Genomic DNA, 56961 nt, shown 5'->3' with positions numbered 1-56961 from the left:
ATGACGCAATGTGCCGCTCTTGGGAGCGTACCGGCTGGGCGGGCCGCGCGGGGCGTTATCGATCACATTGGCGGGCATCATCGAGCGTGGTGTGCTCGCTGCGGGCGCCGATGATCCACTCAAGGAGGTAGCTCCGATGGGGGAGAAGGTCGTAGCCGGTGAGTTCGATCCGTCGGGTCGGCAGCGGCAGCGCGGACGGTTGCGGCAGTGCCTCGACGCGCTGTCCCGGCTCCTGGCCGACAAGCGATTCGACCGCCCGAAGAATCTCATGGGGCTGGAGATCGAGCTGAATCTCGCAGGCGCCGACGGGCTGCCGAGGATGATGAACAGCGAGGTTCTGGAGCGCATCGCGAGCGACGATTTCCAGACCGAACTCGGACAGTGCAATCTTGAAGTGAACATCGTGCCGCACCGTTTGCACGGGAGGGTTCTCGACCAGCTCTCGGAAGAGCTGCGAACCGGGCTGTCATATGCCGACCGCAAGGCGCGCGAGGTGTCCTCCGAGATCGTGATGATCGGAATTCTTCCGACCCTGGCCGCCCGGGATCTCGGCTCCGCCAACCTGTCCTATGACGACCGCTACAAACTTCTCAACGAACAGATGCTGGCCGCCCGCGGCGAGGATTTCCTCATCGATATCGAGGGCCGGGAGCGCATCAGCTACGCGAGCGCCACCATCGCCCCCGAGGCCGCCTGCACCTCCGTCCAACTGCATCTCCAGGTCACCCCCGGACGCTTCGCCGCCGTGTGGAACGCGGCGCAGGCCGTGGCCGCCGTGCAGATCGCCATCGGCGCCAACTCCCCCTTCGTCTTCGGCCGCGAGGTGTGGCGCGAATCCCGCCCGCCGCTGTTCCTGCAGGCCACCGATGTGCGCGCACCGGAATATGTGACCCAGGGGGTGCGGCCGCGCACCTGGTTCGGCGAGCGCTGGATCACCGACGCCTACCAGCTCTTCGAGGAGAACCTGCGCTTCTTCCCGCCGCTGCTGTCCACCGGCGCCGACGAGGAGCCGCTGCGCGTCCTGGACGAGGGCGGGGTGCCCGACCTCCAGGAGCTGGTGCTGCACAACGGCACGATCTACCGCTGGAACCGGCCCGTCTACCAAGTCGTGGACGGCGTGCCGCATCTGCGGGTGGAGAACCGGGTGCTGCCCGCGGGGCCCACCATCACCGACGTCATCGCCAACGCCGCCTTCTACTACGGGCTGGTCAGGGCGCTCGCCGAGGAGCCCCGCCCGGTGTGGACCCGGCTGCCGTTCAGCGCCGCCGCGGCCAACTTCGACGCCGCGTGCCGCCATGGCATCGACACGGTTCTGCAGTGGCCGAAGCCCGGTCGTTCCTCGGCCCTGGCCCGTACCCCCGCCGTACGGCTGGTCCTCGACGAGCTGCTGCCGCTGGCCGCCGCCGGACTGGACGCCTGGGGCGTCGAGCCCGCCGACCGCGACCGCTACCTCGGGGTGATCGAGCAGCGCTGCGCCCTGCGGGTCAACGGCGCGTCCTGGCAGGCCGAGACCTACCACCGGGCGCGGGACAGCGGGCTGGGGCGGGACGCCGCGCTCGCCGCCATGACCCGCCGCTACTGCGCCCTGATGCGGACCGACGCACCCGTACACACCTGGCCCGCCGACCTGTCCGCCTGACGCCGGAGATCAGACGCCGGACATCAGACGCGGGACCTCACCCCGCGCCCGCTTCTCCGGCGGCGACGATCGCCTTGAGCATGGCCGCGTTGATCTGCGCGGGGTCGTTCACCCGCTGTGCCGATCCGCCGGTCGCGCGGGCGATCTCCTGGCAGGCGTCCTGGTCGGCGTCCGGGCCGATCGCGATGGCGATGAGCGGTACCGGGCGGTCCGGGTCGACCAGCCGCTTCAGCTCCTTCACCAGCGCGGTGCGCGAGATGCCGTCCGGGTCCTGGTTGGCGCCGTCGGTGAGGATCACCACCGCGTTGAACTTGCCCGGTACGAAGGTGTCCTGGGCCTGCCGGTAGGCGGCCAGGGTGGTGTCGTACAGCCCGGTCGAACCCTCGGGGAGCGGCTTGAGGGCGTCGAAGGCGGCCGACAGCACGTCGCGTTGGCCGGTTCCGTCCGGGGTACGGGTCCCGAGCCGGCGGGTCGCGACCAGTTCCCGGTAGTCCCGGTCGCCGTCCAGCCCGGTCGAGAACTCCCACAGCCCGATCTCGTCCCGGGAGTTGAACCGCTTCATGGCCTGTCGCAGCGATGCCTTGGTGACGTCCATCAGGCTCTGTCCGCCACGGCCCGGCACCGGGTCGCTCATCGAGTCCGAGGCGTCGACGACCGTGTTCAGCCGGGCGCTCTGCACGGTGATGGTCCACATGCCCAGGGCCGCCTCCACCTCCCGGGCGGACGGCCCGGGGGACGGCGTCACCGCGTACGGCTGCGGGGTGCGGCCGCCCGCGGCCTGCGCCACGTCCTCGCCGACCTTCCCGTCCGCCGTCCGGAAGCCGTCCTTCCGCAGGGCCCGGCGGCCGCGCGGGTCGGTGAGCAGCGTCATGAAGCGGGTGGCGGCCCGCGCCCGTACGGTGGTCAGCTCGCGGTCGTTGAGCACCGTGTACGGATAGTCCAGCTCGGCCGTGCCGTCCTTCGGGTAGAACAGGTCGAGGCGGGACGCCTCGTCGGCCTCCGCGTTGTGCGCGAAGGCGGCCTGCTCGGACAGGACCACCGCCTGGTCGCGCCGGGGCAGCGACTTCCGCAGGGCGGTATCGGTCGTGGCGGCCCGCTGGGACAGCAGTTTGGCGTTGGCGGCGGCGCGCGTATCGGTCGCCGCCTTTCCGTCGCCCGCGGCCGCCTTCGCGATGGACCCGTTGATCCGGGCGAGGGCCAGCAGCCCGGTGGCGCTGCGTGCCGGATCGGCGGCGCCCAGCCGCGGGTTGTCGCCGCCGCTTCCCGCCTCGGCCAGCTGCGCCCAGTCATACGTCTTCTCCGGCCAGCCCAGCCGTTCGGCCGCCGTGGGCGTGGCGGCGACCGTGACCGGGGAGGAGGCGATCCCGCCGAGGGTGTCCAGGGGCGCGGCGCTGACCGGGGAGGTGGCCGCGCGCTCGACCCAGACGCTGGAGTCCGGCACCCACACCTGGAACCCCGGGGTGCGGTCCGCGTCGCCGAGCGCTTTGGCGACCTCGTGCGCCGGGCGGCTGGTGACCTTCACGTCCAGACAGCGGCCATCGGACCGGATGCCCGCCTTCCGGGCGTGGTCGGCCACGGTGCGTAAGCCCGGGGCGATGTCCGGGGACGCGGCCACGGTGAGCCGCACCGCGTTGCTGCGGCAGGACTCGGCGGACGGCAGCAGCCCGCCGCGTAAGACCACGACGGCACCGGTCGCGACGGCGAGCACCAGCGCTGTGGAGATCGCCACGGTCCGGCGTCGGGAGGACGCGCCGGGTCTGGACCCCGTATTGTCCGGTGCGGAGTGATCGATACGGCCAGAGCGATCCGTGTGGCCCGTGTGACCGGTGTGGTCGGCGCCGTCCATGGCGTCGAATATGCCGGAGTAGTCGGGACCGTCGGATTCGTCGGGCTGGCTGTGGCGTCCCATGGCGATCTTTCTCTCCTGGACGATGACGCTGTCAGGAGGGTCGGCGCGCCAGCGGATGGCGCCCGGCCCAGCCTGCTCGCGCGCGATCTCGGATGTGTTTTCGAGACCTTAGCGGGGCGGGCGCGCCGATGTGGTACGAAGAGCGGAAGTGGAGGCAGGAGTGCGGTCAGAGGCACGCGGGGCGGAACTGCCCCCGATCGAGGGCGACCTGCCGCGACGAATCCTGCGCAACGAGACGCTGCTCGTGCTGGCCCTGTCGCTCGGCGCGAGCGCCCTGTCCGCGCTGATCAGCTTTATCGGCTCGGTGACCAAGCCCGGCGGGCTCAAGGACCAGGCGGCCACCCTCAACGCCTCCCAGGCGCCCGGCCGCCCCTGGCTGGACCTCGCCTGGCAGCTGTTCGGGATCGCGACCGCGCTGGTGCCGGTCGCGCTCGTGGCCCATCTGCTGCTGCGGGAGGGTGTCGGGCTGCGCGCGATCGGCTTCGACCGCACCCGGCCGCGCTCCGACCTGGCGTGGGGCGCCGCGGTGGCGGCGGGCATCGGCGGCACCGGGCTGCTGCTCTACCTGGGCGCGCGGGCGGCGGGCGGCAACCTGACGGTGGTGCCCGAGGCGCTGCCCGACGTGTGGTGGAAGCTGCCCGTGCTCATCGTCTCCGCCGTGCAGAACTCCGTGCTGGAGGAGGTGATCGTGGTCGGCTATCTGCTGCGCAGGCTCGGGCAGTTGGGCTGGACCCCGATGGCCGCGCTGCTGGCCAGCTCGGTGCTGCGCGGTTCGTACCACCTGTACCAGGGGATCGGCGGCTTCTTCGGCAACATGGCGATGGGCGTCGTCTTCGTCCTGCTCTACCGCAGGTGGGGGCGGGTCGGGCCGCTGGTCGCCGCGCACGCGCTGATCGACATCGTGGCGTTCGTCGGCTACTCCCTGCTGGCGGGCAAGGTGGGCTGGCTGCCCACCGCCTGACCCGCGCCGTTCCCTGGCCAGTCGTTCAGGCTTCGGCGGGCCGCGTTCAGGCCAGCAGCTCGCCGTCGATGACGGTGACGGCCTGGCCGGTCAGCAGCGTACGGTCGCCGCGCAGCGCGGTGCGGACCAGTCCGGTGCGGGCGGAGGCCTGGAGTCCGGTCAGCTCGTCGCGGCCGAGCCGGGCGGACCAGAAGGGTGCGAGCGCGGTGTGCGCGCTGCCGGTCACCGGGTCCTCGTCGATGCCGACACCCGGCGCGAAGACGCGTGAGACGAAGTCGTAGCCGCGGGACGGGTCCTCGGGGAGCGCGGTGGCGATGACGGCCCGCTTGACGAGCCGCCCGAGCGCCGTGAAATCGGGGGTGAGGGCCCTTACGGACTTCTCGTCGGCCAGTTCCACCAGCAGATCGCCGACCTGGGGGCCGGTGTCCCGGGCGGACAGGACCGTGGCGCCGAGCGCGTCGGTCACCTCGGCCGGGGCCGCGACCTCGGTCAGCGGGGCGGTCGGGAAGTCCAGGGTGATCGTGCCGCCGGAGCCGCCGGTCGCGAGCAGCACCCCGCTGAGCGTGGCGAACCGTACGGTGCCGGTCGCGGCGCCCGTCGTACCCAGCACATGGGCGGTGGCCAGCGTGGCGTGGCCGCACATGGCGACCTCGGTGGCCGGGGTGAACCAGCGCAGCGCCCAGTCGGCCCCGGCCCTCTCGGGGAGCGGGTGGGCGAAGGCGGTCTCGGAGAGGTTGACCTCGGCGGCGACCTCCTGGAGCCAGGTGTCGTCCGGGAAGGCATCGCCGTCCAGGAGGACGACTCCCGCCGGGTTTCCGGCGAAGGGGCGGTCGGTGAAGGCGTCGACGATTCGCATGCGCATGGCCCGACCGTAGGCGGCGCGCGGGGCGCCGACCAGGGCCCATCCCCGAACGGTGGACCTGCCGTGTCGGCGATTCCACGGCTGCTCCCGGGGTTGGTGCCGGGAGCTCTCTCCGCTCGGGCATTGCTATCCGATCGGTTCCGATATATCGTTGAGTCATCGTGATGGATCGACGATGAAAGGAGCGTCACGATGAGACACCACCGTGGACATGAACACCGCGGACCCGGTCGGCGCGACCGGGGTGAGTTCGAGGAGCGGCGTGCGGCCTTCGGGCCGTTCGGGCCCGGGCCCGGCGGCTTCGGCGGACCCCTCTTCGGAGGGCCTCCGTTCGGCGGCCGGGGCGGCGGCGGACGCCGTGGCCGGGCGCGGCGCGGCGATGTGCGCGCCTCGATCCTGGCGCTGCTCAAGGACCGTCCGATGCACGGCTACGAGATGATCCAGGAGATCGCCGAGCGCAGCGGGGGAGCGTGGAAGCCGAGCCCCGGTTCGGTCTATCCGACGCTGCAACTCCTCGAGGACGAGGGGATGATCAGCAGCGAGAGCGACGGCGGCAAGAAGCTGTACGCGCTCACCGAGGCCGGGCGCGGTGAGGCCGAGGCGGGGTCGCAGGCTCCGTGGGAAGAGGCCGGGCGCGGCATCGACTGGGAGGCCATGCAGGAGGTCCGGCAGGCCGGATTCGGGTTGATGGAGGCGTTCGCGCAGGTCTGGAAGACGGGCAGTCCCGAGCAGCGGCAGAAGGCGCTGTCCGTCATCAACGAGTCGCGCAAGAAGCTGTATCTGATCCTGGCCGAGGACGACGAGGGGGACACGGCCGCCCGGTGAGGCCGCCGTCGACGCGCACCGTGGTCGCGCCACCCGGAGCGTTCCCCACGGGCGCACCGTCAGCCTGTGGGTTCCGGGCGGAGTGCCGTCGCAGCCGCGGCAGGCGGCGCGCCCGGGGCGGGTGGTTCAGCAGCCGGTCGACGTGTTCCCGGCGCAGCCCGTGCGCGGGGTCGACCGGCAGCAGCAGCCGGTCGCGCCGCAGGCGGGACCGGCTCACCAGTCGCTCCGGCATCACATCGTCCACCCACGCGAACGGGCGGCCCGCGGCGTACCGCAGGATCGGGGCCCACTTGCGGCCCGTGAAGAGGTCGAGGACCGGCAGCTTCGGATCGTCCGGCCGCGCCTCGTAGCCGGTGAACTCCACGACCGGGAGCCGGGGCAGTTCGAGGAGTGGCGCGATATGACGGTTGGCCTCGTGCTCCCAGGTCGTGGCCCAGACAAGTTCGTAGGTGGACGACAGCTCGCGCAGCCAGTCGGCGTGGGTGACGGAGAGCAGCACGGTGAAGTCGAGTATGTCGTGGGCGGTGAACCCGTCGGTCGGCAGAACCGGGTTGAGGACACCGTCGATGTCCAGAAAGAGCAGCGGCCGGGCGGTCATCGGACTCCTTGGCGGCACTGTGTGTGGCGGAAAGACGCGGTTGTGAGTGGGGGACGGCCCCCGGGGTCGCGGCGGTTGCGCGCCGCGGGAGTTTCGAGGGGTTTCGGAGTGGGGTTTCGGAGTCGGGAAGAAGGCCGGGTTCTCTCCTCCCCGAGGATGATTTCCGGTCATCCATGCCCAACTACGGTGGGATGCTTACATGCTTCCCGACGAGGATGCTTCGGCCTCAAGGGACTGATGGGGTGAGAGCGTGCGAAGTCCTACCCTTTCCACTTCCGTCGACCAGGCCGGTGCCGGGTTCGAGGACCGGCTCGGCGAGCGGCTGGCCGCCGTGGTCACCGGGGCCCGTCGGCGCGCCGTACGCGACGGGGACAACCAGCTCGACACGGCTCATCTGCTGCACACTGTGGTGGAGAACGACCCGCGGGTGTGGGGCGCGTTCGCCGGTGGCCCGCCCCAAGTGGCGCGGCTGCTCGGCTATCTGGTGCAGCGCACCATCGGCTACGGGCTCCGGTGGAGCGGCACCGTCGAGGTCTCCGCGACCGGCGCCGGTGACGGGCTGTCCGGCTGGTCTCCGGCGGCCGCGGCCGCGATGGCGGCGGCGGTCGGGCGCGCCGCGGCGCGGGGTGTGCCCCTCGCCGAGGGCCCCGACCTCCTCGCCGCGCTGACCTACGACCGGCAGTGCCGGGCCGCGGAGGTGCTGCGGCGGGCGGGGGTGGATGTGGATCTGCTGGTCACGGCGCTGGATGGCGAACCGTGCCAGTTGCAAACGTGGTGACGGTCCTGACATCGGACTGACATGATGGCCCGATGCACAGCACGCGAGGCCGGGGCCATGATCAGGGAAAGCGTGTCGGTCTGGGGCTCGCCCTGGTCTCGGCGCTCGCGTTCGGCGGCTCGGGCGTCGCCGCCAAGCCGCTGATCGAGGCGGGGCTCGAACCGTTGCAGGTCACCTGGTTGCGGGTGGCGGGCGCGGCCCTCGTCATGCTGCCCCTGGTCTGGCGCCACCGGCGGCTGCCGCTGCGGCGCCCCGGACTGCTGCTGGGGTTCGGCCTGCTGGCCGTGGCGGGCGTCCAGGCCTGTTACTTCGCCGCGCTCTCGCGCATCCCGGTCGGGGTCGCGCTGCTCGTCGAGTACCTCGCGCCCGCGCTGGTGCTGGGGTGGGTCCGGTTCGTCCAGCGGCGGCCGGTGAGCCGGTCGGCGGCGGTCGGCGTCGTCCTCGCCGTGGGCGGGCTCGCGTGTGTGGTGGAGGTGTGGTCCGGGCTGAGCTTCGACGCGCTGGGGCTGCTGCTCGCTCTCGGCGCCGCCTGCTGCCAGGTCGGCTACTTCGTCCTGTCCGACCACGGCAGCGAGGGGCAGGACGCGGCCGATCCGCTCGGAGTCATCGCGTACGGACTGCTGATCGGCGCCGCGACGCTGACGGTCGTCGCCCGGCCGTGGGAGACCGACTGGCCGGTGCTCGCGGGGCAGGCCGACCTCGCGGGCACCCGGGTGCCCGCGGCGCTGCTGCTGTGCTGGATCGTGCTGGTCGCCACGGTGATCGCGTATCTGACCGGCGTCCTCTCGGTGCGTCGGCTGTCGCCGCAGGTGGCCGGGGTGGTGGCCTGCCTGGAGGCGGTCGTCGCGACGGTGCTGGCCTGGGTGCTGCTGGACGAACACCTGGGCATGGTCCAGGTCGTCGGCGGCGTGCTGGTGCTGGGCGGGGCGCTGATCGCGCAGACGTCGGCGCCGAAGGCGGCGGGAGCGGAGCCGGTGGCGGCGGGGGCGCCCCCCGCCGCGCCCGCGCCCGCCGCGTCCGAGTGGGGGCACCGCCGGGCGGCGGCGGACGACGAATCACCGGAGGACCGCCCCGCCGACCCGGCCCCGTAGCGCGGCCGGTTGACGCGGCCGCCTAACGCGTCCGGGGGCCCGGACCGTGACGCGGCGCGGACCGGAGCTAGCCCAGCGACGCGAGATAGCCGGGTACGGGCGTGTCCGGCGCCAGGTCGTCCGCGGGGACGGGCGCGCCGTAGCTCCGGGCGACCGGGATCACGCCGCTCCAGTACGGGAGCGATATGTCCTCCGGCTCGTCGCTCGGGCCGCCGGTGCGGATCTTGGCGGAAACCTCGTCGAGGTCGAGGCAGAGCACGGCGGTGGCGGCCAGCTCCTTCGCGTTCGCGCGGCGGGAGTCGGCGGCCCGGCCCGGCACCACATGGTCCACCACCGCGTCGAGCGCCGCCGCGCGCTCGGCCTCGTCCCGCACCGGGCGGGCGGTGCCGTGCACCACCACCGAGCGGTAGTTGAGCGAGTGGTGGAACGCCGAGCGCGCGAGCACCAGGCCGTCGAGGTGGGTGACCGTCAGGCACACCGGCATCCCCGGGTCCTCGGCGCCCGCCATCCGCAGGGGGCGTGAGCCGGTCGAGCCGTGGACGTAGAGGCGGGTCCCGGACCGGGCGTAGAGGGTCGGCAGGACGACCGGGCCGCCGTCGCGCAGGAAGCCCAGGTGGCAGACGTATCCCTCGTCGAGGATCGCGTGCACCACGTCCCGGTCGTACGAGGCGCGTTCCCGGGCGCGGGTCGGGGTCGTGCGGTCGGTCGCGGCGTAGCCGGTGTCGCCCGGCTCGGTGGTCGTCTCGTCCGGCTCGGTGGTCGCACTCATTTGCGCACTCCATTGCATTAGTGCAAACTACGTTTTGTGCTAGGAGAATATCTGATCGAAGGGCGTGGCGCAGCCGAGATCGCGGCGAGTGTGGAGCGGGCGGTCGGCGCCGGGACCCTGTCGCCTGGCCAATCGCTGCCGCCACAGCGGGAGTTGGCCACGCGGCTGGGCGTCAATCCGAATACCGTCGCGGCCGCGTATCGCGTCCTGCGGGAACGGGGAGTGATCGAGACGGCGGGCCGCCGGGGGACCCGGGTGCGGGCGCGCCCCGCGAGTACGCCGCGCGAATGGCTCCGGGTCGAGGCCCCGGGGGCGCGCGACCTCGCGACCGGCAACCCCGACCCCGCCCTGCTGCCGCCGCTCGGCCCGGCCCTCGCGGAGGCCGCGGCGCGCGCCGCGGAGAACCCCACGCTGTACGGCGCGCCGGGGGTCGCCCCCGGCATCGGCGAGTCGGCGCGTACCGCCTTCGACGCGGACGGCGTGCCGGACGGGCCCGTCGCCGTCACCTCCGGCTCGCTCGACGCCATCGAACGCGTCCTCGCCGCCCATCTGCGGCCCGGCGACGCGGTCGCCGTCGAGGACCCCGGCTGGGGCAGTCTGCTCGACCTGATCCCGGCGCTCGGGCTGCGCACCGTTCCCGTCGGGCTCGACGACGACGGGCCGCTGCCGGAGGAGGTGGAGCGGGCGATGCGCCAAGGCGCGCGGGCGCTCGTCGTCACCGACCGGGCGCAGAACCCGACGGGCGCGGTGGTGAGCGCGGCGCGCGCCGGTGAGCTGCGCGCCGTCCTCGCCGGTCACCCCGGTGTGCTGCTCATCGAGGACGACCACGGCCACGGCATCGTGGACCTGCCCCTCCATCCGCTCGCGGGCGTTACGGACCACTGGGTCCTGGTCCGCTCCACCGCCAAGGCGTACGGCCCCGATCTGCGCCTCGCGGTGCTCACCGGCGACGCCGTCACCCTGGACCGCCTGCGCGGACGGCAGCGCCTCGGCCCCGGCTGGGTCAGCCATCTGCTGCAGGACGCCGTGACGCGGCTGTGGCGCACCGGCGCGGTGGACGCGGCGGCGGTCGCGGCGGCGTACGACGCGCGCCGCGACGCCCTGGTGGAAGCCCTGCGGCAGCGGGGAGTCGCCGCCCACGGGCGAAGCGGGATGAACGTCTGGGTCCCGGTGCCCGACGAGACGGGCGCGGTGGCCCGCCTCCTCTCCGCGGGCTGGGCGGTCGCCCCGGGCGCCAGGTTCCGGGTGGCCTCGGGGCCGGGCCTGCGGCTGACGGTCTCTCCGCTGCGCGCCGATGAGGTGGCCGGGCTCGCCGACGCGGTGGCCTCGGCGGTGGCGAGCCCGGCCCCGGCGGGACGGATGGACTGAGGCCGGTGCTCGCGGGAGGTCTAACGGCGCTGGGTGAGGGCCGCGCCGATGAGGATGATCGCGGCGCCCACGGGCGTGTTCCAGGTGAGGTGTTCACCGAGGATCAGCACGCCCGCCGCGGTGGCGATCACCGGGACGAAGTACGTCACCATCATCGCCGTCGTCGGGCCGACCTCCGCCACCAGGCCGTACTGGATCAGGAAGGCCACCCCCGTGCCCAGGGCGCCGAGCGCCAGCACCGACAGCAGGGGGAGGAGGGGATAGGAGCCCGGGGCCGGGGCGGCGAGCGGGGCGGCGACCGCGAGCTGGACCGTGCCGAGCAGCAACTGGCCGGAGGACATGGCCAGATGGGAGTTCCCGGTGTCCGCGAGGGTGCGGCGGACGTACGCCCAGCCGACCGCGTAGCTGAGCGAGGCGGTGAGCGCGAACGCCGTGCCCACCGGGTCCTGGCCGGAGAAGCCCTGCCACGCGCCCAGCACGATCAGGACGCCCGCGAAGCCGAGGCCCAGGCCCGCGACGCGCTGCCGCGTCGGGCGGTCGTCGGAGACGACGGCCACCGCGACGACCATGCCCCACAGGGGCGAGGCGGCGTTGCAGATACCGGCCAGGGTGGAGGGGATGGTCGTCTCGGCGTAGGCGAAGAGCGAGAACGGAAGCGCGTTGAGGAAGAAGGCGGCCACCGCCAGATGGCCCCACACCCGGGCCCCGCGCGGCAGCCGCTCCCGCCTCGCCACCAGCACCGCAAAAAGGACGGCCGTGCCGAACAGCATCCGCCCGAGCGTGACGTACAGCGGCGCGAAGGCCTCGGTGCCCACCTTGATGAACAGGAAGCTGAAACCCCAGACCAGGGTGAGGACGCCGAAGCGTATCCGCCAGTCGAACAGCCGTCGTGGGCGGGCGGCGGGTGCCGGGGGCTGCTCGGTGGCGGGGGTGGACGCCGCGGTGGTCGCTGAGGTCATGACACCCAGCTTGCTGGCTGCAACTTCTTAGAACAAGCGAGAATTCATGCGCATTATCGCGTAGCATCGCTTACATGAATCTGGATCGCCTGCGCACCCTGCACGCCGTGGCCCGGCACGGTTCCGTGAGCGGTGCGGCCGAAGGACTGCACGTCACCACCTCGGCCGTCTCCCAGCAGCTCTCGAAGCTGGAGCGGGAGACCGGGCAGCAGCTGCTCGCCAAGAACGGCCGCGGGGTGCGGCTCACCGACGCCGGGCGGCTGCTCTCCGACCACGCGGCGCGCATCCTGTCCCAGGTGGAGCTGGCCCAGGCGGACTTGGAGGCCCAGCGCGGACACGCCGTCGGCGAGCTGCTGCTCGGCGCCTTCCCGACCGCCGTCCGCGGCCTCTTCCCCGCCGCGCTGGAGCGCATCCGGGCCGACCATCCGCAGCTGCGGGCCCGGTTGCAGGAGATGGAGCCGGACGAGTCGGTGCCCGCGGTGGTGCGCGGCGACATCGACGTGGCGGTCGTCCTCGACTGGTACAACAAGCCGCTGCCGGTGCCCGGCGGGCTGGTCAAGGCCGCCCTGCTGGACGACCTGGTGGACGTGGCGATGCCCGCTGACCACCCCTTCGCCGACCGCTGCGCGGTCGAGCCGGAGGACTTCGTGGACGACGAGTGGGTGTCCTGGCCCGAGGGCGGGTTCTGCTACGACTGGCTGATGGTGACCCTGCGCGGCAAGGGCATCGAGCCGCACATCCGGCACACCGCACGGGAGCACCAGACCCAGCTCGCGCTGATCGCCGCCGGGCTCGGGATCGGCGTCGTCCCCCGGCTCGGCCGGGGCCCGGTGCCCGAGGGCGTGCGGATGGTCCCGGTCAGCCCGCCCACCATGCGCCGCCACGTCTACGCGGTCTGGCGCGCCGACGCCGACCGCAGGCCCTCCATCCGCGCGGCGGTGGAGGTCCTGCGGTCGGTGGGGGAGAAGATCGTCGACTGACCGCGCCCGGCTGGTGCGGCGCGCTCAGCCCTGGGGCAGCTTGCGGAAGTCCCAGGAGCTGACCGTGTCCGGGGTCAGCCGCAGCCATGCGTGGCGCCCGTCGTGCGGCATGGCGTCCAGCTCGAAGTACTTCGCCGCGAACATCCGCTCCGGCGCGTCGAGTTCGGGACACGGCGCGCCCGAACGCGGCGCCTCGCCGACGAAGACGGCGTCGCCGCTCAGCTCGGCGCCGCGCAGCTCACCGTAGTCGTGCCCGTCGTCGACGATGACCGAGAGCCGCGGATCGCCGCGCAGCTCGACCCAGCGGCGGCTGCGGGTCAGGGAGTAGAGCCACAGCGCCGTGCCGTCCCAGGCGAACCACAGCGCGCTGATATGCGGCCGCCCGTCCGCGGACACGGTCGCGACCCGGCAGGTGCGCTGTTCTGCGAGGAAGGTGTCCAGCTCGGACGCGGTCATCATGATGCGGCGTCCCCGCCGCTGGGTGACGGTCATCCGCACAGAATCGCGACTCTTCCCTCCATAGGCAATGGCCATTACCCTCCCGGCGCGAGAAGTCAGGAGGCCGCCGTGTCGCTACCCGAACTGCTCCGGCCCGAGGGCTGCGCCCTGCTCACCGTGGAGTGCCAGCGCGGCGTCGTGGGTCCGGGCAGCGCACTGCCCGAACTCGCCGCCGAGGCCCGGGAGTCCGGCGCGCTCGGGCGTGTCGCCCGGCTGGTGTCGGCCGCCCACGACACGCGCGTAACCGTGCTGCACGCGGTGGCCGAGCGGCGCGCCGACGGGCGCGGCGCGAACCGCAACGCACGGCTGTTCCGGGCCGCCGAGCGGCTGCCGGTCCAGCAGCTCACCGGGAGCGACGCGGTACGGATCGCCGAACCGGTCCCGGTCGGCGCGGAGGATCTGCTGGTCCGGCGGCTGCACGGCCTGTCGCCGCTCGCCGGGACCGGTGTGGACGCGCTGCTGCGCAATCTGGGCTGCCGCACCCTGGTCATCGTCGGCGTGTCGGCCAATGTGGCGATACCCAACGCCGTCTTCGACGCGGTCAACCTCGGCTATACGGCCGTGGTGCCCGCGGACGCCATCGCCGGGGTGCCCGCCTCGTACACCCCGGCAATGGTCCGTCACACCCTCGCCCTCGTCGCGACCGTCACCTCGACCGAGGACGTCATCGCCTGCTGGCAGGCGGTCAGGCCATCTTGATCGAAGTGCCCTCCACCGTGATCTTGGCGCCGGGCAGCGCCTTCGTGGCCGGTCCGCCCTTCGGGCTGCCGTCGCTGATGTCGAACTTGCTCTGGTGGCACGGGCAGTTGATGGTGCCGTCCGAGACGTCGCCGACCGAGCACCCCTGGTGGGTGCAGATCGAGGAGAACGCCTTGAACTGCCCGGAAGAGGGCTGCGTCACCACGACCTTGTGATCCTTGAAGACCATGCCGCCGCCCTCCGGTATCTGCGAGGTCTTGGCCAGCTCCATGCCACCTCCGCCGCCCCCCGACGAGTCGCCTGCCGCGCCCGACTGCCCGGACCCGGCCGACTCCTGTGCGGAACCGGCGTTCTGTGAGCTATCCGAGTCGCTGCTGTCTTCCTTACCGCAGGCGGTGAGGGCGGCGGCCAGCCCGGCCGCTCCGGCAGCGGAGACGACGGCGCGACGGGTGGTGCCCCATCCGGTGGTTTCCGGCTGCGTCATGGTGGTGCCTCCTGATCCAGGGACGTTTCGATTCCATACGCGGCCGGACGCTCACATGTTCAACCGTCGAGCGGTGTTGTTGGACGAGAGGGGTGGCCGGCGGTGGGCACCGTGCGGCCTGTCGGGTTTCCGGGCGGCGAGCGGATGCTCCGGCAGGTGCCCGCGCCGCTCACGCCTCGGCCAGGTCCGCGCTCCTGGTCAGTGCTTCGTTGGCGTCGATTTCGCGGCGCGTCCGGTCCAGCCGGGCGCGTGCTCCGGCGAGCGCGTCGGAGCCGAGCAGCAGCCGCCGCGGTGGGGTACCGGCGTTCACGGTCGTGGCGATCGCCGCGGCGGCCCGTCCGGGTCGAAGGTGGTCGCCGGAGCGCCGGGTACGACCAGCGCTTCTCGTGGCTTGCGAGGCCGGCGAGTTCAGTAGCCTGGCGAAACGCCGACCGAAGTCACGGCGACCCGATATGTCACGCCCTTGCGCGAGGGCGGGTCGCTCCCCGGCATCGTCGAGGCCGACGATCTCGGCACGTACGTCATGAAGCCGTCTACCGGGTGGCGCTGACCTGCGTCGAACTTCACAGCCGGGGTGATCCAGACGACGGCCCCTGGTGCTGCGCCGCGGAAGTTCCGCCGATGAGTTTCCGGCGGTTGTGCGGTCTATCCGTCGACGAAGGGAGCGCACCATGCGCAAGATCATCGTTTGCACGTTCCTGACGCTGGACGGCGTCATGCAGGCGCCGGGCGGTCCGGACGAGGACACCCAGAGCGGCTTCGAGCACGGCGGCTAGCAGAAGCCGGTGAGCGACGACGAGGTCGGCACGGCCATCGCCGGTTGGTACGAGTCCTCCGACGCGATGCTGCTCGGCCGCAAGACGTACGAGATCTTCGCGTCGTACTGGCCGACCGCCGATCTCGACAACCCGTTCACCCATCGGATGAACAGCATGCACAAGTACGTGGCGTCTCGGACCCTGACATCCGTCGAGTGGCAGAACTCCACGCTGCTGGAGGGCGACACCGTCGACGCCGTACGCAAGCTGAAAGCGTCCGACGGCGGCAACATCAACGTCGTGGGCAGTGGCGACCTCGCCCAGACCCTCATGCGCCACGGCCTCGTCGACGAGTACCGGCTGACCATCCATCCGGTGATCATCGGCACCGGCAAGCGGCTGTTCGCCGACGGAGCGATCCCCACTGCGCTGGAGCCGGTCAGCGTCTCGACGACGAACGGCGGCACCATCGTCGGCGTCTACCGGCCGAACGGTAAGCCCAGCCACGACAGCTACTAGGCGGCTTCGTTTGGATCACCGGGCCCGGACCCGGTTGCGATTCCCGGCCGCCCCGGAGGCGTCAACCCTTGATTGATCTATCGATATTCGATAGATTCCCATCGTAACTCGATGGAAGGATGAAGTATGGGACGGCTGGCAGTGCGTGCGCTTCGCGCCGTGCTCGTGGTGGTGCTCGCCGGCACCGTGTTCGTGCAGGCATTGATGGTGTGGGTATTGGTCAGCGGGAGCGACCCGGAGGGCGGGGCGCTCCCGCTGACCCCGCTGCGCGTGATCACGGTCCTGGGCATGGGCGCGGCCCAGGTCGCCCTGGTCAGCGTATGGCGGCTGGTGACGATGGTGCGACGCGGAACCGTGTTCTCCCATGCCGCCTTCCGGTACGTGGACGCCGTGATCGGCGCGATCGTGGCGGCTGCCCTCCTGTGGTTCGCGGTCACGGCCCTCAATGCGCCGGGCCAGCGGGACGACCCGGGCGTCACCGTCATCATGGGCGGGATTGGCCTGGCCATCCTGGGGGTCGCGCTCATCGTGCTCGTGCTGCGGATGCTGCTCGCCCAGGCCGTCGCGCGCGACGTCGAAGCGGCACAGATGCAGGCCGAGTTGGACGAGGTGATCTGATGCCGATCACGGTCGACATCGACGTGATGCTGGCCAGGCGGAAGATGTCCGTGGGCGACCTCGCGGACCGCGTAGGGATCACGCCCGCCAACCTGGCGGTACTCAAGAACGGCCGCGCCAAGGCAGTGCGTTTCGCGACGCTCGCCGCGCTCTGCGAGGTGCTCCAGTGCCAGCCGGGCGACCTGCTGCGCTGGGAGGCCGAGGACGCCGCGGGCGAATGACCCGGCGGGCGTGAAAACGCCTGGGAGGGTGGCGGACGAGTGCGCGGACATGCCTGAGGCTGGCAGCAAGGGGCGCACTGTGATGGACAGACTGCCGGAGAGGCGGGGGATCGACGTGTCGGCCGAAACTCCCCAGATTCTCCCCAGGGCTTATCGCGGCGGCTCTCCCGGCTTGTGTGCGTCTGGAGTAAATCGTGGATTGTAAGGCCAGTAAGTCGGATAGCCTGGGAAAATGTTGACCGAAGTCACCGCGACCCGATATGTCACGCCCTTGCGCGAGGGCGGGTCGCTGCCCGGCATCGTCGAGGCCGACGATCTCGGCACGTACGTCATGAAGTTCACCGGCGCGGGCCAGGGCCGGAAGAGCCTGGTCGCCGAGGTCATCTGCGGGCAGCTGGCGCGCCGCCTGGGGCTGCGGGTTCCGGAGCTGGTGCGGATTCAGCTCGATCCGGTGATCGGGCTGGGCGAGCCGGACGAGGAGGTGCAGGAGCTGCTCAAGGCCAGCGGTGGGCTCAACCTGGGGATGGACTATCTGCCCGGTTCGCTCGGCTTCGACCCGCTGGCGTTCGAGGTGGGCGCGGCGGAGGCCGGGCAGGTGGTGTGGTTCGACGCGCTCGTCGGCAATGTGGACCGGTCCTGGCGCAACCCCAACCTGCTGGTGTGGCATGGCGCGTTGTGGCTCATCGACCACGGCGCCACCATGATCTGGCACCACAGCTGGCGCGGTCTGGACGCGGCCGCCGCCAAGCCGTACGACGCCTCCGACCATGTGCTCGCCCCGTTCGCCCCGGATGTGGCCGCGGCGGCGGCCACGCTCGCGCCGCGGATCACCGAGGAGCTGCTGACCGAGGTCACCGCCGACGTCCCCGACGCCTGGCTGGCCGACGAGCCCGGCTTCGACGGCCCGGACGCGGTGCGCCGCGCCTATGTGCGCGTGCTGCTGGAGCGGGCCGCGGCGGTCGGTGACAGGATCACGCTCGCGGAGCGCTCCGGTGACGGGCCGTCGAAGGCTCCCGACTGGCTGCGCGTATGGGTCGACGGAAAGGCAGCGAAGTGAGCGGGCTGCACCATGGCCGGGATGTGTTCGAGTACGCGCTGGTGCGGCTCGTTCCCCGGGTGGAGCGCGGTGAGCTGATCAACGCGGGCGTCGTCGTCTACTGCCGTGCGACGTCGTTCGTCGCGGCCCGCACCCATCTGGACGAGACCCGGCTGCTCGCGCTCGACCCATCGGCGGACGTGGCGGGCGTACGGGCCGCGCTGCACGCGGTGGAGGGTATCTGCCGCGGGGGAGAGCGGGCCGGTCAGGCGGCCGGTGACGCCCCGGGGCGGCGGTTCCGCTGGCTGGTCGCGCCGCGTTCCACGGTCGTCCAGCCGGGGCCGGTGCACACCGGGCTGACCACGGACGCGGAGGCGGAGGTCGAGCGGCTGCTCGACCTGCTGGTGCGCTGACGGGCGAGGGTGAGCAAGGGCATCACAACGGGTCGTTGACAGTGGGCGGCGGGCCTCATAGCGTCTCGTCTGCTGAAGCGACTAAGCGGTTGCTCATCCCCGGGTGCCGGGACGGTGAGCTGCTACCCGAGGCGAGGAGAACCCGCATGTCCACCAACGAGCAGCGTGTCGCGATCGTGACGGGCGGGGCCCGCGGCATCGGCGCGGCGACCGCCGCGCGGCTGGCCGAGGAGGGCCGCGCCGTCGCCGTGCTCGACATCGACGAGGCGTCCTGCGCGGCCACCGTGGAGAAGATCACCGCGGCGGGCGGCAAGGCCATCGCCGTGGGCTGCGACGTGTCCGACGCGGAACAAGTGGAGGCCGCGGTCGGGCGTGTCGCCGAGGAGCTGGGCGCGCCGACGATCCTGGTGAACAACGCCGGTGTGCTCCGCGACAATCTGCTCTTCAAGATGAGCGAGTCCGACTGGGACACGGTCATGAACGTGCATCTGCGGGGCGCGTTCCTGATGTCGCGCGCGTGTCAGAAGCACATGGTGGACGCCGGGTTCGGACGGATCGTCAACCTCTCCAGCAGCTCGGCGCTCGGCAACCGCGGCCAGGTCAACTACGCCGCCGCCAAGGCCGGTATGCAGGGCTTCACCAAGACCCTCGCCATCGAGCTGGGCAAGTTCGGCGTCACCGCCAACGCCGTGGCGCCCGGCTTCATCGCCACCGACATGACCGCCGCGACCGCCGAGCGCGTCGGCATGGGCTTCGACGACTTCCAGAAGGCGGCCGCGAGCCAGATCCCGGTGCAGCGCGTCGGACAGCCGGACGACATCGCCAACGCCGTCGCCTTCTTCGCCGGGGACGCGGCCGGATTCGTCTCCGGCCAGGTCATGTACGTGGCCGGCGGCCCGCTCAACTGATCAGGAGCTTGACGAACCCCATGACCAAAGAGATCTCTTCGGACAGCGGCAAGGCGGCGCTCGTCACCGGGGCCAGCCGCGGCATAGGCTACGGAATCGCCGAGGCGATGGTGGCGCGCGGCGACCGGGTGTGCATCACCGGCCGCAACGAGGACGCCCTGAAGGAGGCCGTCGAGCGGCTGGGGGCGGACCGGGTGATCGGCGTCCCCGGCAAGGCCCATGACGAGGCGCACCAGGCGGTGGCCGTCGAGCGTGCGATGGAGGCGTTCGGGCGCGTCGACTATCTCGTCAACAACGCCGGTACGAACCCGGTGTACTCGCCCATCGCCGATCTCGACCTCGCGGTGATACGCAAGGTCTTCGAGACCAACGTCGTCTCGGCGCTCGGCTTCGCCCAGCAGACCTGGAAGGCGTGGCAGAAGGAGAACGGCGGCGCGATCGTCAACATCTCCTCGGTCGCCGGGATGACCCCCTCGCCGTTCATCGCCGCGTACGGCGTGTCCAAGGCCGCGATGATCAACCTCACGGCGCAGCTCGCCCATGAGTTCGCGCCCGGCGTGCGGGTGAACGCGATCGCGCCCGCCGTGGTGAAGACCAAGTTCGCCACCGCCCTGTACGAGGGGCGCGAGGAGGAGGCCGCCGCGGCGTATCCGCTCGGGCGGCTCGGCGTACCGGAGGACATCGGGGGCGCGGCCGCGTTCCTCACCTCCGACCAGGCCGCGTGGATCACCGGCCAGACGCTCGTCGTGGACGGCGGGGTCTTCCTCAACGCGGGCGTCGGCTGACCGCGACGCGGGTTTCGGCTGACCGCCCGCCATGGAGCGGCGCCGTCGACGCCTTCCGGCCCGGCACCCCGAGGGTGCCGGGCCGGGTGCGTTTTCCTCACGCCGCCCGACGCCTTGTCAGTGGTCGCCGGTAGGTTCGTGCTCGTAAACGGAACACGACCGGAGGTTGTTGACGTGGCCTACGTGCTGCCCGAGTCCTGGCGCGGTGTCCTCGGCGAGGAGCTGGAGAAGCCCTATTTCAAGGAGCTCACCGAGTTCGTCGAGGAGGAGCGGGCGAAGGGGCCGGTCCATCCGCCGCGCGACGAGGTCTTCGCCGCCCTGGAGGCCACACCGTTCGACCAGGTGAAGGTGCTGGTCCTCGGGCAGGACCCGTACCACGGCGAGGGCCAGGGGCACGGGCTGTGCTTCTCGGTGCGGCCGGGCGTCAAGACCCCGCCGTCGCTGCGGAACATCTACAAGGAGATGAAGGAGGAGCTGGGCCACCCCATCCCGGACAACGGCTATCTGATGCCGTGGGCCCGGCAGGGTGTGCTGCTGCTCAACGCGGTGCTGACGGTGCGGGGCGGCGAGGCCAACTCCCATAAGAGCAAGGGGTGGGAGAAGTTCACCGACGCGGTGATCCGCGCGGTGGCCGCCCGCCCCGACCCGGCCGTCTTCGTCCTCTGGGGGAACTACGCCCAGAAGAAGCTGCCGCTGATCGACGAGGAGCGGCACGCGGTGGTGAAGGGGGCGCACCCCTCGCCGCTGTCGGCGAAGAAGTTCTTCGGATCGCACCCCTTCACCCAGATCGACGAGGCGGTGAAGGCCCAGGGGCACACGCCGATCGACTGGCGCATCCCCGACCTCGGACCGTCTCAGCCCAGCGCGTAGTCGAAGGCGTAAGAGACGGCCGTGATGCCCTTCGGGGCGGTGAAGGAGCCCGCACCGGTGAGCCCGGCCAGCTCGCCGGTGCCCGAGCCCGGCACCACCTCGAAGGCGCACCGCACGGTGCCGTCCTCGCCGAAGGTGCCGTGCTCGGCGAGGACGAAGCTGCCCCGGCGGCCGTCGAGCTGCCCGTCCACCAGCTCATGGCCCGAGAAGGCGCCGGTCTCGTCGGCGAGGTAGACGATGGCGTACTGACAGGCGGTGCCGGACGCCGTGATCGCGCCCGAGAAGTTGTTGATCACGGTCGCGTGGGCGAGCTTCGTTCCGCCCGCCGCCTCCCCGACCGGCTTCTCCTGCCAGTCGGCGAAGGTGAACGTACCGGTGGCGTGCGCGGTCATGGTGGGGTGTGTCATGGCGGGTCCTTTTGATCAGGCCGTGCGCTGGTGAGCAGGGCGTGCGCTGGATGAAAGAGGACTCTGCCCGCCGTACCTGACATCTTCTGTCAGGTACGGCGCCACAATGGACCGTATGCGTGCCGACCGTCTGCTCTCCCTGCTCCTTCTGCTGCAGAACCGGGGCCGGATGACCGCGCCGGAGATCGCCGCGGAGCTGGAGGTGTCGGTCCGTACCGTCTACCGCGACATCGACGCGCTGAGCGCGTCCGGCGTGCCGGTGTACGCCGACCGCGGCCCGGCGGGCGGCTACCGGCTGCTGGACGGCTACCGCACCCGGCTGACCGGGCTCACCGGCGACGAGGCCGACTCGCTCTTCCTCGCCGGGATGCCAGGACCGGCCGCCGAACTGGGCCTCGGCGCGGACCTCACCACTGCCCAGCTCAAGCTGCGGGCCGCGCTGCCGCCCGAGCTGGACGAGCGGTCGCGCCGCATCCAGGAGCGCTTCCACCTCGACGCGCCCGGCTGGTTCCGGGACGCCGAGCCGGTGCCGTACCTCGCGGCGGCGGCCGAGGCCGTATGGCGGCGCCAGGTGCTGCGGGTGCACTACCGGCGCTGGCGCGGCGAGGTGCACCGGGATCTGCACGCGCTCGGCCTCGTCCTCAAGGGCGGCATCTGGTACCTGGTGGCCAGAGGGGAAGCGGGTCCTGAGGAGGACACCATCCGCAGCTACCGGGTGGCCCGCATCCTGGCCGCCGAGGTGCTCGGGGACGGCTTCGAGCGCCCCGCCGGGTTCGATCTCGCCGCCTACTGGCAGGAGTCGGCGCGCACCATGGAGGCCGCGCGGTTCCGGGGCGAGGCCGAACTGCTGCTCACCGAGCGGGGCCTGCGGCTGCTGCCGATGAAGTTCGGCGCGGTCGGCGCGGTGGCCGCAGCCGGGGCGGGCCCGCCCGACGACCGGGGGAGGGCGCGGGTGGTGCTGCCCGTGGAGTCGCTGCCCGTCGCCGTCGACGACATGCTGCGGCTGGGCACCGACGCCGAGGTGCTCGGACCGCCCGAGCTGCGGGCGGCCGTCGCCCGCGCCGTCACCGAACTGGCCGAGCGGTACGGGCCGCCGGACGGCCGGACCGACCCGCCGGACTGACGCCGCACTGACCCGCCGGACTGACCCCGTGGGCCCGCCTGACGGGGGTTCACCGGCCCCGCGGCTAGCGTCGGCCGCAGGCGGGGAGATTCGGCGGCGCAGGCGGGAGACCGGGATGGCGGACGTACGGCGGGAGGCGCCGGAGGACGACGCCGTGCTGACCCGGATCGGGCAGGCGGTCATGCTCCACCGGGGCGGTGACCGCGAGGAGGCGCGCAACCGGCTGGCCGCGCTGTGGCAGGAGATCGAGGGCGACGGCGACCCGTTCCACCGCTGCGCCCTCGCCCACTATCTGGCCGACACCCAGGACGATCCGGCCGATGAGCTGCTGTGGGATCTGCTGGCCCTGGCCGCGGCCGACCGGCCCGGCGCCCGCGCCGCCGCACCCCGGCTGCGCGCCCTCTACCCGGCCCTCCACCTCAACCTGGCCACCGACTACGCGAAGCTCGGCCAGGAGGCGGCGGCCCGCACCCAGCTGGCGCTGGCCCGGGCGAGCGCGGGCACGCTGGGCGACGACCCGTACGGCGACCGGGTGCGGGCCGCGATCGCCCGGCTCGGGCAGCGGCTCGCGCTCTGACGTCCCCTTGATCCAAACGACAGGCCTCAGTCGCCCGTGACGCCGTCGACGCGCTCGCGGATGAGGTCGGCGTGGCCGTTGTGGCGGGCGTACTCCTCGATCATGTGGAGGTAGATCCAGCGCAGGTTGTAGTCCCCGTGGCCGTGGTCGTGGCGGGTGACGACCTCGTCCAGGGAGTGGCCCGCCGCGGCCGCGCGGGCCTCGGCGACCTCGTCCCGCCAGACCGTGAAGGCGGCCTCGCCGGTGTCCGCCTCGGTGACCAGGAAGTCACCGTCCGGGTCCTCCTCGCTGTACCAGATGGGCGGCGCGTCCTGACCGTCCAGCACCCGCCGGAACCAGCTCCGCTCGACCTCTGCCATGTGCCGTACGAGCCCGAGCAGGGTCAGCCCGGACGGCGGCGTGGCGGCCTCGCGCAGCTGTTTGTCGTCGAGCCCCTCGCACTTGAGGGCCAGGGTCTCGCGGTGGAAGTCCAGCCACCCCTCCAGGCTGGTGCGTTCATCGGCGGTGCGGGGTGCGTCGCGGCGTTCGGCAGTCGTCATGACGAGCATCATGAGGCCCGGCCCTCCGCCGCGCCACGGGTTATCCGCGGCGAGCCTCCGCCCGGCCGCGCGGCTTCGACGGGATGGCCGGCCGGCCGTCCCCCGGGGCTCAGGGGACGCCACATCCCCGCCAGCCGTCCTGAGTAGGGTGGACCTGGCCACCGAACACCAGGAGGCATCGTGAGGGTCGGCTGCATCGGTCTCGGCGACATCGCGCAGAAGGCCTATCTGCCCGTGCTCATGGCGCGGCCCGGTCTTGAGCCCCATCTGCACACCCGCACCCCCGACACCCTCCGGCGGGTCGCCGACACCCACCGGGTGCCCGAGGCGCAGCGTCACACCGGCCTCGACTCGCTGCTCGCGGCGGACCTGGACGCCGCGTTCGTCCATGCCCCGACCGCCGAGCACGCCGGGCTCGTCACCCGGCTCCTGGAGGCCGGGGTGCCCACCTACGTCGACAAACCGCTCGCCTACGAACTCGACCGGAGCGAGCGGCTGGTGCGGCTGGCCGAGGACCGCGGCGTCGGACTGATGGTCGGCTTCAACCGGCGCTACGCCCCCGGATACGCGCAGTGCCGGGACCATCCGCGCGATCTGATCCTGATGCAGAAGAACCGCGTCGGCCTCCCCGAGGACCCGCGCACCCTCGTCCTGGACGACTTCATCCACGTCGTCGACACCCTGCGCTTCCTCGCCCCCGGCCCGGTCGACCACATCGACGTGCGGACCAGGATGCGCGACGGGCTGCTGCACCACGTCGTGCTCCAGCTGTCCGGCGACGGGTTCACCGCGCTCGGTGTGATGAACCGGATGAGCGGCTCCACCGAAGAGGTCCTGGAGGTCTCCGGCCAGGACACCAAGCGGCAGGTGAACAACCTCGCCGAGGTCGTGGACCACAAGGGGCAGCCCAGCGTGCGCCGCCGCGGCGACTGGGTGCCGGTCGCCCGGCAGCGCGGCATCGAGCAGATCACCGACGCCTTCCTCGACGCCGTACGCACCGGCGGGCGGCCGAGCGCGGAGGACGCGCTGCGCACCCATGAACTGTGCGAACGGGTGATCAGCGACGCGGTGAACGGCGCCTGACCACCCGCACCGCCCGCACTCCCTTCACGGCTTCCGTCACCCCGTACACGGCCAGCGCGGCCAGCGCCCCGTACACCGGCCACGGCCCGGCCTCCACATACGGGCTGGTGCCCTTCGCCAGCGGCACCGAGTACACCGTCGCCGCGCTCGCCCGCGTACCCAGCCGCCCGCCCACCGGCTCACCGCGCGGGCCGAACGCGGCGCTCACCCCGGTCAGCGTCGCGTGCACCATCGGCCGCCAGGTCTCCGCGGCGCGCAGTGCGGCCAGCGTGGCGTGCTGTTCGGGCGCCCAGCTGTGCTGGAACGTGGAGGTCGCCGACTGGACGACCAGCACCTGCGCCCCGCGCCGCGCCAGATTGCGGCTCATGTCCGGGAACGCCGACTCGAAGCAGACCAGCGGCCCGATCCGCAGACCGTCCGGCAGCCGCATCACCACCTGCTTCGTGCCGCGGTGCCGGTCCTCACCGGCCGCCTTGCCCACCGAGGTGGCCCAGCCCAGCAGCGGCCGGGCCGGGATGTACTCGCCGAACGGCACCAGCCGCATCTTGTCGTAGCGGGCGCCGGTGGGACCGTGCGGCCCGATCAGTACCGAACTCTTGTAGATCCCCGGCCGGTCGCTGCGCCGCGCGTCCACGTTGACCAGCAGATCCGCCCCCACCGAACGGGACAGCGCGCCCAGCCGCTTCGCCAGCCGCGGCCGGTCGCCCAGATCCGTGCCGACGCTGCTCTCGCCCCACACCACGAGGTCCGGATGGCGACCGGCCAGCCGCCGGGTCAGCTCGACGCCGCGCTCCAGCCGCGGCCCCGGCCCCTTGATCACCCCGGGCTGTACCACCGCGATCCGCGCGGTCCCGGTCTCCTGCGGCACCGGCGCCCACGCCCACACCCCGGCCGCTGCCACACCGCACGCGGTGAGCCCGGCCACCGCGACGGTACGGGCCCGGGGCAGCGTGATCAGCATGGTGAGCGCGACGTTCACCACGACCAGCAGGAAGCCGATCAGCCACACCCCGCCCACCGACGCCAGCCGCAGCGCGACCGGAACCTGCCACTGGCTCGCCCCGAGCAGCGCCCAGGGCCCGCCGAGGTACTGCCAGGACCGTACGAGCTCGGCCAGCAGCCACGCGGACGGAAGCAGCACCAGCGCGGCGCCCGCCCGGCCGGGCCCCGGACGGCCGTGCAGCAGCCGGAACGTCAGCGCGCCGAACGGCACCCACAACAGCCCCAGCAACAGCGCCAGCAGCACGATGAACACATGCAGGCTCGGCATCAGCCAGTGGTGCGCCGCCAGCAGGAACCCGGTCCCGCCCAGCCAGCCGTCGTACGCCGCCCGCCGGATGGTCGGCGCCGAGCGGGCCAGCAGCAGCCACGGCACCAGGGCGACGTACGCGAACCACCACAGCGACGGCGCGGGAAACGCCAGCGCGGGCAGCGCGCCCGCGCACGCCGTGACGGCGCCGCGTACCCACCGGGAGGCGAGCGGCCGCCTCCGCACATCCCCGTCGCCGACTCCTCCGCGCATGCCGGATGCCCCCCTCCCGTTGGCGTGGGGCCAGTGTGCGGGAGGAAACCGATCATGGGTAGGGCGGGGACGTGCCGGGGCGTGTTTCATGCGGCGTCCGGAAGGTCTTGTTCGGCCCAGATGAGCTTGCCGCCCTCGGTGTAGCGGGTGCCCCAGCGGCGGGTCAGCTGCGCGACGAGGAACAGCCCGCGGCCGCCCTCGTCGGTGGTACGGGCATGGCGCAGCCGCGGGGAGGTGTTGCTGGCGTCCGCGACCTCGCAGATCAGCACGTCATGGCGGATCAGCCGGAGCCGGATGGGGCCGGTGCCGTGCCGTATGGCGTTGGTGACCAGCTCGCTGACGATCAGCTCGGTGGTCATCACCAGCTCCTCCAGCCCCCATTCGGCGAGCTGGTGGACGGCGAGCGAGCGGGCGTTGGCGACCACGGCCGGGTCGGAGGGCAGGTCCCAGGAGACGACGTGGCCGGTGCCGAGCGTGTTCGTACGGGCCAGCAGCAGCGCCACGTCGTCCGACTGCGGACGGGTCAGCAGGGCGTCGATGACCGTCGAGCACAGCTCCTCCAGCGGCAGCCCGGGCTGGGCCAGGGCGTTGCTCAGCCGTCCGAGCCCGACGTCGATGTCCTGGTCGCAGGTCTCGATGAGGCCGTCCGTGAACAGCGCGATCAGACTGCCCGCGGGCAGCTCCAGCTCCGCAGACTCGAACGGCAGCGAGCCGAGCCCCAGCGGGGGACCGGCGGGCAGCGGCGGGTAGGAGACCGCGCCGCCGGGGTCCACCACCGCGGGCGGGGGATGCCCGGCCCGGGCCATCGTGCACCGCCGGGTGACCGGGTCGTACACCGCGTACAGACAGGTGGCGCCCAGCACCGCCGTGCTCACCCCCTCCTGGCCGGACTCCTCCTCGGTGAGCCGGATGACCAGGTCGTCGAGGTGGGCGAGCAGCTCCTCGGGCGGCAGGTCCATGTCGGCGAGCGTGTGCACGGCGGTGCGCAGCCGCCCCATGGTGGCCGCCGCGGTGATGCCGTGCCCGACCACGTCGCCGACCACCAGCGCCACCCGGGCCCCGGACAGCGGGATGACGTCGAACCAGTCACCGCCGACGCCGTTGCGCGCGTCGGTGGGCAGATAGCGCGACGCCACCTCCAGCGCCTGGCCGCCGGACAGGTCGTGCGGCAGCAGACTGCGCTGCAGCGCGAGGGCCGCGGTGTGCTCGCGGCTGTAGCGGCGGGCGTTGTCCAGGCACAGCGCGGCGCGCGTCACCAGCTCCTCGGCGAGGACGAGGTCGTCCTCCTCGAAGGGGTCAGGATGCCGGGTGCGGACGAACGAGGCCACGCCCAGGATGGCGCCGCGCGCGCAGATCGGGACCACCATCAGCGAGCGCATCCCGAACTCGTGGACCTTCCGCGTCCGGGCCGGGTCGTCGCCGGTCCACGCGCCCAGCGAGGCGTCCAGCTCCGGGTCGAGGACGGGCTCCCCCTCCAGGAAGCTGCACGCGAACGGCGACGTCGGGGAGATGGCGACCGCGTCGCCCGGGGACGCGATGGACTCCGGGCAGCCCTCGTGGATGGAGGCCTGGCCCGCCCGCCGGAACGGGGGGAGGGCCCGGGCCCGCTCGGCCGTGGGCTCCTCGCCGCGCAGGACGGAGTCCAGCAGGTCGACGGTGACGAAGTCGGCGAGCCGGGGCACCGCGAACTCGGCCAGCTCCTGCGCGGTGCGCATCACGTCCAGGGTGCTGCCGATGTGCTCGCTGGCCTCGCTGAGCAGGGCCAGCCGCTCCCTGGCCCGCCAGCGGTCGGTGACGTCGATGCCCATGTAGCAGACGCCGACCGGATGGCCGTCCGCGTTGTCGAGGCGGAAGAAGGACGTCGAGTACGCGTGCTCGTGGTGCGGCTCGGCCATGGTCCAGCCCCGGTACTCGTAGTCGATCACCGGCACGCCGTTCTCCAGCACCTGGCGCATCTTGGCTTCGAGGGCCGCGGTGTCCAGGCCCGGCAGCGAGTCCGCCATCCGGCGGCCCAGCCGCTGGTCGCGAGGGACGCCGCCGTAGCGCTCCAGGGTGTCGTTCATCCATACGTACCGCAGGTCCGGGCTGAGTACGGCCATGCCGATGGGGGAGCGGGTGAGGAACGCCTGGAGCAGCGATCCGCTGACCGCCCAGGTCGGGATCGTCGCCACGTCGATCGCCGAGATCAGCCAGCAGGTGCGGTCGCTCAGCCCGGCGACAGGGGAGACCCGCAGGCCCACCGCCAGCCGGTGGCCGTCCTGGTGCCGGACCTCCAGCAGCCCGCCCCAGCCGCCGTGCTCACCGCACCGCTCGGCGATGGACACCGCCTTCGCGGCGTCCTCCGACGCCGCCAGCAGCATCGCGCCGGGCTGCTTGAGCACCTCCGTCGCCGGATAGCCGAGCAGCCGCTCCGCCGCCGTGGTCCAGCCGACGACGGTCCCCGTCGCGTCCAGCAGGGCCGTCGCCGCGTCGGCCATGTCGAACGGAACATGCGCTTCGGTCGGCGCGATTCCCTCGGGGATGGCCATCGCACCCGTCCCATCTGCGAAGACATTTCCCTTAATACTATGACTCCTGGGCCTCCCTGGTCGTCAGCCGTGCGACGACCAGTGCGAGCAGGATGATCCCGCCGTAGATCGCCTCGATCCAGAAGGACGACACCTGGGCGAGGGTGAGCAGGTTCTCCAGCATGCCCAGCAACAGGGTGCCCAGCAGCGCGCCCAGCAGGGAGCCCCGGCCGCCGCGGAGGCTGATGCCGCCGATCACCGCGGCCGCGAACACCGTGAAGATCAGACCGCTGCCCTGGTTGGCGCCCACCGCGCCGACTCGCCCCGCGATCACCAGCCCGGCAAGCCCCGCCAGCGCCCCGCCGACCACCAGCACCGTCCAGCCCACCCGCGCGGTGCGGATGCCCGCCGCCCGGGCGGCCGGGGCGCTGCCGCCGATCGCGTACACCGCGCGGCCGAGCCGGTGGTAGCGCAGGACGAACCCGGCCAGCGCGAAGCACAGCGCGGTCACCCACACCGAGACCGGCACCCCCAGCCACTCCCGCGAGCCGAGCGCGAAGAACGCGTCCGGCGCGTTGAACAGCGTCCTTCCGGAGACCAGGCCGATGAGGACGCCGCGCAGCACGATGTTCATGGCAAGGGTCACGATGAACCCGTTGAGCCCCAGCCCCACGATCAGCGCGCCGTTGACCGCCCCGATCCCCGCGCCCGCCAGCGGGATGAGCAGCAGCCCCACCCAGGTGGGCAGCTCGGTGCCGAAGCCCGCGGAGGAGACCGGGATGACCACCAGGAAGCCGAGGGCCGGGGCGAGGCCCGCGATCGACTCCAGGGAGAGGTCCATCCGGCCGCTGATCAGGATCATGGCCTCGGCGAGCACCAGCAGCCCGAGCGCCGAGGACGCCCCCAGGATGTTCACCAGGTTGTCCCGGTCGAGGAAGTGGGGGTTGCCAACCGCGCCGATGATCAGCAGCAGGACGACGGCGGGCAGCAGTGCCAGATCGCGGACGCGGCCCGGGACGAGGCGCCGGGCCCGGCCCGTCCGGGGCGCGGCGAGGTCATTCATGGCCGAGGGTGACCCCTTCGATCGAGGCGACGAGTTCCCGGTCGGTCCAGCCCGCCCGGTGGGTGACGGTGACGAAGCCGCCCGCCATCACCAGCACCCGGTCACAAGCCCGCAGGTCCCCCAGCTGGTCGGAGACGATCAGCACCGCGCGCCCCTCGGCCCGGGCCCGCAGCGCGGTCTCCAGCAGATCGTGCTGGGACCGTACGTCCACCCCCGCCGTCGGGTCGATAAGCACCAGCACCCGGGGACTGGTGGCCAGCGCCCGGGCCATGACGACCTTCTGCTGGTTGCCGCCGGACAGCGCGGTCACCGGCTGGGCCGGGCCCCGGGTGGTGATGCCGAGCCGTTCGATGGCGCGGCGGGCCACCGCGTCCCGGGCGGACGGCCGGATCAGCCCCCGGGGGCCGAGCCGGCCGCCGATGGGCAGCGTGATGTTGTCGGCCACCGACAGCTGCGGGATCAGCCCCTGCGTCCGCCGGTCGCGGGGCACACAGCCGACCCCGGCGGCGAGCGCCGCGGTGACGCTGCCCAGCCGCAGCGGATGGCCGAAGACCTCGATCCGCCCGGCGGTCGGCCGGTGCAGCCCGGCCAGCGCCTCGCCGAGCTGATGGCTCCCGGAGCCCGCGAGCCCGGCCAGCCCCACCACCTCACCGGCCCCGACGGTGAGGCTCACGTCGTGGAAGTACGCCCCGCTGAGCCGCTCGACCCGCACTGCCACCTCGCCCCCGGGGCCCGGCGGGGGCGGTGGGCCGGGCCGGGCGGGCGCCGCCGGTTCGCCGGTCATCTCCTCGATCAGGGCCCGGGTGGGCAGCTCGCCCACGGGCGCGGTGACGATTTTGCGGGCGTCCCGGAAGACGGTGACGGCCTGGCAGACCTCGTACACCTCGCGCAGATGGTGCGAGATGTGCAGAAACGTGACCCCGGCGTCCTGGAGCCGCCGCATCCGCGCGAACAGCCGCGCCGTCGCCCGGCTGTCGAGCTGCGCCGTGGGCTCGTCCAGGATGACGAAGCGGGTGCCCCGGGAGAGCGCCCGCGCGATCTCCACCAGCTTGGCGTCCTCGACGCTCAGATCCCCGGCCCGCGCGCCCTCGGGTACGTCGACGCCCCAGGTGTCCAGCAGCGCGCGGGCCCGGCGGCGGGTCCGCCGCCAGCTGATCAACGAGGTGCCTGGGAGGACCGGCTGATGGCCCAGGAACAGGTTCTCCGCCACCGACAGCTCGTTGACGATCATGGACTGCTGGTAGACGCAGGCCACGCGGCGGCGCCAGGCCGCGCGGTCCGCGGCGACTGGGGCGGGCTCCCCCTCGAACCACACCGTGCCCGCGTCCGGCCGCTCCAGTCCGGTGAGCACGGCCACCAGCGTGGACTTGCCCGCGCCGTTGCGTCCGACCAGGGCGTGCGTCTCGCCCGTCCGTACGGTGATCCCCGCGTCCCGCAGGGCCACCGTCGGCCCGTACCGCTTGGTGATCCCGCGCGCCTCGCACAGCGGTGGCCGTCTGGTGGCCGTCCCCTCGGTGGTCATCCGCGATTGCCCCACAGCGCGGGGTCGTTCACATTGGCCCGGGTCACCAGCGGCGCCGGAAGCTGATCCTCCAGGATGCCCTCGCGTACCTCGACGATCCTGCTGCCGTGACCGGTCCGCCCCGTCCGGAACGGCCTCCCGGCCATGGCCTGCTTGATGTAGACCATGGCGTACCGGGCGTACAGATCGGTCGGCTGGGAGACGGTCGCGTCGATCCACCCCTTGCGGATCGCGTCCAGCTCCTGCGGGATGCCGTCGTTGGAGACGATCGCGATATGGCCCCGGTGGCCCGCCGGGTGCAGCGCCCCATGGCGCTGCAGTGTGCGCAGCGTGGGCGCGAGATACACGCCACCGGCCTGCAGATAGATGCCCTTGATGTCCGGATTGGCGCTGTAGAGCGCCTCCAGCCCGGCGGCCGCCTTGTCCGCCTGCCACCCGGCGGCGATGTCCAGGACCTTGATGTGCGGGTAGCGGCGCCGCACGCACCCGCTGAACGAGGCGGTGCGGTCGCGCCCGTTCACCGACGCCAGGTCGCCCTCGATCTGCACCACCTTGCCGCGCCCCCGCACGGCCCGCCCGAGGCTCCGGCACGCCTTCTCGCCGTACGCCCGGTTGTCCGCCCGCACCACGATCGCCACCTTGCCCCGGTCGGGGGCCACGTCGACGGCCACGACCGGGACGTGCCGCCGCTGCGCGGCCTGGAGGCCGGTGACGATGGCGGCGGAGTCGATGGGGGAGACGACCAGCCCGTCGACGTTCTGGGCGAGCAGATTGCGGATGTCGCCGACCTGGCGGCTCGCGTCGTTGTCGGAGTTCACCGTCGGCAGCACCCGGACCCCCACCTTGGCGGCCTGCCGGGGGATGTCATGGTCGTACGCCTCCCAGAACGGCGAGGTCAGGAACGGCACCACCACCCCGACCCGCCGCCCGCCGCCGGACCCCTCGGAACAGCCGGTGGCGGCCGGGCCGCAGACCAGGGCGAGGGCCAGGGCGGCGGTGGCGAGGCGGTGGCGCATCGTGCTCCCGGCTCCAGGTCGCGGAACGGCTGGCGAAGACCTCCCCGGCTGCGACCATACGACCGCCCGGCCCGCGCACCCGGCGGGCCACGCCGCGCAGCCGCGCCGCCGGGGTCAGGTGCGCTTCCCCACCCGCCCCTTCCCGAACCGGGGCTCTGCCCCGTGCCCCGGTCGTCAATCGCCGGACGGGCTGGTTTTTCAGCCCGTCCGGCGATTGAGGACACACGCCCGGAGGGCGTCCGGGGACCAGGGGCCGCCCCCTGGTTCGGGAAGGGGGGAGGGGGTAAACCACGCTCCTCACCGCCAGGCGGGGCCGTCCGGGTAGGCGTAGGTCCGCAGGGCCTCGGGGCGTAGGGCCGCGCTGAAGCCGGGGGCGGTGGGGGCGCGGTAGCGGCCGTCGGTGACGATCGCCGGATCGAGGAAGTGCTCGTGCAAATGGTCGGTGTATTCGACGGCCCGGTCCCGCCGGGTGCCCGAGACCGCGACGTAGTCGAACATGGCCAGGTGCCGGACCAGTTCGCACAGCCCGACGCCGCCCGCGTGCGGCCACACCGGAACCCCGAACTCGGCGGCCAGCAGCAGGATCGCGAGGTTTTCGTTGACCCCGCCGACCCGGCAGGCGTCCAGCTGCAGCACATCGAGCGCGCCCGCCTGCAGCAGCTGCTTGAAGACGACCCGGTTCGCCGCGTGCTCACCCGCCGCAACCTTCACGGGTGCGACGGCGCGCCGGATCGCGGCCAGCCCGATGATCTCGTCCGGGCTGGTCGGCTCCTCGATCCAGTACGGGTCGAACCGGGCCAGCGCCCGGGTGCGCTCGACCGCCTCGCCGACCTCCCAGCGCTGGTTGGCGTCGAGCGCCAGCCGGATGTCCGGGCCGATGGCCTCGCGTGCGATCCGGCAGCGCCGGATGTCGTCGCCGACGGAGGCGCCGACCTTGAGCTTGATCTGGGTGAAGCCGTCGGCGACGGCCGCCCGCGCGGTCCGGGCGAGCCGGTCGTCGTCGTAGCCGAGCCAGCCGCAGGAGGTGAGGTACGCCGGGTAGCCCTCGGCCCGCAGCCGGGCCTCGCGCCCGGCCTTGCCGGGGGCGGCGCGGCGCAGGATGCGCAGGGCGGCGTCGGGGGTCAGCGCGTCGGCGAGGTAGCGGAAGTCGGTGAGGGCGACCAGTTCCTCCGGGGTCAGGTCGGACAGCAGCTTCCACAGCGGCTTCCCGGCCCGCTTGGCGGTGAGGTCCCACAGGGCGTTCATGACCGCCGCGACGGCCATATGGGTGACGCCCTTCTCCGGGCCCAGCCAGCGCAGCTGCCCGTCGTCGGCGAGCGCCCGGTAGAGGCCGGCCAGACCGGCGGGCAGGGCGGGCAGCTCCGCGCCGACCAGCCGGGGGCGCAGCGCGTCGATGGCCGCGACCTCGACCTCGTTGCCGCGCCCGATGGTGAAGCAGAAGCCATGCCCCTCCAGGCCGTCCCCGGCGTCGGTGCGGACGATCACGTACGCGGCCGAGTAGTCCGGGTCGGGGTGGCTGGCGTCCGAGCCGTGGAGCAGGCGCGAGGTGGGGAAGCGGATGTCGTGGGTGTCGAGTGCCGTGATCCGCGCCCTCGTCGCCGTGCGGTGTGCGGTCCGCCGTATCGTCGTCATCGCGCCTCACACCCCGTCCCGTGGCACCCTCAGCCGCCCTCAGTCACCCCTCAGTCGCAGTCTCCGGCCTGGGCGGCGAAAAGTCCATATACGAATAAAGCGGGCATTTGCTGGCCGAATTCCTTCGCCGCGCGGCCGAATCATTTGCGGCATCAGAAGTCTTGACAACGCTTTGGCGCACGGCTGACGATCCTCGGGTGAACTTGTCAGACAGCCAGACAGGCGCTGAATCGTTTCCTCGCCGCGTGAGTGCCATGGAAGCGGTCCTCGGCCACCTCCGGGGCGCCATCGAGCGCGGCGACTACGCGGTGGGGGACAAACTCCCCTCCGAGGCCGAGCTGTGCCGTCGCCTGGAGGTGAGCCGACCCGTGCTCCGCGAGGCCCTGCGGGCCCTGCAGACCATGGGGCTCACCGCCTCACGCACCGGCAAGGGCACCTTCGTCATCTCCAGCGGTCCGGTGCAGGACCCCACCTTCGGGGACTACGCCGCGAGTGACCTGCTGGAGGTGCGGCGGCACATCGAGATCCCCGTCGCGGGATACGCGGCGCTGCGCCGCTCCGCCGAGGATCTCGACCACCTCTCCCATCTCCTGGACCGGATGGAACGGGAGACCGACACCACCGCCTGGGTGGCGATGGACACCACGTTCCATCTCGCCGTCGCCCAGGCGGCGCAGAACCCGGTCTTCCGCAGGGTTATCGAGGAGATTCGCGACGCCCTGGCACGGCAGTCGGCTTTCCTCAACGAACTCGGCGGCCGCCGGGAGCAGTCCAACCAAGAACACCGGGCGATCGTCGAGGCGCTCGCCGACGGTTCCGAACACGACGCGGTGGCGGCGATGACCCACCACCTCGAACGGGTCGAGACCACCCTGACCTCCATCGTGCGCCCCGCTTCGGCGGACGGCGCGTGATCACACCAACGTAAGGCGGACAGCAGGCGTGAGCGAGCAGTCCCTCCGGCAGGAAGAACGCCACGGCCAAGGGCCCGATCAGCCCCAGCATGTCGACGCCGGTGACGCCGGCTACAGCAAGTCCCTCAAGGCCCGGCATGTGAACATGATCGCCATCGGCGGTGCCATCGGCACCGGCCTGTTCCTCGGCGCCGGAGGACGCCTGAAGGACGCCGGGCCCTCGCTGTTCGTGGCGTACGCGGTCTGCGGTCTCTTCGCCTTCCTGGTGGTGCGGGCCCTCGGCGAGCTGGTGCTGCACAGGCCGTCCTCGGGCGCGTTCGTCAGCTACGCCCGGGAGTTCCTCGGCGAGAAGGGCGCCTACGTCGCCGGTTGGATGTACTTCCTCAACTGGTCCACCACCGGCATCGCCGACATCACCGCCGTCGCGACCTACACCCACTACTGGGGCATGTTCAGCGACGTCCCGCAGTGGGTGATCGCGCTGATCGCGCTCGCCGTCGTGCTGGCGGTGAACCTCATCTCCGTGAAGATCTTCGGTGAGATGGAGTTCTGGTTCGCGATCGTCAAGGTCAGTGCCCTGGTCGTCTTCATGGCGATCGGCATCTTCCTGCTGGTCAGCCGCCACCCGGTGGACGGCCACACCACCGGACCCAGCCTGATCACCGACCACGGTGGCCTGTTCCCGCACGGTGCGCTGCCCATGCTGCTGGTCATCCAGGGCGTCGTCTTCGCCTACGCCTCCGTCGAACTCGTCGGCGTCACCGCGGGCGAGACGCTGGAGCCCGAGAAGATCATGCCCAAGGCGATCAACTCCATCATGTGGCGCGTCGCCGTCTTCTACGTCGGCTCCGTGGTGCTGCTCTCCATGCTGATGCCCTCCGACTCCTACACCGCCGGTCAGAGCCCGTTCGTCACCGTGCTCTCCAAACTCGGCGTGCCCGCGGCGGGCGGCGTGATGAACCTCGTCGTCCTCACCGCCGCGATGTCCAGCCTCAACTCCGGCCTCTACTCCACCGGCCGCATCCTGCGCTCGATGGCCATGTCCGGCTCCGCGCCCAAGTTCACCGGCAAGATGAGCCGCACCCAGGTCCCCTACGGCGGCATCCTCCTCACCTCCGGCATCTGTGTGCTGGGCGTCGGTCTCAACTACGTCGTGCCCAGCGAGGCGTTCGAGATCGTGCTCAACTTCGCGGCGCTCGGCATCCTCTCGACCTGGGGGATGATCATGATCTGTCATCTGCTCTTCTGGCGCCGCGCCCAGGCCGGACACCTCACCCGGCCCGGCTACCGGCTCCCCGGCTCGCCGTACACCGAGATCGTCACCCTCGGCTTCCTCGCCTCCGTCCTGGTCCTGATGTGGGCCGACGGCGGACCCAGCCGGGTCACCGTCATGGCGGTCCCCGGGATCGCGCTGGCGCTGGCCATCGGCTGGTTCTTCATCAAGCGCCGGACACCCGCCCGCGACGACGCGGCGCCGACCAAGGAATAGCCCCGCGAGAAACAGCCCCGCCCGGCCGGGAAGCCACCCCGGCCGGGCGGATGAACCACCCATGACCCACCCCGACGACGGAGCAACACCACCACCATGAACTACACCCCCGGGCTGCACACCGACGACGCTCGCCACACCCCGGCCGAGCCCCCCGTCATCCGCGAACCCCGCCATGTGCCGCTCGCCCATGTCGTACGCGCCGGTGTCATCGAGGGCGTCCACCATGGGTCGGCGGTCGTGCTGGCCGCCGACGGCCGGGTCGGGTTCCAGGCGGGCGACATCGACGCCGCGTTCTACCCGCGGTCCGCGATCAAGCCCGTACAGGCCGTCGCGCTGCTGCGCGCCGGGCTGCCGCTGGACGGCGAACTGCTCTCGCTCACCGCCGCCAGCCACTCCGGCCAGGACAACCATCTGGCCGGTACCCGGCGCATCCTGGAGCAGGCCGACCTCACCGAGGACGAGCTGCGCAACACCCCCGACCTGCCGTACGGCTCCGCCATGCGCGAGAAGTGGCTGCGGGCCGACCTCAAGCCCTCCCGGCTGGCCCAGAACTGCTCCGGCAAGCACGCCGCGATGCTGTACACCGCGAAGCTGCGCGGCTGGTCGCTGGAGGACTACCTCGACCCGGCCCACCCGCTCCAGCAGGTGATCGCCGAGACCGTGGAGGACCTGACCGGACAGCGCGTCGCCCAGGTCACCGTCGACGGCTGCGGCGCGCCGCTGTTCTCCATCTCCCCGCTCGGCCTCGCCCGCGCCGCTGCCGCCATCGCCTCGGCCGCCCCGGACACCCCGGAGGGCCGGGTCGCGGACGCCATGCGCACCTACCCCGAGATGGCGTCCGGCGACGACCGGGACGTCGCCCTGCTGATGCGCAAGGTCCCCGGACTGCTCGCCAAGGACGGCTTCGAGGGCGTCCAGATGGTCGGGCTGCCCGACGGACGGGCCGTCGTCGTCAAGATCGCCGACGGCGCCGACCGCGCCCGGATGCCGGTGACCGCGGCCGCCCTCGCGCACTGCGGCATCGGCTCCGACGTCCTCACCGAGTTCGCCACCGCCCCGGTCGTCGGTGGCGACACCACGGTCGGCAGCCTCCGGGCCACCGACGTCCTCGCCCTGCCCGCCGCCTGATCCGCCCGCCCCATCCTCACCCAAGGAACCACCCACAGCCATGACCGCTGACCCCGGCACCCGCCGCGAACACGACCTGCTCGGTGACCGCGAGGTCCCCGCCGACGCGTACTGGGGCATTCACACCCTGCGCGCCTGCGAGAACTTCCCCATCACCGGCACCTCCATCGCCGCCTATCCGCATCTGATCAACGCCCTGGCAGCCGTCAAGGAGGCCGCGGCCCGCGCGAACGAGGACCTGGGCCTGCTCTCCTCGCTCAAGGCCGACGCCATCGCCGCGGCCTGCCAGGAGATACGCCGCGGCGAACTGCACGACCAGTTCACCGTGGACGTGATCCAGGGCGGCGCCGGTACCTCGACGAACATGAACGCCAACGAGGTCATCGCCAACCGGGCCCTGGAGATCCTCGGCCACGAAAAGGGCGAGCACGGCATCCTCCACCCCAACGAGGACGTCAACCTCAGCCAGTCCACCAACGACGTCTACCCGACCGCCGTCAACGTCTCCACGATCATCGCCGTCCGTGAACTGCTCGACGCGATGGCCGTGTTGCGGGAGGCGTTCGCCGCCAAGGCCGAGGAGTTCCGCGACGTCCTGAAGATGGGCCGCACCCAGCTCCAGGACGCGGTGCCGATGACGCTCGGCCAGGAGTTCTCCTCGTACGCGGTGATGCTGGAGGAGGACCAGAGCAGGCTGCTGGAGGCCTCCGGCCTGGTGCATGAGATCAACCTCGGGGCGACCGCGATCGGTACCGGTCTGAACGCTCCGAAGGGTTACGCCGAGGCGGCGCGTGGCCACTTGGAGGACATCACCGGGCTTCCGCTGATCACTGCCGCGAACCTGGTGGAGGCGACCCAGGACTGTGGGGCGTTCGTCCATCTGTCCGGTGTGCTCAAGCGCATCGCGGTCAAGCTTTCCAAGAGCTGCAACGACCTGCGGCTGCTCTCCTCCGGTCCGCGGGCCGGGCTGAACGAGATCAACCTGCCGCCGGTGCAGGCCGGTTCGAGCATCATGCCCGGCAAGGTCAACCCGGTGATCCCCGAGGTCGTCAATCAGGTGGCTTTCGAGGTGATCGGCAACGATGTGGCCATCACCATGGCGGCCGAGGCCGGTCAGCTCCAGCTGAACGCCTTCGAGCCGATCATCCTGCACTCGCTCTCGGAGAGCGTCACCCATCTGCGGGCCGCCTGCCTGGTGCTGGCCGACCGGTGCGTGTCCGGCATCACCGCCAACGTCGAGGAGCTGCGCGCCACCGTCGAGAACTCCATCGGCCTGGTGACCGCCCTCAACCCGTACATCGGCTACAGCGCGGCCACCAGCATCGCCAAGGAGGCCCTGGCCACCGGGCGCGGCGTCGCCGAACTCGTCCTGGAGAAGGGCCTGCTGCCCGCCGAACGCCTCGCCCAGGTGCTGAGCCCGGAGGAGGTGGCGGGCAGCCGCTGACGTACCCGGTCAGTCCCGCAGACGGTCGACCGCCGGGGCCACGCTGAACGGCAGGAGGTCCTGCCGCCGGTCCGGCTCCAGCACTTCGACGCGGATGTGGTCCGCGAACCGGTAGGGGCGGTGCGCGAGCACCGCCCCGAGCTGTCCGCGCAGCCGGGACAGCGCCGCCCGCACGGTGACCGTACGCGTCGGGTCGCCGAACAGGTCGTGGGCGAGCTGCGCCGCGGTGCGCCCCTCGGGGTGCGCGGTGAGCACCAGCAGCAGTTCGGCGTGGCGGGCGCTGAGCCCGTGGGTCCAGGTGCCGGAGGGGCCCGAGAAGGTCAGCGACCAGTGGTGCCGGTGGCGTACGTCCAGCACCAGATGGCCGGTACCGGCGGGCGCCCGGTCGCCGTCCTCGCCGTCGAGCACCCGCAGCAGATGGCCGCCGGGCAGCGGTTCCACCGCGCAGGTGCCCAGCGAGGGCAGCCAGACCGGCCCGTACGGCGCCTCCCGCGCCGCCTTGGGCAGCGGCAGCCGGTGGTCCTGCGGGCTGATGCCGGTGACGGCGGCGACCCAGCCGTGCCGGTCCACCACCGCGGCCTTGCCCGGGATGCGCGCGAGGACGGGCGCGGCGAGGGCGCGCAGCGCGTCCAGTTCGCGGCTGTGGGCCAGCCGCAGTTCGCCCTCGGCCCACCGGGCGGTGGCCGTCACCAGGGAGAGCACGGTGGGGTGGGCGGTGGGGGCGGGCCCGCTGATGTCGATGACGCCGAGCAGCTGCCCGTCCCGGGGGTCGCGGACCGGCGCGGCGGCGCAGCTCCAGGTGTGGAAGGCGCGGACGAAGTGCTCCGCGGAGTGCACCCGCACCGGGGCCCGGACGGCGAGCGCGGTGCCGATGCCGCTGGTCCCCGCGGTCTCCTCGGCCCAGTGCGCGCCCTCGGTGAGCGCGATCCCCTCGGCGTGGCGGCGGATGCCGCGGTGGCCGTCGATCCAGAGCACCCGGCCGTCGGCATCCGCGATGATCATGATGTGACGGGCCGCTTCCGCCGCCTCCAGCAGCCCGCTGTGCAGAGTGGGCAGCACATCGGCCAGCCGGGTCGCCCTCCGGCGCCGCTCCAGCTCGTCCAGGCTGAGCAGCCCCCGGTCGTGGCCGCGGTCCGGGTCGAGACCGAGCCGCAGCATCCGGTCCCAGGACTGGCCGATCACCGGGCGCGCGGGCAGCGGGAGCCTGCCGCGGCTCAGCGCGGCGTCCCGCATGACCGCCATCAGCCGGGCCGACTCGGCGGGGCTCAGCGCGGCCAGCGAGTCGCCGGGGCGCGTGGCTTCAGTTCGCATGGATTGCGGCCTTTCGTTCCGCCGCGAGACCCGCCACGGCGGCGGGCAGTAACGGCGTCCGCCTGACGCCGAATGCCATGGTGCAGCCTCAAGTCCTTCACGAACAGGGCTTCTCGCCGCTGATTGTAGTGAAGCCGGGGCGGGCCGGTGATCAGCCGTCCCCCGGGGTCAGGCTCTGCTCCGCCCAGATCGTCTTGCCGCTCCCGGTCTGCCGGGTGCCCCAGCTCCGGGTCAGCTGGGCCACCAGCAGCAGTCCGCGGCCGCCCTCGTCGAAGGTGCGGGCCCGGCGCAGATGCGGGGCGGTTCCGCTGCCGTCGGACACCTCGCAGATGAGGGTGCGGTCGTGGATCAGCCGCAGCTGGATGGGCGCCTTGGCGTGCCGTATGGCGTTGGTGATCAGCTCGCTGACCACCAGCTCGGTGGTGAACACGGCCTCGCCCAGACCCCACGCCTCCAGCTGCGCGGTCACGTCCCGGCGGGCCTGCGCCACCATCGAGGGGTCGGACGGTAGGTCCCAGGTCGCCACGTGGTCGGCGTCCAGGGACCGGGTACGGGCGAGCAGCAGCGCCACGTCGTCCTCGGGGCGGCTGGGCAGCATCTTGCTGATCACGACGTCACAGGTGGCGTCCAGCGAGTCGGCGGGCTGGACCAGCGCGGAGCGCAGCGTGTCCAGCGCCCGGTCGACGTCCTGGTCGCGGGACTCGATCAGACCGTCGGTGTACAGCGCGAGCAGACTGCCCTCCGCCAGCTCCACCTCGACCGTCTCGAACGGCAGACTGCCAAGACCCAGGGGCGGGCCGCCGGGCAGGTCGAGCAGGTCCACCGAGCCGTCGGGCGCCACCACCACGGGCGGCGGATGCCCCGCCCGGGCGATCGAACAGAGCCGGGAGACCGGGTCGTAGACCGCGTACAGGCAGGTGGCGCCGATGTCCCCGCTGGTGGCCCCCGTACTCGTCGGGCCCTGCGCGCTCTCCGCCTCCGCGGACAGATGGTTGACCATGTCGTCGAGATGGGTCAGCAGCTCATCGGGGGCCAGGTCGACATCGGCGAGGGTACGGACCGCCGTGCGCAGCCGCCCCATGGTCGCCGACGCCTGCACCCCGTGGCCGACCACATCGCCGACCACCAGCGCGACGCGCGCCCCGGACAGCGGGATCACGTCGAACCAGTCGCCGCCCACCCCGGCCTGCGGGCCCGCGGGCAGATAGCGGGAGGCGACGTCGACGGCCGCGCTGTGCGGCAGGGTCCGCGGCAGCAGGCTGCGCTGGAGGGCCAGCGCGGTGTTCCGCTCCCGGGTGTAGCGGCGGGCGTTGTCGATGCAGACCGCCGCCCGGGCCGTCATCTCCTCGGCGAGCAGCAGATCGTCCTCCTCGAACGGCTCGGGGCGCTGGTGCCGGGAGAACGTCGCCACGCCGAGGGTGGTGCCGCGGGCGCGCAGCGGGATGGCCATCGTGGAGTGGAAGCCGAACTGATGGATCATCGAGGCCCGGTCCGGGGCCTCCGCCGCCCACCGGGACACCGCCGGGTCCGTCACCGAGTTCAGCAGCCCGCGCTCCGCCTTCAGGCTTTCGGCGGCGGGGGAGAACTCGGGGTACGCGGCCACCTTCCCCACCTCCACCACGGCTTCCGGGGTGCCCGCGAAGACCGACCGGGCGGCGACCCGCCGCAGCATGACATGGCTGGTGAGGGGGCCCGGGCGCGGTTCGCTGCCGCCGTGCACCGAGGGCAGCAGATCGACGGTGACGAAGTCGGCCAGCTCCGGAACCGCCACATCGGCCAGCTCCTGCGCGGTCCGGTCGATGTCCAGGGTCGAGCCGATCCGGGTGCTCGCCTCGTTGAGCAGCAGCAGGCGCCGCCGGGCGGTGTGCTGCGGGGTCCGGTCGTGCGCGGACAGCATCACGGCCGCCACCCGGCCGTCCCCGTCCCGCAGCGGGGCCAGCGAGGTCGACCAGGCGACCGGGCGGTCGTGGCCGGGCATCCGCAGGAACAGCTCGATGTACTGCTCCTCGCCGGTCTCCAGCACCCGGAGCATCCGCTCCTCGGTCTCCTCCGCCTCGGGCCCGGGGGCGATCTCCGGCACCCGCAGCCCGCGGATCTCCTCCTGGGTGAGGCCCAGCACCCGCTCCATGTCCTGGTTCGCCCAGCGCAGCCGCAGCCCGGTGTCGTACACCGCCATCGTGCACGGTCCCTGGGTGAAGCAGTGTTTCAGCAACTCCTCGTCCGCCAGGGGCTGTTCCGGCCGGGGCAGCGGGGAGACGACGAGCCATTCGGTGGTGCCGCCGGGCGCGGCGACGCGGTGCGCGAGCAGTCCGGCCGTCACCCGGGAGCCGTCGCGGTGGAGCAGCGCGACCCGGCCGCGGAACCGGTCGGGCGGAGTCAGGGCGCGCAGAGTTTCGGCCACCGGACGCGGATTCGCCTCGTCGGCGAGCAGTGCGGCCGCCGACCTGCCGACGATCTCCTCGGAACGGTATCCGAGCAGCCGTTGGGCCCCCTCGTTCCACTGGGTGACGATGCCGTGCCCGTCGACAGTGGCCCTGGCTGTGGACGCCTCGTCGATGAGGTCGTCCGACCGGACGGGCTGCTCGTGCGGCGGCGTGTCCGGTCGCGTCATGTGGTCATCTCACCCTTGCCCTCGGACTTCCGCCATGGGCAGATGACGGCCTCCACCGCCGCGCCCCTGGCGGGGAGTAAACCCATTTGGTCGCGCGTTCAAGTATGCCATCGGTGGCCGAATATCGGCATACGCGGAACGGGATCGACGATAACGCTCAGCAGCCGTTCTACCACCCTCCCGCACGGCCCTTCCGAGGGGCCGACCGGGTGATGCCGGACGGCCACGGTACGGCCCCGGACCGGAGGAGGGGGAGTGAGCGGGCCAAAGGGAGGAACGGGAAGAAAGGAGAGAGACGACGAAAGGCGAGAGCACCGCATGAGCAGGGACGCGAGCAACAGAGCCGACGGCACGGCCGACGACGATACGACCGCCGACGGCACGCCCCGCGACAGCACGGCCCACGGCGGCACGCCCCACGACGGCACGGCCCGCGACAGCACGCCCCGCGACGACACAGCCCGTGACAGCACGCCCCACGGCGGCGACGTGACGGGGCCGCCCCCGGGCGCCACCGCGCGCGGCCACCCCCACAGCTCGCACTGGGGCGCCTTCGACGCCGCCGTCCGCCCCGACGGCAGCCTCGACGTCACCCCCGACCCCCGCGACCCCCACCCCGCCGCGCTGCTGCGCAACGTGCCCGCCGCGCTCGGCCCCCGCGACCGGGTGCTCACCCCTTACGTCCGCCGCGGCTGGCTGGAGCACGGCCCCGGACCCGACCCGGCCCGCGGCGCCGACGACCATGTGCCCGCCCCCTGGGACGAGGCGATCGGGCTGCTGGCCCGCGAACTCGACCGGGTCCGCACCACCCACGGAAACCGGGCGATCTTCGGCGGTTCGTACGGCTGGGGCAGCGCGGGCCGCTTCCACCACGCGCAGAGCCAGATCCACCGCTTCCTCAACTGCCTCGGCGGCTACACCCGCTCCGTCAACACCTACAGCCTCGGCGCCGCCACCACCCTGCTGCGCCACGTGGTGGGCGACGACGCCCCGATCAGCACCCCCACCCCGCTGTCCGTGCTGGCCGAGAACACCGGCCTCTTCCTCTGCTTCGGCGGGATGCCCGCCAAGAACACGCAGGTCAACGCGGGTGGCATCAGCCGCCACCGGACCGCGGACCTGTTGCGCTCGGCCCGTGGCCGGGGCGCCCGCTTCATCCTGGTGAGCCCCCTGCGCGACGACCTCGCCGCCGAGCTGGACGCCGAATGGCTGGCCCCCGTCCCCGGCACCGACACCGCGCTGATGCTGGCGCTGTGCCACGTGCTGATCGAGGAGGGCCGGTACGACGCGGACTTCTGCCGCCGCCACTGCGAGGGCTTCGACACCTTCGCCGGTTACGTCCTCGGCCGGGACGGCTCCGCCGCCAAGACCCCGCACTGGGCCGAGGCGATCTGCGGCATCCCGGCCGCCCGCATCGCCGCCCTGGCCCGGGAGCTGACCCGGCAGCGCACCATGGTCTCCCTCAGCTGGTCGCTCCAGCGCGCCCACCGCGGCGAGCAGCCGCTGTGGGCGGGCATCGCGCTGGCCTGCCTGCTCGGCCAGATCGGGCTGCCGGGCGGCGGATTCGCCCACGGATACGGGGCGACCGGCGGCACCGGCGCCGGGACGCTCCCGTACAAGCTGCCCAGCCTGGACCAGGGCACCAACCCGGTCCCCGACTTCATCCCCGTCGCCCGGATCGCCGATCTGCTGCTGCACCCGGGCGAGACGTTCGCCTACGACGGGCAGCGCCACACCTACCCCGACATCCGGCTCGTCCACTGGGCCGGTGGCAACCCCTTCCACCACCACCAGGACCTCGGACGGCTGCGCCGGGCCTTCGCCCGCCCGGACACGGTCGTGGTCCACGAGCCGCACTGGACGGCCACCGCCCACCACGCCGACTTCGTCCTCCCCGCCACCACCACCCTGGAGCGCGAGGACATCGGCGGCGCCAAACAGGACACCGCGCTCATCGCCATGCACCGCGTCGCCGACCCGGTGGGCGAGGCCCGCGACGACTACCGCATCCTCAGCGACCTCGCCGCCGAACTCGGCGTCGGCCACGCCTTCACCCAGGGCCGCGACGCACGCGGCTGGCTGGAACACCTCTACGAGAGCTGGCGCCAGGGTCTGCCGCCGGAGTACGCGCCCGAGGAGGACTTCAAGACCTTCTGGCGCGCGGGCCGCGTCCCCCTGCGGTCCCTGCGCGAACAGCGCACCCTCTACGCCGGGTTCCGCGCCGACCCCGGCGCCGCGCCGCTGCCCACGCCGAGCGGCCGCATCGAGCTGTACTCGGCCACCATCGCCTCGTACGGCTACGACGACTGCCCCGGCCACCCGGCCTGGCTGCCGCCGGAGCCACCCGACCCGGGGTGCCCGGGCGCGTACCCGCTGCACCTGGTCGCCAACAATCCGCCCACCCGGCTGCACAGCCAGCTCGACCACGGCGAACTGAGCGCCTCCTCCAAGGTCCGCGGCCGCGAACCGGTCCGGATGCACCCCGGCGACGCGGCGGCCCGCGGCGTACGCGACGGCGACGTGGTGCGCATCCGCTCCACCGTGGGCAGCTGCCTGGCCGGGGCCGTGCTCAGCGACGCGCTGCGGCCCGGCGTGGTCCAGCTCGCCACCGGCGCCTGGTTCGACCCCTCCGCCCCCGAGGTGGCCACCTGCGTCCACGGCAACCCCAACGCGGTGACCCGCGACACCGGCACCTCCCGGCTCGCCCAGGGCTGCACCGGCCAGCTCGCCCGGGTCGAGGTCGAACGCTACGACGGACCGCTGCCCGCCGTCCGTGCCCACGACATGTCACCGTGAACAGGCATGGACGAAGCGCTCCCTGGGTATCGGACCGGGCCTTGATGCCATCTTGTGGACAAACGGAATATGAGTGGCGCATGCGGCGCTAAGCTGTCCGCTCATCGGACGACTTCCGGGAGGTCACGTTGTGTCAAGGGGGGCCTGACCGGGCCACGTTGATCGCCCGGCTGGCGAAGCTGTACCCGGAGGCCAGATCCGTCCGGCGGCTCATGGAGACGGCCGGAATCCCGAGCGACATGGTGGACTTCGGCGGCGGCGCGCGGGACGTGTGGCACGCCGCGCTGCGCGAGGCGGACAACCGGGGCAAGCGGGTGGCCCTGCTCACCACCGCCGTCGGCGAGTTCCCGGACGACGAGGAGCTGCGCCGGGCCCTGTCCCGGGCGCTCACCGACCCGGCGGCGGCGCCCACGGCCGCCCCGGTCGGCGCGGATGGCGCGGGCGGCGCGGTGTCCGTCGCGGGCGCCGAGAAGCTGATGGGCGCTCAGAGCACCCTGCTGCCCCTGGCGTTCCTGGAGAGCGGGCTGCGGGCGGCGCGCGCCGTCGGACTGCTCCGGGACGACGTGGAGGCCCTGGGCACCGGCTTCCTGGTGGCGGGCGACATCGTCGTCACCGCGGGCCATGTCCTCCCCGACGCGGCGGCCGCCGCCGGAGCCCGCCTCGTCCTCGGCTACCAGGAGGGGCCGGGCGGCGAGATCCAGGGCGGGACGTCCTGCGCACTCGCCCCCGACCTCGGCTTCGCCACCTCCGAGCGCCACGACCTCACCGCCGTCCGCGCCCGGGAGCCGCTGACCGAGGAGTGGGGCGCGCTCACCCTCGCCCCGCCCGGGGCGCCCAAGCCGCGACGGGTCAACATCGTCCAGCACCCCGGCGGCGCCCCCAAGAAGGTCGCGCTCTACCACAACGTGGTCACCCACGCCGATGAGCACCGGGTGCTCTACCTCACCGACACCCTCCCCGGCTCCTCCGGCTCCCCGGCCTTCGACGACCGGTGGCGGGTCACCGCCGTGCACCGCGCGGGCGGACACCTCCCGGCCCCCGACGGCACCGGGCACGTGTACAGCAACGAGGGCGTCCCCGCGCGATGGCTGGCCGAGCTGCTCGCCACCCTCACCACCTGAGGACACGGTGAGCGTGGCACTTCCCATCGGACCGGAGCGAGAGGTCCTGGCCGAGCGGGCGCGCCTCCAGTGGTGCCCCGACTTCGCGCAGGAGCTGGCCCGCCGCCTGGAGACCGCCGACCGCGCCCAGCTCCTGCTCGCCCGCGCGGGCATCGAGGTCGACTGGCCCGCGGAGCGCGGCGGGGCGCTGGGGCCGCTGCTGTACCGCGCGTTCCAGCACCGGGTGCACCGGCCCGACGTCATGCGGCGGCTGTTCGACGCGCTGGAGGAGGAGTACGGCGCGCCCTGGGTGATCGAGCTGCGGCACGGATACGACGCCCTCCCCGACGGCGCCCCGGCCACGCTCCCCGCCGTCGCCGCCGGGCTGCTCGACGCCGACGAGCGCCGGGACCTCGATACGCTGCTGGACGACCCCCGCTGCCCCACCGATCCGGACCAGCTGTGCGAGGCGCTGTGGGCCGCGGCCTCCTCCCTCGGACTCCTGGTGGCCAAGGACGGCCTGCTCGCCACCGAACAGGCCTGCAGCGTGACCGCCCTCGTCGACGACCTGGACACGCGCAACAGCCCCGACACCCGGATCCCGCCGCTGCTCGTCTTCCTGGAACACCTCGCCGCCCGTGCGGAGGACCCCGTGGGCGGCGAACTGCGGGCCTGGATCGACACCGTGGCCCACCGCCGCACCGGCCGGATGCCCGCCGCGCTGCTCACCGCGGAGCGCTCCACCGCCACCTCCGCGGCCGAGGCCCCGGCGCCCCCGTACACCAGCTGTCTGGTCCGGGCCGAGCGCTGCGACCCAGGCGGCGACCGCTACCGGCTCGCCGCCTGGCTCTACCGAGGGGGCCGCTGCCTGGGCATCAAGCTCCAGGACGACACCCCGCGCCCGGTGGAGGCGATACCCGCCGCGGCCGAGGAGCTGATCGCCCGGCTCCAGCCCTTCGTCCAGCATCTCGACCCCGAATCCCTGCTGTTCGAGTTCCTGCTGCCGTGGGAGGCGCTCGGCTGGCCGGTCGACGAGTGGAACCTGCGGGGCGGCGGCGAGCTGGCCGTCCCCCGTCCCATCGGCCGCTACGGGCCGGTCGTCGTCCGCTCCCTGGACCGGCTGCGGGACGGCTGGTCCACCGCCCAGTGGCTGGCCCGCTGGGAGCGGCTGCGCGAGCCGGGGGCGGACGAGGGACCTCCGCCCGGACCGCACTGGCTGCACGGCGACGGCACCCCGCCCGAGGAGACCGAACGTGGCGGCCCGGCCGACCCCGAGGGGGATCCCCTGACCGCGGACGCCTCCGCCCTCCAAGCGCTCGCCGGGCGGCTGGCCGCCCGCGAGGACATCAACTGCCTCTTCCTCACCTACCCCTACCCGCGTCTCACCGCCGTCCCGGACGCCCTGCTGTGCGCCATCCAGGAGGGCGTGCCCGCCGCCGTGTGGTGGCGGCCCGGGAGGAACGGCGCCGCCTCGCCCGGGCGGCCCGCGCGGGTGGCCAAGCTCGTCGTCGCGGACGGGGGCCTGGCCGGGCTGCCCGGCACCGTACTGGACTTGCGCCGACAGGCGGCGCAGTGCACGGAGGAAGCCCACGACGGCGCGGGGATCGCGGTGCTGTGGGACAACCCCGGCTGGCACCCCGAACGACTCAGACGACTCGGGGGCCCGCGGGCCCACCAAGGAGGCAAGCGATGAACGCGGACGACCCGCAGCCGCCCGTCACCACCGACGCCGAACGGCCCTCGCCGCCCGCCTGGTGGATCTACTACGGGGACGGCGTCCGCCGCACCGACTGGACCCTGCCCGAACCCCCGCCCTGGCGCCGCTTCGACGGTGTCCGCCCCGAAACCGGCGAGGACTCCGGGCCGGAGGCCGAACCCTGCTGCGACGCCCACACCGCCGAGGGTCCCGGCCGCACCGGCGTGGCCACCACCTACCGCGCCGAGCCCGAAGAGGCCCGGATGGTCAACGCCGCCATCCATCTGCGCCGCCCGCTCCTGGTCACCGGCAAACCCGGCACCGGGAAGTCCACCCTCGCCCATGGCATCGCCCATGAACTGGGCCTCGGCCGCGTCCTCCACTGGTCCGTCACCAGCCGCACCACCCTCGCCGACGGGCTGTACGCGTACGACGCCATCGGCCGCCTCCAGGACGAGAAGCGCGACCAGGGCGGGAAGCATGACGCGGGCGGGAAGCGCGACCAGGACGACAAGCGCGCCGCCGACATCGGGACATACCTGCGGCTCGGCCCCCTCGGCACCGCGCTGCTCCCCTCCGACCGCCCCCGCGTCCTGCTCATCGACGAACTCGACAAGGGCGACGTCGACCTGCCCAACGACCTGCTCTCGGTGCTGGAGGACGGCCAGTTCACCATCCCCGAACTCCAGCGGTACCCCGTCTGCGACGTCCATGTGATGACCGACGACGGACTGCGCCGCGAACCGGTCCGGCACGGGCGGGTGCGCTGTGCCGAGTTCCCCCTCGTCGTCCTCACCAGCAACGGCGAGCGCGAGTTCCCGCCCGCCTTCGTCCGCCGCTGCGTCCGGCTGGACATCCGGCCGCCCTCCCGGCAGAAGCTGGACCGTATCGTCCGGGCCCACCTCGGCCCGGAGGTCCTGCGCGCCTCCGGGGAACGGCTGGAGGCCTTCGCGAAGGACCTGGAGGAGGGCCGCAAACTCCTCGCCACCGACCAGCTGCTCAACACCCTCCGGCTGGAACACACCGCCGACCACACCGGCGACCCGGAATGGCCCACGGTCCTGCGCGAACTCCTCCGCCCGCTGAACGACACCGCATGACCGACATCACCGAGGCACTCGCCCTGGCGAGGCGATTCAGCGGCGACGAGGACCTGACGGTGCGCGAGGTCGCCGAACTGCTGTGGCTCGCCGGGCAGATCACCCCCGCCCGGCCGCCCGCCGCCGCGCCTCCGGACCCGCCACCCGGTGACCACCCCCCGCCACCGCCCGGGCCACCGGCCCCGCCGCCACCCGCCGAGCAGCCGCCCGGCGAGCCCGCCGCCGCACCGGACCCGCACCGGCCGCCACCGGCCCCGCCCACCCCGCTCCACAGCCCCGACGACACCGCGGCGGACGGCTCCGGGAGCACCCCCGGCCCAGGCGGCGGATGCGGCGGTCCCGGCACCAAGGCCAAGGCCCTGCCGGTGCGCCGCCCGCCCGCGCTGCCCCGGCGGCTGGAGCTGGCCCGCGCGCTGCGCCCGCTCAAGCGGCGGGTCCGGGCCCCCGGGCGGCGCATCCTCGACGAGCCGCTCACCGCGGACCGCTCCGCCCGCGCCCGCCGCCCCGTGCCCGCCCTGCGCCACGCCTGCGAACGCTGGCTGGAGCTGGCGCTGGTGGTGGACGACAGCGTGTCGATGTCCGTGTGGCGCCGTACCGTGGACGACTTCCGCGAACTCGTCGAGGGACACGGCGCCTTCCGGGACGTACGCCTGTGGCGGTTCGACGCCGACGAGCCCGCCCTCGTCCTGCGCTACGGCACCGCCGGTGACGACCGCGCCGACCAGGCCGCGGAGGGCCGTAACCCCGCCGAGCTGCACGACCCCTCCGGCCGACGGCTGATCCTCGTCCTCACCGACGGGGTCGGCGCCCTGTGGGGCACCCCCGACATGACCGGGACGGTACGGGAATGGGCGCGCCGGTCGCCGCTGGCCGTCGTCCAGATGCTGCCGCCCGGCCTGTGGCACCGCACCTGGCTGCCGCCGGTCCGCGCCGCCCTGCGCGCCACCGGCCCCGCCCGGCTGACCGTACGCCCCGTCGGCCCCGCCGCCCCCGTCGGATCTGCCACCGACCTGGCGCCGCTGATCACCCTCGACCCCGAATGGCTGCGCCCCTGGGCCCAGGCGCTCTCCGGCAGCCGCACCACCTGGCGGCCCGGCTCCGCCGTCGACCTCGGCCGGGAGCCCTGGCACGGCCGCCCCGAGGCCGCCACCGCCGCGGCGGGCCGCCTCCCGGATCACACCGCGGCCCCGGAACTGGTCGAGGAGTTCCGCACCTGGGCCACCCCGGACGCGCTGCACCTGGCGTACCTGCTGTCCGCCGCCCCGCTCACGCTGCCGCTGATGCGCTGGCTCCAGCGGCATCTGCTGCCCGCCACCGGCCCCGCCCACCTCGCCGAGGTGTTCCTCTCCGATCTGCTGGTGCGCACCACCGCCCGCCGCCGCGGGGAGGACCCGGACCAGGTGGTGTACGCCTTCCGCGACGGCGTACGCGACGAACTGGCCGTCGGGCTCACCCGCACCGGCGCCTACCAGGTGCTCACCACCCTGATCCAGGCCCCCGAGGCGCTCGCCGCACCCTTCGGCGGCTCCCTCGACTTCCGGGTGCTGGCCGCCGACCCCACGGGGCCGCTCGCGCTGACCGGCGGGCGCGCGTTCGCCAGTGTGGCCGCGTCGGTGCTGGGCGGTCTGGGCGGCGAACTCGGCCCGTACGCCGAGGCGATCCACGCGGCGCTGCGCGGCCGCCACCCGGCCGGGGGCGGGGGAGCGGCCGACGGGCCGGTCTTCGTGGAGTGCGCCCGGGTGGGCGGCCGCGACATGGCCGTGACGACCTCCGGCAGCGAGCTGTGGATCTGGGACCTGGCCACCGGCCACGGCCGTCTCGTCAACCGCTGGGGCGCGTTCGGCATCACCGCCCTCGCCTGCGCCACCACGGCCTCCGGCCGCAGCCTCGCCGTGACGCTGTCCGCCGACGGCACGCTGGCCGCCACCGACCTCGGCGCCGCCCTGGACCAGGCGCCCGACCGGCGGCCGTACGTCTGGAAAATCGTCTTCCTGGGGGACGGCGCCCAGGCCCGGCCGCCCGTGCTGGCCTGCCACGACATCATGGGCCAGCGGGTCGTGGCGGTCCTCGGCCCGGACGGGATCTGCCTGCTGGACCTCGACAGCGGCGCCGCGTTCCTGCCCACCGTCCCGGTGACCGAGCGGGTGAGCGCGCTGGCCCTGCTGACCGAAGGCGGCCGGTCCCATCTGTTCACCGGCGACACCGAAGGCGTCGTCCGCGGCCGGGTCCTGGAGTCCGCCGAGGTGGTCGTCGGCGGCGTGGCCCCGACCGGGGCGTCCCGGCCGCCGGGGCGGCGCTTCGTACTCAGCTTCGGCTTCGGCGCCGCCGCCGACCCCTCGCTGGAGCCCGCCTGCCGTGGACTCGTCGAAGCCTTCGAGGAGTTCGGCTGCCGGACCCGGCGCGCCATGGACGCCTCGGCGCGGGAGTTCCGGCGAACGGTCGAGGAGACCGCGGCCGGACTCACCGACGCGGACGCCCTGATCGTCCATGTGGCGGGCCAGTCGGCGGACAGCGAGACGCTGTTCAGATCGCTGCCCACCGGCGAGACGCGGGGGCGGCGCCTGATGATCGTGGACGACTGCCCGGCCGTGCGGAGCGCCGTCGTCCCGGTCTTCGGTTTCGACGCCGTCCTCATGTCCGGACCGCCCGAGCGGGCCCCCGCCTATGACCTCACCCTCGCCCTCACCGAGGCCCTGCGCCGCTTCGCGGCCGGCCGGCGCGGACACTCGCGCCACGAGCAGTTCATCTCCTTCCAGGACGTGCTGGACCTCGCCCACGACCTCGCCGAAGGCCGCACCTCGAACAGCGTCCTGCTGTCGGCGCGGCGCGACGGAACGGAGAACGAGGCGTTCCTGCCCAACCCCCGGTACCGCCCGTCCCTGATCCCCCTCCTCGACCAGGGCCCGGCGGAACCACCCGAGACACCGGCCCTGCGGCAACTCGCGCACTGGATCGACGACCCGTCCGGGGGCGGGCTCGCCCTGGTCACCGGGGAGCCCTGGAGCGGCAAGACGACCCTGCTGGCCGCGCTGGCCACGCGGATGCGGCGACTGCCCGGTCTGCCCACGCCCCTGGCGGTCTCCGCGGTCGGACGCGACGCCGCGGAGCTGGCACGGGTCGTCGCGCGGGAGATCACCGCGCCCGGCGACCCGGTGCCGGGCACCCGCGACGAGCTGGTCGCGCGGCTCCAGCGCCTCACGGCCCCGCCCGTCATCGTGGTCGACGCCCTGGACGAGGCGCGGGACCCCGAGGCCATCGTCCACGAACTGCTGCGCCCGCTCGTCCACTCCGGAACCTGCCGACTGGTGGTCGCCGCCCGCCCGGGCCGTCCGATGGCCACTCTGATGAAGAGCGATCAGCACACCCACATCACCCTCACCGCCTCTCCCGAACTCCAGCACCGCACCCTGCGCGAGATGTGCGACCGCGTGCTGGCCACCGCCCCCGCCTACCGCGCCGCCTCCGCCACCCCCGTGCGCGAGGCGTTCGGCGAGGCCGCCGCCACCGCGCTCGTCGAACGGAGCCCGGTGGCCGAACAGGTCCTCATCGCCCGCGCCTACACCGGATTCATCGCCTCCCGCGGCGACCCCCTGGACGGCCCGGAGGAGGCGCGCTGGGCGGGCTCCGGCGTGCCCCGCACCAGCGCCGACGTCGTGGCCCTGCTGCTCGCCGACGCCCGTAACCCCTGGACCGTGCCGGTGCTCACCACGCTGGCGGCGGCCGGGAACGTGGCGCTGACGGACACCCAGATCCAGCGGCGCTGCGGACCGCCCTCGCTCTACGAGGTACGGGAGGCCCTGGCCCCGGTACGCGGACTGCTGGAATCCGCCACCGACGCCCGGGGCCGGACGCGGTACCGCCTGGCGGCCTCGTCCGTCGCGGCACGGATACGCGAGGCGCAGGGCATCGGCCCCGTGTGCGAGCCGCCGCCCAGGCGGCTGTGGTCGGAGCCGGTCGCGCTGGGACGCTGCCGGGGACCGGTGGCGGCGATGGCCGCCGCGGAGGACTCTTCCGGAGCGGGGCTCTACTTCATGGGATCGGGCACCCGCATGCTGCTGCGCGCCTCCGTGGCCCCGGGCGAAGCGCCCCCGGCGGTGCCCGTCGCGCAGGTGCCGTACGAGCCCCTTCCGCGGCTGGCGTTCGTCGACTGGCAAGGCGACCGGGCGCTGGTCCGCGGTTCCCGGCGCGACTGCGTCGTGTGGCCGCTGGCCGATCGGACGCCCCCCGAAAACCGCACACCCGAACACCTGGGCCCCATTGAGGCGTTCACCGCCACCACGAGCGTGGGCGGGCGCCCGCTGGCGGTCGCGGTGAACGAGAAGGGCGCCCCCCGGGCCTGGCATCTGGACGACCTCACCCCCGCCGGTGAGCCGTTCACCGCCGTCCCCCGGGTGCTGGGAGTGCACGGCTTCGGCCATGCTCGGCACGACCCCGCGGAGCTGTCGCACCAATGGCTCCTGGCCCTGCGCGACGGCGCGGAGCGGGTCGGCCACACCGGCTCCTCGGCCCCCTTCGACGTGAGCGTCGCCCACTACGGCGACACCTTGCGCACCACGGGCGGGAAGACCGACAGCGGCAACGGCCGTGGACGGCTGCGCCGCCTCGCGGACGCCCTCGTACGGGCCGTGGGCATGCCCAACGCCCTGCTGCCCGGCATGGGGAGGGAGCTGTACGTCTACCTGAACGACCCCGAGCAGCGGGCCCGGGCGCGGCACATCGTCGCCCAGGCTCTCGCCGCACGGCGGCCGGACGTGGTGATCGCCCACTCCCTGGGCTGTCTGGTCGTCTACGAGGCGCTGTGCGAACGGCCGGACCTCTCGGTGGACCTGCTGGTGACCCTGGGCGCGCCGCTCGGTCTGGACCTGATCTTCAACCGGCTGGAACCCGCACCCGCCGACGGCCGGGCCCAACGCCCCCCGGGCGTACGGCGATGGGTGAACCTCGCGGGCACCGACGATCCGCTGGCCATCCCGCGTGACCTGACCGAGCGGTTCGAGGGCGTCTCGGTGAACATCCAGTGCGAGGGGCTGGGCATGGACGCCGTCCGCACCCAGGGCTACGGCTATCTGCACAGCGTCGAGCTGGCCACCGTCCTCTCCGAACACCTGGGCCGTGGTGACCGTCCGGTCGGATAGTCGGAATAAATAGTGTGCCAAGCAGCCCATGCCGCCGAGGGCCGGGGCGCGTCTCCCGTCAGCCCGCCGCGTCGGCGGCCAGGGCCGCGCTGTCCGGAACCGGCTTCGCCTCGTACGCGTGCGGCAGATCGCGGCGCCGCCGCATCGGCCCCAGCGCCAGGATCAGCCAGCAGGACGCCACCACCCCCGTCATGATCCACATGGTGGGGCGCAGCCCGAGCGTGCCGCCGAGGAGTCCGCCGAGCAGCGAACCGAGCGGAATGGTGCTGTGGTTGAGCATCATCGTCGTCGCGACCACCCGGCCCAGCAGCTCGGGCGGGCAGTACCGCTGCCGGAAGCTGCCCACCACCACGTTGCACACCGCGACGCCCGTCCCCACCATGAACGCGCCGACCGCGAACAGCAGCAGCCCGGCGCCCGGCGCGGCCAGCGGCATCAGCAGCGCGAACGGGCTGGTGACCGCCTGGAGTACGAGCATCCCGCGAGCCGATCCGAAGCGGCGGCCCACGGCCGTGGCCAGCAGCGCGCCGAGGACTCCGCCGAGGCTGCCGGTCATGATCAGGACACCGACCGTCGCCTCGGACACCCCCACCGCGCGCACCAGGAACACGATCTGCACGGCCTGATACCCCATCAGTGCCATGTTGAGCACGGCCCCGTACGTCACCATCGGCCGCAGATAGGGGTCATGGCGGACGAAGCGCAGCCCCTCGCCGATCCGCCGGCGCAGCGTGGCCGTCGCGTCGGGGGCCGCCGGGGCCGGTTCCCGGACCCGGATCATCAGCAGGCACACCGCCGAGACCACGAAGGTCAGGGCGTCGACCAGCAGCCCGGCGACCGCGCCGAACGCCTGGGCGACCAGCCCGGCGGTTCCACGGCCGACCACCCGCGTACCGGCCTCGCTGCCCTGGAGCTTGGCGTTCCCCTCCAGCAGATCGCGCTCGTCCAGCACCGCGGGGATGTACGCGTGGTACGCGGTGTCGAAGAACACCGCCGATACCCCGCACATCACCGCCACCACGAGCAGCTGCGCCAGTGTCAGCACATCCGGCCAGGCGGCCACCGGGACACTCGCGTACAGCGCCGCCGACACCAGATCGCAGACGATCAGCAGCGGCCGCCGCCGGACCCGGTCCACCCAGGCCCCCGCGGGCAGCCCGGACCCCGAGGCGCCCTCGGGCGCCCGTGTCGCCAGGCGTCGTGTCCATGCCCCCTTGAGGCGAGCCCGGGCCGAGCCCGTCACCTCATGACCGCAGATGAAAGGCCGGTACATCCTTCGATGTACGGCTCGGCGCCGGGCAGGGCACTGGAAAGCTTCCCTTTGTTACATCTGTATGAAACGGAGGGGGTCGATGCGTGACGTCTGTCGATGGCCGGGGTCTGGCGGGACACCTAGATTCCACTGAACCGCAACCCACCCCACATCTGCCTCCACAGGGGCATCGGTCCTGCTCGGGGCCGCTTTTCGTGTCGCCGATCGGGGACACGGCTCACTGCCGGTGACGCATCGCGTGCGCCTCACATGCGCGCGTCCCGCGCCGACTCCCGCCGTCATCAGAGACGAGGAACGATCATGAGCGCCCATAAGCCGATCTCCACGGACGCCCGCGCCCCCGGCGCCGAATCGCCGCCGGGGGCGGCGCCGCCCGGTGGCTCCGGCTCCGGCCCCGAGGACGGGCTGAAGGCCGGGCTGAAGAATCGCCATCTGTCGATGATCGCCATCGGCGGGGTGATCGGGGCCGGGCTGTTCGTCGGCTCCGGGGCGGGGATCGCCGCGGCGGGGCCCGGCATTCTGCTCTCGTACGCGCTGGTGGGCACGCTCGTCGTGCTGGTGATGCGGATGCTCGGCGAGATGGCCGCGGCCGATCCGGTCTCCGGTTCGTTCTCGTCGTACGCGGACCGGGCGCTCGGCCGCTGGGCGGGGTTCACGATCGGCTGGCTCTACTGGTTCTTCTGGGTCGTGGTGCTGGCGGTGGAGGCCACCGCGGGGGCGGCCATCCTCACCGGATGGGTACCCGCGGTGCCGCAGTGGGCGTGGGCGCTCATCGTGATGGTGGTGCTGACCGCGACGAACCTGTTCTCCGTGGGCTCCTACGGGGAGTTCGAGTTCTGGTTCGCGGGCATCAAGGTGGTCGCGATCGCCGCGTTCATCGTGGTCGGCGGGCTGGCGATGTTCGGTCTGCTGCCGGGTGCTTCCGACGGTGCGATCGGCACCGCGAATCTGACCGGTCATGGCGGCTTTCTGCCGAATGGCCCCGGTGCCGTGCTCACCGGTGTGCTGATGGTCGTGTTCTCCTTCATGGGCAGTGAGATCGTCACGCTCGCGGCGGCGGAGTCCGCCAATCCGCGCAAGGCGGTCGCGCGCGCCACCAACAGTGTGATCTGGCGGATCGCGGTCTTCTACCTCGGTTCGATCCTCATCGTGGTGACCCTGCTGCCGTGGGATTCCCCCGAGGTGAAGAAGAGCCCGTACGTGGCCGTGCTGGACTACATCGGCATCGCCCACGCCGGGCAGGTGATGGACGTGGTCGTGCTGACCGCCGTGCTCTCCTGTCTCAACTCCGGCCTGTACACGGCTTCCCGGATGGCGTTCTCGCTCGGCGGTCGCGGGGACGCGCCGAAGAGCTTCAGCCGCACCACCGCCCGCGGTGTCCCGGCCACCGCGATCCTCGCCTCGGTCGTCTTCGGTTTCGTG

47 protein-coding genes and 1 pseudogene (1 of these 48 running past the window's edge) are annotated in these 56961 nt (G+C 72.9%); 29 read left to right on the top strand and 19 right to left on the bottom strand.

The window, feature by feature from the left end:
- Window positions 1-136: 136 nt before the first annotated feature.
- Complete coding sequence (locus tag ABZ370_RS34500; protein ID WP_358629161.1) at window positions 137-1639, top strand: glutamate--cysteine ligase; 1503 nt, start codon at window positions 137-139, stop codon at window positions 1637-1639.
- A 37-nt stretch (window positions 1640-1676) separates the two neighbouring features.
- On the opposite strand, the gene ABZ370_RS34495 is transcribed toward ABZ370_RS34500, so the two are convergent.
- Window positions 1677-3548 (bottom strand): substrate-binding domain-containing protein, encoded by a 1872-nt coding sequence (locus ABZ370_RS34495; protein ID WP_358629158.1) that lies wholly within the window; start codon window positions 3546-3548, stop codon window positions 1677-1679.
- A gap of 160 nt (window positions 3549-3708) precedes the next feature.
- On the opposite strand from ABZ370_RS34495, the gene ABZ370_RS34490 reads away from it, so the two are divergent.
- The gene (locus ABZ370_RS34490) at window positions 3709-4509 is read left to right on the top strand and encodes a CPBP family intramembrane glutamic endopeptidase (protein WP_358629155.1); all 801 of its coding nucleotides are present in this window, start codon (window positions 3709-3711) and stop codon (window positions 4507-4509) included.
- Window positions 4510-4555: 46 nt separating this feature from the next.
- On the opposite strand, the gene ABZ370_RS34485 is transcribed toward ABZ370_RS34490, so the two are convergent.
- Complete coding sequence (locus tag ABZ370_RS34485) at window positions 4556-5371, bottom strand: PhzF family phenazine biosynthesis protein (protein WP_358629153.1); 816 nt, start codon at window positions 5369-5371, stop codon at window positions 4556-4558.
- A 192-nt stretch (window positions 5372-5563) separates the two neighbouring features.
- On the opposite strand from ABZ370_RS34485, the gene ABZ370_RS34480 reads away from it, so the two are divergent.
- Window positions 5564-6196 (top strand): PadR family transcriptional regulator, encoded by a 633-nt coding sequence (locus ABZ370_RS34480; protein ID WP_358629150.1) that lies wholly within the window; start codon window positions 5564-5566, stop codon window positions 6194-6196.
- On the opposite strand, the gene ABZ370_RS34475 is transcribed toward ABZ370_RS34480, so the two are convergent.
- Window positions 6126-6794 (bottom strand): HAD domain-containing protein, encoded by a 669-nt coding sequence (locus ABZ370_RS34475; protein WP_358629147.1) that lies wholly within the window; start codon window positions 6792-6794, stop codon window positions 6126-6128. The two genes, ABZ370_RS34480 and ABZ370_RS34475, sit on opposite strands and share 71 nt — an antisense overlap.
- A 250-nt stretch (window positions 6795-7044) precedes the next feature.
- Between ABZ370_RS34475 and ABZ370_RS34470 the strand changes: the two genes are divergently transcribed.
- Together ABZ370_RS34470 and ABZ370_RS34465 are read left to right on the top strand one after the other, a co-directional pair.
- The gene (locus tag ABZ370_RS34470; protein ID WP_358629144.1) at window positions 7045-7572 is read left to right on the top strand and encodes a Clp protease N-terminal domain-containing protein; all 528 of its coding nucleotides are present in this window, start codon (window positions 7045-7047) and stop codon (window positions 7570-7572) included.
- A gap of 32 nt (window positions 7573-7604) precedes the next feature.
- Window positions 7605-8663 (top strand): EamA family transporter, encoded by a 1059-nt coding sequence (locus tag ABZ370_RS34465; RefSeq protein WP_358629141.1) that lies wholly within the window; start codon window positions 7605-7607, stop codon window positions 8661-8663.
- Between the two features lie 67 nt (window positions 8664-8730).
- On the opposite strand, the gene ABZ370_RS34460 is transcribed toward ABZ370_RS34465, so the two are convergent.
- Entirely contained in the window at window positions 8731-9432 is a 702-nt protein-coding gene (locus ABZ370_RS34460) for a pyridoxamine 5'-phosphate oxidase family protein (RefSeq protein WP_358629138.1), read from the bottom strand.
- 36 nt (window positions 9433-9468) lie between these two features.
- Between ABZ370_RS34460 and ABZ370_RS34455 the strand changes: the two genes are divergently transcribed.
- Entirely contained in the window at window positions 9469-10800 is a 1332-nt protein-coding gene (locus ABZ370_RS34455; RefSeq protein WP_358629135.1) for an aminotransferase class I/II-fold pyridoxal phosphate-dependent enzyme, read from the top strand.
- Between the two features lie 20 nt (window positions 10801-10820).
- Here ABZ370_RS34455 and ABZ370_RS34450 read toward each other — a convergent pair whose 3' ends face one another.
- A complete protein-coding gene (locus tag ABZ370_RS34450; protein WP_358629132.1) occupies window positions 10821-11759 on the bottom strand; it encodes a DMT family transporter in 939 nt (312 codons plus the stop codon).
- Between the two features lie 74 nt (window positions 11760-11833).
- Here ABZ370_RS34450 and ABZ370_RS34445 point away from each other — a divergent pair, with 74 nt between their 5' ends.
- Window positions 11834-12739 carry a LysR substrate-binding domain-containing protein gene (locus ABZ370_RS34445; RefSeq protein WP_358629129.1) on the top strand — a complete coding sequence of 302 codons (906 nt, stop codon included), beginning with the start codon at window positions 11834-11836 and terminating at the stop codon, window positions 12737-12739.
- A 24-nt stretch (window positions 12740-12763) separates the two neighbouring features.
- Here the strand turns inward: ABZ370_RS34445 and ABZ370_RS34440 are convergent, their stop codons facing one another.
- Complete coding sequence (locus ABZ370_RS34440) at window positions 12764-13231, bottom strand: pyridoxamine 5'-phosphate oxidase family protein (protein ID WP_358629126.1); 468 nt, start codon at window positions 13229-13231, stop codon at window positions 12764-12766.
- A gap of 75 nt (window positions 13232-13306) precedes the next feature.
- Here ABZ370_RS34440 and ABZ370_RS34435 point away from each other — a divergent pair, with 75 nt between their 5' ends.
- Window positions 13307-13936, top strand: a complete 630-nt coding sequence (locus tag ABZ370_RS34435; protein ID WP_358629123.1) for an isochorismatase family protein — start codon at window positions 13307-13309, stop codon at window positions 13934-13936.
- Here ABZ370_RS34435 and ABZ370_RS34430 read toward each other — a convergent pair.
- Together ABZ370_RS34430 and ABZ370_RS34425 are read right to left on the bottom strand one after the other, a co-directional pair.
- Window positions 13923-14420 (bottom strand): Rieske (2Fe-2S) protein, encoded by a 498-nt coding sequence (locus ABZ370_RS34430; protein WP_358629121.1) that lies wholly within the window; start codon window positions 14418-14420, stop codon window positions 13923-13925. The two genes, ABZ370_RS34435 and ABZ370_RS34430, sit on opposite strands and share 14 nt — an antisense overlap.
- A gap of 169 nt (window positions 14421-14589) precedes the next feature.
- Window positions 14590-14730 (bottom strand): hypothetical protein, encoded by a 141-nt coding sequence (locus tag ABZ370_RS34425; RefSeq protein WP_358629118.1) that lies wholly within the window; start codon window positions 14728-14730, stop codon window positions 14590-14592.
- A gap of 361 nt (window positions 14731-15091) precedes the next feature.
- Between ABZ370_RS34425 and ABZ370_RS34420 the strand changes: the two are divergent.
- From ABZ370_RS34420 to ung, 8 genes and pseudogenes are all read left to right on the top strand, one after another.
- A pseudogene (locus tag ABZ370_RS34420) lies at window positions 15092-15697 on the top strand (dihydrofolate reductase family protein).
- A 126-nt stretch (window positions 15698-15823) separates the two neighbouring features.
- Window positions 15824-16315: a DUF2975 domain-containing protein gene (locus ABZ370_RS34415; RefSeq protein ID WP_358629115.1), complete on the top strand. Its 492-nt coding sequence runs from the start codon at window positions 15824-15826 to the stop codon at window positions 16313-16315.
- Window positions 16315-16536 (top strand): helix-turn-helix transcriptional regulator, encoded by a 222-nt coding sequence (locus tag ABZ370_RS34410; protein ID WP_355946194.1) that lies wholly within the window; start codon window positions 16315-16317, stop codon window positions 16534-16536. The genes ABZ370_RS34415 and ABZ370_RS34410 overlap by 1 nt, the downstream gene beginning before the upstream one ends.
- Before the next feature lie 232 nt (window positions 16537-16768).
- The gene (locus ABZ370_RS34405; RefSeq protein WP_358629112.1) at window positions 16769-17593 is read left to right on the top strand and encodes a HipA family kinase; all 825 of its coding nucleotides are present in this window, start codon (window positions 16769-16771) and stop codon (window positions 17591-17593) included.
- Window positions 17590-17985, top strand: a complete 396-nt coding sequence (locus ABZ370_RS34400; protein ID WP_358629109.1) for a DUF3037 domain-containing protein — start codon at window positions 17590-17592, stop codon at window positions 17983-17985. Before ABZ370_RS34405 ends, ABZ370_RS34400 begins: the two co-directional genes overlap by 4 nt.
- 146 nt (window positions 17986-18131) lie before the next feature.
- The gene (gene fabG, locus ABZ370_RS34395; protein WP_358629106.1) at window positions 18132-18893 is read left to right on the top strand and encodes a 3-oxoacyl-ACP reductase FabG; all 762 of its coding nucleotides are present in this window, start codon (window positions 18132-18134) and stop codon (window positions 18891-18893) included.
- Window positions 18894-18913: 20 nt separating this feature from the next.
- Window positions 18914-19678 (top strand): SDR family oxidoreductase, encoded by a 765-nt coding sequence (locus tag ABZ370_RS34390; protein ID WP_358629103.1) that lies wholly within the window; start codon window positions 18914-18916, stop codon window positions 19676-19678.
- A 174-nt stretch (window positions 19679-19852) separates the two neighbouring features.
- Window positions 19853-20548, top strand: coding sequence for a uracil-DNA glycosylase (ung, locus tag ABZ370_RS34385; RefSeq protein WP_358629100.1), 696 nt, complete (start codon window positions 19853-19855; stop codon window positions 20546-20548).
- Here ung and ABZ370_RS34380 read toward each other — a convergent pair.
- Window positions 20533-20940, bottom strand: a complete 408-nt coding sequence (locus ABZ370_RS34380) for a DUF3224 domain-containing protein (protein WP_358629213.1) — start codon at window positions 20938-20940, stop codon at window positions 20533-20535. The two genes, ung and ABZ370_RS34380, sit on opposite strands and share 16 nt — an antisense overlap.
- A 121-nt stretch (window positions 20941-21061) precedes the next feature.
- Between ABZ370_RS34380 and ABZ370_RS34375 the strand changes: the two genes are divergently transcribed.
- A complete protein-coding gene (locus tag ABZ370_RS34375) occupies window positions 21062-22078 on the top strand; it encodes a WYL domain-containing protein (protein ID WP_358629097.1) in 1017 nt (338 codons plus the stop codon).
- 115 nt (window positions 22079-22193) lie between these two features.
- Window positions 22194-22655, top strand: a complete 462-nt coding sequence (locus ABZ370_RS34370) for a hypothetical protein (RefSeq protein ID WP_358629094.1) — start codon at window positions 22194-22196, stop codon at window positions 22653-22655.
- 26 nt (window positions 22656-22681) lie between these two features.
- On the opposite strand, the gene ABZ370_RS34365 is transcribed toward ABZ370_RS34370, so the two are convergent.
- On the bottom strand, window positions 22682-23194 hold the full coding sequence (locus ABZ370_RS34365) for a DinB family protein (protein ID WP_358629091.1): 513 nt from the start codon (window positions 23192-23194) through the stop codon (window positions 22682-22684).
- 180 nt (window positions 23195-23374) lie between these two features.
- On the opposite strand from ABZ370_RS34365, the gene ABZ370_RS34360 reads away from it, so the two are divergent.
- Complete coding sequence (locus ABZ370_RS34360) at window positions 23375-24277, top strand: Gfo/Idh/MocA family oxidoreductase (RefSeq protein WP_358629088.1); 903 nt, start codon at window positions 23375-23377, stop codon at window positions 24275-24277.
- Here ABZ370_RS34360 and lnt read toward each other — a convergent pair.
- The 6 genes from lnt to ABZ370_RS34330 all read right to left on the bottom strand — a co-directional run bounded on the left by lnt (window position 24252) and on the right by ABZ370_RS34330 (window position 33539).
- Complete coding sequence (gene lnt / locus ABZ370_RS34355; protein WP_358629085.1) at window positions 24252-25799, bottom strand: apolipoprotein N-acyltransferase; 1548 nt, start codon at window positions 25797-25799, stop codon at window positions 24252-24254. The two genes, ABZ370_RS34360 and lnt, sit on opposite strands and share 26 nt — an antisense overlap.
- Window positions 25800-25885: 86 nt before the next feature.
- Window positions 25886-28327: a SpoIIE family protein phosphatase gene (locus ABZ370_RS34350; RefSeq protein WP_358629082.1), complete on the bottom strand. Its 2442-nt coding sequence runs from the start codon at window positions 28325-28327 to the stop codon at window positions 25886-25888.
- A 37-nt stretch (window positions 28328-28364) separates the two neighbouring features.
- Entirely contained in the window at window positions 28365-29369 is a 1005-nt protein-coding gene (locus ABZ370_RS34345; protein ID WP_358629079.1) for an ABC transporter permease, read from the bottom strand.
- Entirely contained in the window at window positions 29362-30891 is a 1530-nt protein-coding gene (locus ABZ370_RS34340; RefSeq protein ID WP_358629076.1) for a sugar ABC transporter ATP-binding protein, read from the bottom strand. The genes ABZ370_RS34345 and ABZ370_RS34340 overlap by 8 nt, the downstream gene beginning before the upstream one ends.
- Entirely contained in the window at window positions 30888-31907 is a 1020-nt protein-coding gene (locus tag ABZ370_RS34335; RefSeq protein WP_358629073.1) for a sugar ABC transporter substrate-binding protein, read from the bottom strand. The genes ABZ370_RS34340 and ABZ370_RS34335 overlap by 4 nt, the downstream gene beginning before the upstream one ends.
- 297 nt (window positions 31908-32204) lie before the next feature.
- Complete coding sequence (locus ABZ370_RS34330; protein WP_358629070.1) at window positions 32205-33539, bottom strand: enolase C-terminal domain-like protein; 1335 nt, start codon at window positions 33537-33539, stop codon at window positions 32205-32207.
- Between the two features lie 254 nt (window positions 33540-33793).
- Between ABZ370_RS34330 and ABZ370_RS34325 the strand changes: the two genes are divergently transcribed.
- From ABZ370_RS34325 to aspA, 4 genes are all read left to right on the top strand, one after another.
- Window positions 33794-34453: a FadR/GntR family transcriptional regulator gene (locus ABZ370_RS34325; protein ID WP_358629210.1), complete on the top strand. Its 660-nt coding sequence runs from the start codon at window positions 33794-33796 to the stop codon at window positions 34451-34453.
- A 28-nt stretch (window positions 34454-34481) separates the two neighbouring features.
- Window positions 34482-35942, top strand: a complete 1461-nt coding sequence (locus ABZ370_RS34320) for an amino acid permease (RefSeq protein WP_358629067.1) — start codon at window positions 34482-34484, stop codon at window positions 35940-35942.
- Window positions 35943-36038: 96 nt separating this feature from the next.
- Complete coding sequence (locus ABZ370_RS34315) at window positions 36039-37073, top strand: asparaginase (protein ID WP_358629064.1); 1035 nt, start codon at window positions 36039-36041, stop codon at window positions 37071-37073.
- Window positions 37074-37113: 40 nt separating this feature from the next.
- Complete coding sequence (aspA, locus tag ABZ370_RS34310; protein WP_358629061.1) at window positions 37114-38517, top strand: aspartate ammonia-lyase; 1404 nt, start codon at window positions 37114-37116, stop codon at window positions 38515-38517.
- Window positions 38518-38526: 9 nt separating this feature from the next.
- Here aspA and ABZ370_RS34305 read toward each other — a convergent pair whose 3' ends face one another.
- Complete coding sequence (locus tag ABZ370_RS34305) at window positions 38527-39828, bottom strand: GAF domain-containing protein (RefSeq protein WP_358629058.1); 1302 nt, start codon at window positions 39826-39828, stop codon at window positions 38527-38529.
- A gap of 151 nt (window positions 39829-39979) precedes the next feature.
- A complete protein-coding gene (locus ABZ370_RS34300; RefSeq protein WP_358629055.1) occupies window positions 39980-42439 on the bottom strand; it encodes a SpoIIE family protein phosphatase in 2460 nt (819 codons plus the stop codon).
- A 318-nt stretch (window positions 42440-42757) separates the two neighbouring features.
- On the opposite strand from ABZ370_RS34300, the gene ABZ370_RS34295 reads away from it, so the two are divergent.
- From ABZ370_RS34295 to ABZ370_RS34275, 5 genes are all read left to right on the top strand, one after another.
- Entirely contained in the window at window positions 42758-45235 is a 2478-nt protein-coding gene (locus ABZ370_RS34295; RefSeq protein WP_358629052.1) for a molybdopterin-dependent oxidoreductase, read from the top strand.
- A gap of 128 nt (window positions 45236-45363) precedes the next feature.
- Entirely contained in the window at window positions 45364-46356 is a 993-nt protein-coding gene (locus ABZ370_RS34290; protein WP_358629050.1) for a trypsin-like peptidase domain-containing protein, read from the top strand.
- A 13-nt stretch (window positions 46357-46369) separates the two neighbouring features.
- On the top strand, window positions 46370-48028 hold the full coding sequence (locus ABZ370_RS34285; protein ID WP_358629047.1) for a hypothetical protein: 1659 nt from the start codon (window positions 46370-46372) through the stop codon (window positions 48026-48028).
- Complete coding sequence (locus ABZ370_RS34280) at window positions 48025-49131, top strand: MoxR family ATPase (protein WP_358629044.1); 1107 nt, start codon at window positions 48025-48027, stop codon at window positions 49129-49131. Before ABZ370_RS34285 ends, ABZ370_RS34280 begins: the two co-directional genes overlap by 4 nt.
- Window positions 49128-54266, top strand: coding sequence for an ATP-binding protein (locus ABZ370_RS34275; RefSeq protein WP_358629041.1), 5139 nt, complete (start codon window positions 49128-49130; stop codon window positions 54264-54266). The genes ABZ370_RS34280 and ABZ370_RS34275 overlap by 4 nt, the downstream gene beginning before the upstream one ends.
- Before the next feature lie 58 nt (window positions 54267-54324).
- On the opposite strand, the gene ABZ370_RS34270 is transcribed toward ABZ370_RS34275, so the two are convergent.
- Window positions 54325-55509, bottom strand: a complete 1185-nt coding sequence (locus ABZ370_RS34270) for an MFS transporter (RefSeq protein WP_358629038.1) — start codon at window positions 55507-55509, stop codon at window positions 54325-54327.
- A gap of 330 nt (window positions 55510-55839) precedes the next feature.
- Here ABZ370_RS34270 and ABZ370_RS34265 point away from each other — a divergent pair, with 330 nt between their 5' ends.
- On the top strand, window positions 55840-56961 hold the 5' portion of the coding sequence (locus tag ABZ370_RS34265) for an amino acid permease (RefSeq protein ID WP_358629036.1). Its footprint extends 369 nt past the window's final position; only the first 1122 of its 1491 coding nucleotides appear in the window; the start codon lies at window positions 55840-55842; its stop codon lies off the right edge, out of view.

Source organism: Streptomyces sp. NPDC005962 (assembly GCF_040629205.1).
Taxonomy (GTDB): domain Bacteria; phylum Actinomycetota; class Actinomycetes; order Streptomycetales; family Streptomycetaceae; genus Streptomyces.
The sequence above is the reverse complement of the archived record's forward strand: the minus strand, read 5'-3'. Positions and strand labels throughout refer to the sequence as shown.

Excerpts from the sequence above, each read along its gene's own strand:
- ABZ370_RS34305 (WP_358629058.1), bottom strand. The coding sequence starts at position 39,828 with ATGCGAACTGAAGCCACGCGCCCCGGCGACTCGCTGGCCGCGCTGAGC.
- ABZ370_RS34485 (WP_358629153.1), bottom strand. The coding sequence starts at position 5,371 with ATGCGCATGCGAATCGTCGACGCCTTCACCGACCGCCCCTTCGCCGGA.
- ABZ370_RS34450 (WP_358629132.1), bottom strand. The coding sequence starts at position 11,759 with ATGACCTCAGCGACCACCGCGGCGTCCACCCCCGCCACCGAGCAGCCC.
- ABZ370_RS34315 (WP_358629064.1), top strand. The coding sequence starts at position 36,039 with ATGAACTACACCCCCGGGCTGCACACCGACGACGCTCGCCACACCCCG.
- ABZ370_RS34325 (WP_358629210.1), top strand. The coding sequence starts at position 33,794 with ATGGAAGCGGTCCTCGGCCACCTCCGGGGCGCCATCGAGCGCGGCGAC.
- ABZ370_RS34295 (WP_358629052.1), top strand. The coding sequence starts at position 42,758 with ATGAGCAGGGACGCGAGCAACAGAGCCGACGGCACGGCCGACGACGAT.
- ABZ370_RS34330 (WP_358629070.1), bottom strand. The coding sequence starts at position 33,539 with ATGACGACGATACGGCGGACCGCACACCGCACGGCGACGAGGGCGCGG.
- ABZ370_RS34405 (WP_358629112.1), top strand. The coding sequence starts at position 16,769 with ATGTTGACCGAAGTCACCGCGACCCGATATGTCACGCCCTTGCGCGAG.
- ABZ370_RS34350 (WP_358629082.1), bottom strand. The coding sequence starts at position 28,327 with ATGGCCATCCCCGAGGGAATCGCGCCGACCGAAGCGCATGTTCCGTTC.
- ABZ370_RS34410 (WP_355946194.1), top strand. The coding sequence starts at position 16,315 with ATGCCGATCACGGTCGACATCGACGTGATGCTGGCCAGGCGGAAGATG.
- ABZ370_RS34380 (WP_358629213.1), bottom strand. The coding sequence starts at position 20,940 with ATGACCGCGCACGCCACCGGTACGTTCACCTTCGCCGACTGGCAGGAG.
- ABZ370_RS34335 (WP_358629073.1), bottom strand. The coding sequence starts at position 31,907 with ATGCGCCACCGCCTCGCCACCGCCGCCCTGGCCCTCGCCCTGGTCTGC.
- ABZ370_RS34275 (WP_358629041.1), top strand. The coding sequence starts at position 49,128 with ATGACCGACATCACCGAGGCACTCGCCCTGGCGAGGCGATTCAGCGGC.
- ABZ370_RS34390 (WP_358629103.1), top strand. The coding sequence starts at position 18,914 with ATGACCAAAGAGATCTCTTCGGACAGCGGCAAGGCGGCGCTCGTCACC.
- ABZ370_RS34280 (WP_358629044.1), top strand. The coding sequence starts at position 48,025 with ATGAACGCGGACGACCCGCAGCCGCCCGTCACCACCGACGCCGAACGG.
- ABZ370_RS34365 (WP_358629091.1), bottom strand. The coding sequence starts at position 23,194 with ATGACGACTGCCGAACGCCGCGACGCACCCCGCACCGCCGATGAACGC.
- ABZ370_RS34500 (WP_358629161.1), top strand. The coding sequence starts at position 137 with ATGGGGGAGAAGGTCGTAGCCGGTGAGTTCGATCCGTCGGGTCGGCAG.
- ABZ370_RS34495 (WP_358629158.1), bottom strand. The coding sequence starts at position 3,548 with ATGGGACGCCACAGCCAGCCCGACGAATCCGACGGTCCCGACTACTCC.
- ABZ370_RS34340 (WP_358629076.1), bottom strand. The coding sequence starts at position 30,891 with ATGACCACCGAGGGGACGGCCACCAGACGGCCACCGCTGTGCGAGGCG.
- ABZ370_RS34430 (WP_358629121.1), bottom strand. The coding sequence starts at position 14,420 with ATGACGCAGCCGGAAACCACCGGATGGGGCACCACCCGTCGCGCCGTC.
- ABZ370_RS34415 (WP_358629115.1), top strand. The coding sequence starts at position 15,824 with ATGGGACGGCTGGCAGTGCGTGCGCTTCGCGCCGTGCTCGTGGTGGTG.
- ABZ370_RS34345 (WP_358629079.1), bottom strand. The coding sequence starts at position 29,369 with ATGAATGACCTCGCCGCGCCCCGGACGGGCCGGGCCCGGCGCCTCGTC.
- ABZ370_RS34460 (WP_358629138.1), bottom strand. The coding sequence starts at position 9,432 with ATGAGTGCGACCACCGAGCCGGACGAGACGACCACCGAGCCGGGCGAC.
- ABZ370_RS34375 (WP_358629097.1), top strand. The coding sequence starts at position 21,062 with ATGGACCGTATGCGTGCCGACCGTCTGCTCTCCCTGCTCCTTCTGCTG.
- ABZ370_RS34465 (WP_358629141.1), top strand. The coding sequence starts at position 7,605 with ATGCACAGCACGCGAGGCCGGGGCCATGATCAGGGAAAGCGTGTCGGT.
- ABZ370_RS34475 (WP_358629147.1), bottom strand. The coding sequence starts at position 6,794 with ATGACCGCCCGGCCGCTGCTCTTTCTGGACATCGACGGTGTCCTCAAC.
- ABZ370_RS34480 (WP_358629150.1), top strand. The coding sequence starts at position 5,564 with ATGAGACACCACCGTGGACATGAACACCGCGGACCCGGTCGGCGCGAC.
- lnt (WP_358629085.1), bottom strand. The coding sequence starts at position 25,799 with ATGCGCGGAGGAGTCGGCGACGGGGATGTGCGGAGGCGGCCGCTCGCC.
- ABZ370_RS34370 (WP_358629094.1), top strand. The coding sequence starts at position 22,194 with ATGGCGGACGTACGGCGGGAGGCGCCGGAGGACGACGCCGTGCTGACC.
- aspA (WP_358629061.1), top strand. The coding sequence starts at position 37,114 with ATGACCGCTGACCCCGGCACCCGCCGCGAACACGACCTGCTCGGTGAC.
- ABZ370_RS34440 (WP_358629126.1), bottom strand. The coding sequence starts at position 13,231 with ATGACCGTCACCCAGCGGCGGGGACGCCGCATCATGATGACCGCGTCC.
- ABZ370_RS34445 (WP_358629129.1), top strand. The coding sequence starts at position 11,834 with ATGAATCTGGATCGCCTGCGCACCCTGCACGCCGTGGCCCGGCACGGT.
- ABZ370_RS34300 (WP_358629055.1), bottom strand. The coding sequence starts at position 42,439 with ATGACGCGACCGGACACGCCGCCGCACGAGCAGCCCGTCCGGTCGGAC.
- fabG (WP_358629106.1), top strand. The coding sequence starts at position 18,132 with ATGTCCACCAACGAGCAGCGTGTCGCGATCGTGACGGGCGGGGCCCGC.